Source organism: Tardiphaga sp. 866_E4_N1_4, from assembly GCF_052076075.1.
Lineage (GTDB): Bacteria > Pseudomonadota > Alphaproteobacteria > Rhizobiales > Xanthobacteraceae > Tardiphaga > Tardiphaga robiniae.
Genome location: NZ_CP197242.1, coordinates 1,067,495 through 1,124,435, shown reverse-complemented (window position 1 = coordinate 1,124,435; position 56,941 = coordinate 1,067,495). Strand labels below are relative to the sequence as shown.

Genomic DNA, 56,941 nt, shown 5'->3' with positions numbered 1-56,941 from the left:
ACCCCCCATATATCCAACGCAGAGGAACGATCCCATGACATCCATCACCACCAAGGACGGCGTACAGATTTTCTACAAGGACTGGGGCACGAAATCGGCCCAACCGATCGTCTTCCATCATGGTTGGCCGTTGAGCTCAGATGACTGGGATAACCAGATGCTGTACTTCGTCGGCAAAGGCTTCCGCGTCATCGCCCATGATCGACGCGGTCACGGTCGATCGAGCCAGGTAAGCGACGGCCACGATATGGATCACTACGCGGCCGATGTCGCTGCGTTGGTCGAACATCTCGATCTGCGCAATGCGATTCACATCGGACATTCAACCGGCGGCGGCGAAGCGACACGGTACGTCGCTCGTCACGGTAAGGGCCGCGTAGCCAAGCTCGTGATCATCGGCGCAGTGCCGCCGTTGATGCTGAAAACCGCTGCCAATCCCGGAGGCTTGCCCATCGAGGCGTTCGATAACCTGCGCAGCCAGCTTGCAGCCAACAGGTCGCAGTTCTACCTCGATTTCTCGGGCGGTCCGTTCTACGGATACAATCGTCCTGGAGCAGAACCGTCGCAGGCGATCATTCAAAACTGGTGGCGCCAAGGCATGATGGGCAGCGCAAAAGCGCACCACGACGGCATCAAGGCCTTCTCGGAGACGGATTTCAGCGAGGACCTGAAGAGCATCGCTGTGCCAACGCTCGTCCTGCACGGCGACGATGATCAGATCGTCCCTATCGCGGATTCCGCTCTTCTGTCCGCGAAACTTCTGAAAAACAGCACACTCAAAATCTACGAGAAGCTACCTCACGGTATGTGCACGACCCACGCCGACATCATCAATGCCGAGATTTTGTCCTTCATAATGGCGTAGATTTTTCGCTTCACGCGACCGCGTCACCGAAAGCTAAGCTCAGTCGCTCTCAAAGTGCGGCAACGGTGACGCGCGTCTGTTCCACCAAACGTTTCATTAAATGGGCCTGTTTGTCTGATACGGTACTGGGCAAATGGAGGAGCTTGACGATGAACAACGAGGACCGGGAAATGAAAGGCTCCGATCTGCTAGTGGCGGCCCTCGAAAACGAGGGCGTCGACCGCATCTTTGGCGTCCCCGGCGAGGAGAACCTCGACGTCGTCGAGAGCTTGCGCAAGTCTTCCATCGAACTGGTTGTCACGCGTCACGAGCAGCCCGCCGCCTTCATGGCAGCGACCCACGGGCGCCTCACAGGGAGGCCTGGTGTCGCCCTCAGCACTTTGGGGCCCGGAGCCCTGAATCTCTCGACAGGGGCTGCCTATGGGCTCCTGGGAGGTATGCCGATGGTCCTGATCACTGGCCAGAAGGCGATCCACGCCAGCCGGCAGGCGCACTTCCAGATCGTGGATGTCGTCGCGAGCATGAAGCCGCTCACGAAATTGTCGCAGCAGATCGTAAGTGCGTCTTCCATCGCAACCGTCGTCCGGAACGCTTTCCGGATTGCGATGGAGGAGCGTCCTGGACCCGTGCACCTGGAGCTTCCGGAAGATGTCGCGGCGGAGAAGGTGTCCGGCGTTTCGGTCGTTCCGGTCCACCCGACCGATCTCCCGGCGCCCTCGACGGACGCCGTCCGGAAGGCGGCCGAGCTCATCCTCTCGGCGAAATGCCCGTTGCTCATGTTCGGTGCCAGTGCCAGCAGGCCCAGGCTGGCGCCCGCGCTCTCTGAATTCGTCCGCCGCGTGAAGATCCCATTCTTCAACACGCAGATGGGGAAGGGGGCCGTCGGCGGGGCGTCCGACTACTATGTCGGCACGGCGGCGCTGAGTGAACGCGACTACGTCCATCGCGCGATCGACTGCGCCGACCTGATCATCACCATCGGCCACGACACCATCGAAAAGCCGCCATTCATCATGGGGCGTGGCCGCCATCAGGTGCTTCACATCGGCTTCACGCCAGCGACGGTCGAGGAGGTTTACTACCCGCAAGCTGAACTTATCGGCGACATTGCGAAAGGTCTCGACATGCTGGCGGCCGAGCTCGATGGGGAGCTCAAGCAGACCACGCGGTGGGATGGCGTGCGCGCGGACATCCTGCGCCACATCGGCGACCGTGCCAACGAAGACCGCTTTCCGCTGACCCCGCAGCGGATCGTCCACGACGTCCGCCAGGTCATGCCACCCGACGGCATCGTCGCGTTGGACAACGGGATGTACAAGATATGGTTCGCGCGTAACTACCGCACGGACGTCGCCAACACGCTGCTGCTCGACAATGCGCTTGCGACGATGGGAGCGGGGCTTCCGTCCGGCATGATGGCGGCGTTGCTGAATCCGAAGCGCCGTGTGCTCGTTGTCGCCGGCGACGGCGGTTTTATGATGAATTCGCAGGAACTGGAGACCGCGCAGCGTCTGAAGCTTGATCTCGTCGTGCTCGTCATCGAGGATCACGCCTACGGGATGATCAGGTGGAAGCAGGCCGTCGACGGTTTCGCCGATGCGGGGATGACGTTCGGCAATCCGGATTTCGTTGCCTACGCGCAGTCCTACGGTGCCCAGGGTCATCGCGTGACCGAGGCGGACGGTCTGGCGCCGACACTGGAGAAGGCCTTCGCGGCTGGTGGCCTCCACCTCGTGGTGGTGCCGGTGGACTACAGCGAGAATGTTCGCGTGCTCGTGGAGGAACTGGCCGATATGCAGCACTAGGGCGCTTTGCTCTTAACGCTGCTCTATTGCCGATGCCCCGTCGTAATCGACGGCCGTCTGCGCAGTGGCAGGTCAGGTTCTCGCGCATTATCGCGATCAGATGCCATGCCGAATTAGGTGAGCCCAAGGGGCATCCAAGTTGCCCATCTTCACGATGACGACCTCTAACTGCGAGCGCCTCCGCCAAACGCTTTTCGAATGAGGTCCTCCGCGCCATTATCGCGACCACGGCTAAACAGTCCCGCGAGGGAGAATCGATAACGAGCCCGCGTTCTTTGTCTAGCAACGCTAAGTCTCTCATCAGAGAACCGAAATTCCTCAATGATTTCGGACGGCTTTCCCACATAAGAAAACGCCAATTCCCCAATAAGACCGACCTGGCCACATAAATGGGCATGATTCGCCGGACGTGGCCGGACTCATTTCGCTCTGAGGTCCTAGATCGCGGAAGCATTTGTTTACCGCTCGATCATGAGTCCGAGGAACTTCCTTGAGCGGCCAGCTCGCAGACCTTACGCATACTCAGCAAACGGAGATGGACATGCGACTACATGTTGTTTCGCGCGCCGCGGGCGTGACCGCGGGTCTGGGCATTTCTCTACTCGGCGCGGGAACGGCGTTGTCTCAGCAGTCTCTCTTCGCGTCGATTGACAGGAAGACACTGCAGCAGACCCTCCTGCAGAACGTTCAATCGGGTTCTACCAAGCAGACGTACGACCAGGCAGTCCGAGCTTTCTTCGTAGCGACCGACGCCGATTCCGATGGTGAGATTACCCAACGTGACGTTCAACTTCACAAGGCCATGGAGGAAGGTCAGAGCAGGGCGCAGGCTGTCCAGCAGGCGATGCGATACGATATCGACGGTGACGGCTTCGTCACGGAGGTCGAAATCCAACGAGGCATATCCTACGAACTTCGCTCCCAGACGTCTCCGCTCGCCGGAGGGAATACGAGTCCATCGGTCCGCGATGCGATCGTCGGTCAGATCGCATCGCGGACTAGGGCCATCATGTCTCTCGACGCGGACAACGACGGCAAAGTCTCGTTGATTGAAGCCGCCAAGTCGATGAAGCCGAACCACAGCGGCGGTTTGTCCACGCGTGCGCAGCAGCTCCTCGAACTCGACGCGACCTCCTCAGGCGTCGTCACCTTTGCCGCCTACGAGGCGATGGGCGCGGAATTGTTCCAACAGATTGATGCCGACCGTGACGGCGTCGTTTCCCAACAAGAGATGAGCGACTACCGTACACGAGCCGAGCGAGCAGGCTGCGAGATGCCGAGGGCGTCAGAGAAAGCGCAGGTAGTCCTATTCGGTTCGTACGAGACCGAGACATTGTCAAATGTCACCTTGGGATCGCAGGACAATGTCGTCCATACTGGGCGCGTCAACATCGAAACCGGCGCGGATCCAGTATACGTCGTCTTGACGAGCTACGCTCCGACCATCTGGCAGGTCACCGGCGCGACCGAGCGCGTCGAGCGGGTCGTCGTGACCAGTCTGTTCACGGGGCCGAATAGAGGCGAACCCGGGCGGCGGCCTCTTGCTGGCGTGACCGGTCTCGGCAAGGAACGCGTAGTGTTCTTCAATCGGCCGAACTGTCTGCCATATTTCTACGAGGCACCATCCGCAGGATCTTTCCAGTCCGTCGGTACCGTGCGAACGGCGACCGGCAAGGCCCCCGAGGTGACGTCAGCCGCCTACGATGTCAGGTCGTTTGCCGCGCCCTCCGGCGCGATTGTCTCAGTGAAGAAGAACAAAAACGCCGAACCTGTTGGGCCCGCCAACGAGACCATCACGAACGCTCCGAACAGCGATGCAAAGAGCGACCTGTTCAGATACTCGCCCGGCGGCGTCGTGGATATCGACCCACAGGCCGTGGTCGGCAGTGTCCCGGCCCAGAAGTACGAGGTGATGCCGCAACAGGCCGGGCTGGTGCAATTGCTCGTGTCCGGTGCGTTGGTGCGTGCCAAGGGCGGTGAGTACATCGTCAAACAGAAGACCCGATTTCCGGCCGGCTTGGCCGGTGCTCATTCCGTCACGTTCCTGCTCCCGACCGGCGTCCCTTACCCGGAGGGCGATTCAGGACATTCATGTGTGGTGATTGAAGAAACCGGTCTTAAGAGGGGCGCTGGCTGCCGCTGATCCTTACCGCAAAGCACCGATCGTCGGGCACCTTGAGCTGCGTAACCGGTGTTCTGGTCCCACATTGCCCGCTGCCGCCTGATCTGTGAACGGCTTTCCATGGATGAAGAACGCGAGTTTCTCCGTGGAGAGTACATTGGAGTTTCTCACAACGAGGATAGACAATGACAATCCTCGCATACCTGGTCGCCATTGCTTCAGGAATGACTATGACGAGCGAAATTTCGGCCCCCGGACCGATCGGCGCATTGATGGGCACCATAACCCGCGCGTCCGACCGGACCGCACCTGTTGTGCTCATAATCCCAGGTTCTGGACCAACTGATCGTGACGGCAACAATCCACTTGGCGTGAAAGCCGCAACGTACCGGTTGCTGGCCGAAGAGCTGGCGACCAGAGGCGTGACAACCATCCGAACGGATAAGCGCGGTATGTTTGCCAGCACACACGCGACGCTCGACGCGAACTCAGTTACGATAGATGAATACGTAACCGACACCCGTTCGTGGATCGAAGCTGCCAAGAAGGAAACCGGGGCCAAGTGCATCTGGCTCCTTGGACACAGCGAGGGCGGGTTGATCGCACTTGCCGCAGCTCAACGCGAGACCGACATCTGCGGACTGGTGCTAGTTTCCGCCGTAGGTCGCCCCATGGGCGAGGTTCTCAAGGAACAATTAAGAGCAAATCCGGCAAATGTTCCTTTATTGCGCCAAGCCGACACGATCATTGACGCTTTAGCCGCGGGACGTCGTACGCGGAACGAGGAAATCCCTCCGCCGCTGGCAACGCTGTTTCCGGAGAACGTCCAAGGGTTCCTGATCAGCTCGTTGTCTCTCGACCCAAGTAAGCTGGCCAAGCAAACGAAGGTCCCGATGCTGATCGTACAGGGTCTACGAGATATTCAAGTCAGCATTGCTGATGCTCAAGCGCTTCATGCAGCCAATCCATCGTCCCAGCTGGCGCTCCTTGCGGATACCAACCACGTCCTTAAACAGGTTAACTCCAGTGATATGGGCGCGAACCTCGCAACCTACGGAGATTCAGAACGGCCTCTCGCGCCAGGGGTCGCCAACACAATTGCCGTTTTCGTTAAGCAGAATAGGCCGCAGCCACTCTAAAGCCGACGGACAGCCAAACACGTTTGCGCGCGGGTTTTGTGTCAGCGGCGAGGGGCGCGCGCGGCGGTAAGGTCATCAGTAAAGAAACAATATCGGCAGTGCCCCTACTCTCCTCGAGCCGGAGTGTCCGGTCAACGCGGCCGCCAAGGAACTGTGCGCTCGCGCGAAGAAAGAGCTTTTCGACCAAGACGCGTTGAAGCCTCTCACGCGCGCGGACGGCCTTGGGCTGCCGCAACCCCATAGGCCTCGATCAGATGCTTGTCAGTTCGCAGCTTGCCCCTTCTGGATCGTCCGCGAAGATAGCAATCGGCCGACTGGGTGGGACACGCCCGGCATCCGAGGGGCATCCCGATCCGTTATTGGCTGTGTCCGATCACTGTCCGTTGAAGGCATCTGTGCGGCTATAACGCCTACGCTTATTCGCAAGCTGATGCTCAAGCATGATGATGTCCCTGATGTGAGGAGTAGGGACAAGCATGAGTCAAGGCGTTGTATACCTCAAAGTATTTACGAGGATGGCATCTATTGCGATGCTCTATACGCGAGATGAATTTTAATTAGGCCGAAGAGGGAGACGAGCAAAAGGATTTCGCCGAAAGCGAAAATGCTATGGAAGAGTAGTGGATCTTCAGCCAGTGACACTTCGCGAGACAGTCCGATTGCATCCCATCCAACGGTCATCACACCCTTGCTGTAGTTGGCATATGGTAAAACAATGATGCCAAGGACGACACAAAATATGAGAAACGCGCGCTTCCAAATAGTCCAGGTCGCATAGTCAGCGACGATGGCCTCAAAGCGTTCCCGTCCTTTTGCGCGGTCGTAAACAATGAGCTGTTTCCACATAACCTGCCTTCCTCATCCCGAGCGCAGTGTATTCCATGCGCACCAGATCACCCTCCACAGTTCTTAATTGACGGTTAACCGTCGGCGGTTTCCGGCGCCGTGGTCGGGTGTCTAGCAGTGCTATGTGTGGCTTGTTCTCGCGCGGCAGTAAGCCCGGGATGGGCGCGCACCAATCGCGCACCTCGCTTAGTGATGAGTGACACTGTCTGGCTTTGTGGCCTTGGCGCGGGCCTCAGGATTCACGCAGTCCTCGGTAGTCACAAACTCGGTGGCAAGAGGGCTCTCAACCGTTGCATCGATCGGTGACGTAGTCTGGCGTGTCTTGGCGAGTTAGGCAGTGGCATCGTCGAATTTATGGATCCGGCTGCCCCTGAAGCCGAGCTGGTTTGTCATCGTCCGGAAGCAAGCGTAAAATTACGTCGTCCACAGATTCGGGGGAGACATGCCAATCACTAAGGTCCGCGTGACGACGCCTATGCCGGAAGGAAAGGCGCCGATGGTATGGCATTTGGAGCTAATGACGGCGAATCCGGCCGAAGCGATTCGATGGACGAAGGCCGCTCCGCAAGTATTGGCACACGCCACTGTGGAAGTTGTCGCTCAGGTTGCTACCTGAACCCGCCAAAAGATGGGGCGAGGCCGTTTGCGCGCCCCATGACGGATATTCTGCAATCGGCTTGATGAGGATTGGGTGGATGGCCGACTCGGTCGGGGAAGGCTCCGTCGTGGTTTCGCAGATTCGGCAGCATCTCGGGAGCTAAATTGACTCTAGGACGATTGGCCCTTGCATCGTCCGGAACGTGATCGAGTACCGCTTGTTCGGAACGGCTGAGATGCTGTGCTCCCATTCCGTGCGCGAGGACCCGGACATCATGTAAATTGAGCGGGCTTTGGCCTCCAACGTGAACCGCTCCCATTTGGTAGAGGCAGATCTCCGGAAGCGCAGCTTGCAGTTCGATCCCAGCGAAAGTCCAAAGATGCGATCGAAATGCGGTTTGTCGCGGTGCCAGCCGATACCGACTCCGACATCGTATTCGGTGCAGAGCACGTGCTGGATCCGCGTCGACGGACCGCCGAATGCTTCGACGTTCTGGATCACGTCGCTGAGCCATTCCGGAATGGGAGCGGCCGCGGTCAGGCGGCCGAGTGTGTAATCGTAGCTGAAGCCGAAGGAGGCGATCCGGCGCTTGCCCTCGTATTGGCCGAACTGGAACGGCGTCAGGGGCAGGGCGGCGATCTCGTGGATCAGCGTTTTTTCGATGTCGAGCGATATGAAGTTGTCAGCGTGGCGGAGTCCCGCGGGACGGTCAACTCTTTCATCTGCGAATAGGCTGAACTGCTCCGACACCACCGGCTCCTGATCCAATCGGCACCGCAATCAATATGGGGATGGGAAGGCCGAAATGAAGGCGTTGCGGTCTCTAGATCAGGTTGTCAGAACGTCCAGACGGTCCTTGTTGCGGGCGTTGTAGATCTGGATCTGAAGCCGAGGAAAGCGGGCTTTGAGCTCGCGGGCACCGCTCTTGGTGCCCTCGATGATCGCAAATGCGACTTGGTTCGGCCGCCGATCTCGATGCAAAAACTCTTGTTGGCGAGCCTCGCAGCATTAGCATACCGAGACCATGGCGCGTCAACCACGGGGAGTTAGTCCTTCTCTGCTGGCCTGTAATATGCCTGGCAAGGAGACAATCCCGTAGGCATTGCCAGCGAAAAACCATTCATTCTGCACCTACAATGGAGCAGATGGATAATTTCGTTCTTAGCTGCTGTTCCTATGGTCAGGCTGTCGACCCGGAACTGCAGCTCTGCCTCTACAGCGACTGCGTCAATGGCCATCAGCGAAGCAACCGGCGCTGGATCTCTGACGATGCAAGTGCTGGCTTCCAGTACGGACTTCAACTCCTCTTCGATGAAGCGTGGGGTTTTGTCTGTCGCTATGCGGACTTTCAGAGCGATGAGGTGCGTTTCGTCTGGACGGCTAAGGTTTGTAACGCCCTGGCGTGCTAGAATGCTATTCGGCAATACGACGATGTTGTTGGCGCCGGTGAGAAGATTGGTTGAACGCCAGTTGGTTTCGATGACGCGACCCTCGGTGCCGTCGCTCAATCGGATCCAGTCGCCGAGCATATAGGCTCTGCCAAGCGTTAGCGCGATGCCGGAGAAGACGTCTCCGAGCGTGTTCTGCAACGCGAGACCAAAGATGACGGCGACTACGCCAGAGGTCGTCACCAGGGTGCCGAGCGGCATTCCGAACACAAAGCGTATGATCGAGAGCACTGCGCCGAGATAGATCACGGCAACGGCCATATCCTGAATCAGATGGGCTTCGCGCGGTTTGTGGTTCAGCCTCACATAGATGTGGATGAAGCCGATTACTGTCCATGCGAGGTGGGTCCACCAAAGAACTCCAGCCATTTTTGCGAGCAGCACGGCAAAGTCCTGAGTGTGGATATCATCAGCCCTATTCGGAGGAATCCCTGCCATGAAGAGCACTAGGCTCATGCTGGCGAAGAACAGGATCTGTACGATCAGGCGGCTTGTTGGGCGGCCGCGCCCCTGCAGATGCCAGACGCAGATGCCGACAATGCCGAGGACGTTGAGCAGGATGAGCGGTAGTAGATGATCATCGCCAAACATGGCAGGAGCTAAGCCTCGTTCGGGCCGGCCATATTCAGGCCGGCCGCCGTCGTGCGGATGTCGGTTATCCAGCGGTCAGAAGTCCCAGTATACCGGCACCCACCGAAAGACATTCCCGTCGATCGCCACGCGTCCGACGGACGGAAATGGCATGTGCGTGGCTACCAGCAACTCCTCGGTGGCTGCGATCTCTTTTAACAAGCGCGTGCGAACGCGGGCTGCCTCTTCGGGATCGTGTTCGAAGCCATTGAACCAGTCGGGATGATCGAATCCCACCGTAAACACGGCGTCGCCGGCGAAGGTGAGAGCGTCTTTGCCTGAAGCCACGCGGACGATGCTGTGTCCGGGCGTATGGCCACCGGTGCGACGGACGATCACACCCGGGGCGACTTCGTATTCCTCGTCAAATTGCGTTAGCTGGTTGTGATACTCCTTGACGAACCGCTTGGCAGTTGCCCGCAGTGCATCCGGGAAGCCCGGTGGCATGGCCGTGTGGGAGAAATCCGGCGCGTCCCAAAAACTGACCTCGGCTGCGGCGACATGGATTTGTACTTCGGGGGGAAGCCGATCCTTGATACCGGGGACGAGCAGGCCGCCAATGTGATCCATGTGCATGTGCGTCAGCACAATGTCGGTGACCGACGCGAGATTGATGCCGGCGCTCTCCACTCGCTTGATCAACTGTCCGGCTCGCGGCAGGTTCAAATCGGGGTCCGATCCCAAGCCTGCGTCGATGAGGATGGTCTTGCCGCCGCTACGGACCACGACTGCATTGAGCGCCCAATCGAAAGCGTCCGGCGGCAGGAACATGTGGTGCATCCAGGCAGCACGGGCTTTCGGGTCGGCATTATGGCCCAACATGGTGGTTGGAAGCGGGAGTACTCCATCGCTGATCACCAGCACGTCAATCTCGCCGATCTTCACTGCGTAGCGCGACGGGACCAGCTCTTCTGGCTCCGTCCGAACCGGGCGCGAAGCAACATCTGGGCTCATGTTTATCTCCTGTTGATCGCCGCGCAGGTCGCGGCGCCGGTGACGCTATGCCGGGCGGTATCCATGATCGATTGGTCTGGCGAATAGGATCGGCAATACCTCGGAATAGGTTGCTCGCTCCAGATAGCGAGGGGTTTAGGGCGCGGCATGGCGCTGCCGAACCTATCCCGAAGAACAGGTCGAACTATTCGTAGCGCCAGCCGCGCTGATCCGCAGAACGATACCGCCGCGCTGCAGACCGCATCATGTTCGGGGCGTTCACGCACTGCGTGCGTCTGGTTTCTCTCACTCAAACGGAGACGAACGAATGACCTGGAAGAGCTCGATGAGCCGTCTTGCAAGATTGTCGCGGCGGAAGCTGCTCGCCACCACGCTGCTCTATGCGGCATCGATGACCGTCCGCTCCTCCGCGGCGGCAGGAAAGGAAACAGACATGCTTGCTCATACGAAAGACACGGCGGATCTGACGTCTTCGATCGCAACGAATGATGGCGCGCAGATCTTTTATCGAGACTGGGGCGCAAAATCCGCGCAGCCAATTGTGTTTCATCATGGCTGGCCGCTGTCGTCCGACGACTGGGAGAACCAGATGCTCTTTTTTCTGAGCAAAGGCTATCGTGTGATCGCCCACGATCGTCGCGGCCATGGCCGTTCCAGTCAGGCTATCGACGGTCAGGACATGGATCACTATGCGGCCGACGTCGCGGCGCTCGCCTCCCATCTCGATCTGCGCAATGCCATCCATATCGGCCATTCCACCGGTGGAGGTGAAGCGGCACGCTATGTCGCGCGGTTCGGCCACGGTCGTGTTGCCAGGCTGGTGCTGATCGGTGCGGTGCCGCCATTGATGGTGAAGACAAAAGCCAATCCGGGCGGTCTGCCGATCGAGGTGTTCGATGGCCTGCGGCAGCAGCTCGCAGCAAGCCGATCCCGGTTCTATCTGGAATTCGCGAGTGGCCCCTTCTATGGCTACAATCGGCCGGGCGCCAAACCGTCGCAGGCGGTGATCTGGAACTGGTGGCGGCAGGGCATGATGGGCAGCGCCAAGGCCCATTACGAGTGTATCAAGGCATTCTCCGAGACAGATTTCAGCGATGACCTGAAGACCATCACGGTCCCTACGCTAATTCTCCATGGCAGCGAGGATCAGATCGTACCTGTTGCGGATTCCGCGCCACTCTCGGCAAAACTCCTCAAGCACAGCGTTCTGAAAATCTATGACGGTCTGCCTCACGGGCTCTGCACGACGCATGCCGACATCGTCAATGCCGACATTCTGAAGTTCATCTCCGCCTAGTCGCGGCGCCTGTAGCACCAATCTCTGATCGATAAACGAAGAGAGGCTCCCGCTTCGGAAGCGCGGTCCTCGGACGACGAAGTCAAATCCAACGCCACATAGAGGCAGGAGATATCAAAGATGAAGCAGATGAATCACGCCCCCCTGCGGGAATCCAATAAGAACTCGAGCAACACCTCTCAACAGGGCCGAACAGTGCCCGACGACTTGGTGCCATCACGCTATGCGCTGCGAGTCGGCGAGATTGAAGTGCTGGTGATCAGCGATGGCGTGCTCACGCCGCCAGCCGAGTCAATGGCCACAAACGCTGACCCGGCAGCCCGGGCGGCCTGGCTGGACGACAGGTTCCTGTCGCGGGATGCGTTCGATTGGGCGCTGAACGAGGTCGTGGTGCGTAGCGGCGACCAAACCATCCTCATCGACAGCGGACTAGGAATGGAATACCCGGACTTTCCGCGGGCCGGGCAGTTGGGCCTGCGGCTGAAGAATGCCGGCATCGATCTTGGGTCGGTGACCGACGTTGTGCTAACCCACATGCACTTTGACCACGTTGGCGGACTGCTCGTCGACGGGGTGAAGGAGCAGCTGCGTCCGGACTTACGAATCCACGTGGCCGCCGCCGAGGTCAAGTTCTGGGCGGCGCCGGATTTCTCCCGCACCGGCATGCCGCCGGTGCTCGCCGACCTGGCCCGGAGTGCGGCCAAGCGGTTCCTGGGCGAATACCGCAACCAATTGCTGCCGTTCGAGGAAGACGGCGAGGTGGCGCCGGGCGTGGTGGTCACGCGCACGGGCGGTCACACCCCCGGGCACAGCGTGGTCCGCCTCGAGTCCAACGGCGATCGGCTGATGTTCGCCGGCGACGCGATATTCCCCGTCTCGTTCGATCACCCCGAATGGCACAACGGCTTCGAACACGATCCCGAGGAGGCGACTCGTGTCCGTCTCCGGCTCATGCGGGAGCTGTCGGAGACCGGCTCATGGCTGGTAGCCACCCACATGCCGTTCCCGTCGATCGGCCGGGTAGCGGTCGCCGACGACCTTTATCGTTGGGTCCCGACCTGGTGGGATTACTGACAGATGTCGAAGCAGGGCCACAGGCGTGGCCCTGCTCACATCAGAACCATAAGGAGCTACGTCGATGAAACGCCAAACCGTGCGCGAACCTCGACGACGTCGCGGCGTGGCTCGTCCGGCTCACCGGCGACCTTGTTGAATGGATGACCGGGTAGGTGACCGGTGTCGATGGTGGCCCGGGGCTGGCATAACCGCGATCGATCGGCGCATGGCATTTCCCTTCGACTTGATCGATCTCAACAGACGTAACGCCACATGACGAGCGGCCAATGTACGGGCAATGAATCGCGGTCATGCAGCTTCGACACGGCGCGTCTGCGGCTTGAGCTGGCGATGGCGCTCGAAAGGCAGGCTGCGACGTCCGAAATTCTCAATGTCATCGCCCGATCCACAACGGATGCGCAGCCGGTATTCGACGTCATCTCGGGAAGCGCACAACGGCTGCTCGGCGGTCAGTCGGCCCTCGTCACCCGTGTGATCGGCGATATGCTGCATTTGGCGGCATGCACAGCGGGGAGCCCCGACGGCGATGATGAGATTCGTGTGTCGTTTCCCGCAGCGCTGACAGCCAGCGGGATCCATAGTCGGGCCGCGGCCACGGCAACGATCGCGTTTCGCTTCGATGTCGAAACCGAAAACAGTGTTCCCAAGGCCGTTAAGGACATGGCTCGTGCGCGAGGTTATCGCAGCATTATCGTCGTGCCCATGCTGCGCGAAGGCACCGCGATAGGGACGATCGGTGTCTCGCGTGCCGAACCGGGCGCGTTCACTGAAAGCCAGATCGAACTCCTGAAGACCTTTGCTGATCAGGCCGTGATAGCCGTGGAGAATGTCCGGCTATTCAAGGAGCTTCAGGCGCGGACAACGCAGTTGTCGAAATCGCTCGACGATCTGCGCGCCGCGCAGGACCGCCTGGTGCAAACTGAAAAGCTGACCTCGCTTGGACAGCTCACCGCAGGCATCGCGCACGAAATCAAGAATCCCCTGAACTTCGTCAACAATTTCGCTTCGCTATCCGTCGAATTGACGGACGAGCTTGGCGACGTGCTGGCGGGCATTGACGTCCCCGATGGCGCTCGCCTGGATCTCGATGAACTGAGTGGCCTGCTCAAGGACAATCTGCAACGGATTGTGCAGCACGGAAGACGCGCCGATTCCATTGTCAAAAACATGCTGCTGCATTCACGAGGTGGCGGTGGCGAGCATCGCCTAACCGATCTCAACGCGCTGGTCGATGAAAGCCTCGCGCTGGCCTATCATGGAGCCCGCGCGGAGCGCCCGCAGCTCGCAGTCACCTTTGAGCGCGACTACGATCCTGCAGTCGGCTCAATCCATATTTTTCCGCAAGAGATCACCCGCGTGCTGCTGAACCTGATCTCGAACGGCTTTTACGCCGTGAGCGAGCGTCTTGCCGAACGCGGCCCCGGCTTCGAGCCAACCTTGAGCGCGCGGACGCGCAACCTTAGCGAATCCGTCGAAATTCGCATCCGCGACAATGGCATCGGTATGCCACCCGACATCAAGGAGAAGATATTCGATCCCTTCTTCACGACCAAGCCTCCGGGAGAGGGGACCGGGCTCGGGCTGTCAATGAGCTACGATACCGTGGTGAAGCAACACGGCGGCCGTATCGATGTTGATACAGAGCCAGGCGCATTCACGGAATTCATACTCACATTGCCGCGCGGTAGCGTGGCCCGGAGAGATAAATCGTGACGTTGACGACACCTGCGATAGAACTCGACTTGCCTGCGGGATCCGGAGTGGCCGCATGACCGCTACAGTGCTGATGGTTGATGATGAGCCCGATCTGGAAACGCTCGTCCTACGGAAGTTTCGCCGCCAACGGCGGGAAGGCCTGATCGACTTCCTGTTTGCCCGCGATGGCTTAGAGGCGCTCGATGCAATCGATCGCCATCCCCATGTCGATCTCGTCGTGCTCGACATCAACATGCCGCGCATGGACGGGCTGTCGCTGCTGGATACGCTGCAGCAACGGGATGATCGAAAATCGGCGATCATCGTTTCGGCCTATGGCGATATGACCAATATCCGTACCGCCATGAATCGCGGAGCGTTCGACTTCCTGACGAAGCCGATCGATTTTTCCGATCTGGAAGCTACGATCCTGAAGACACTTCGCCATGTGGAAGGTCAGCGCGAGGCGCACCGTCGGCAGACGGATGCGGAGCGCGCGCACGCCTCGCTCTCCCGCTACTTCTCTCCCGAACTCGCCAAGCGCCTCGTCGATGGAAGTGATGATGAAATGGCGGTTCACTGGCGCGAGGTCGGGGTCATCTTCACCGACATCACCGGCTTCACGTCACTCGTCGAAATGGTCGCACCGGAGCAACTGGCGAAGCTGCTCAATGAATATGTCGGCGGGGTGACCGATGTGGTCTTCGACCATCAGGGAACGGTGGCCAAGGTGATCGGCGACGCGATCCAGGTTCTTTTCAATGCGCCGGGAGACCAGCCGGACTACGCCTCACGTGCCATTGCCTGTGCCGGGACATTGGATGATTGGGCTGAGTCCTTTCGTGAGCGATGGAGGCGAAAAGGCGTGGATTTCGGTGCGACACGCATCGGCGTTCACGCCGGGGCAGCACTAGTCGGCAATTTCGGCGGCGACCGTTTCTTCGACTACACGGCTTATGGCGATACGATCAATACAGCCGCCAGACTCGAGGCTGCGAATAAGCCTCTAGGCACGCGGATCTGCGTAAGCGATGCTGCGGTGAAGGCCGCTGGCGTATTTCGGGGGCGGCCGATCGGCGATCTCGTTCTGCGCGGTCGGCGCGAGGCACTGCGGACGCATGAGCCGCTTTCACCTGGCCAGTTTGACGATCCGGCCACGGCGGAATATGCAACCGCGTTCCGCTTGCTTGAAGCGGGGAACGCCGCGTCACTGCCAGCATTTGCGGCACTCGTCGGCGCCCATCACGACGATCCCCTAGCGAATTTTCATCTACGAAGACTGCTCAACGGTGCGAGCGGTGCGACGATCAGATTGGAGTGACCGCCCTCCGGGATCTCGCGCTTTGCGCGACGCTTGATCGTGCATCCGGGCGGCCCGGTCCGACCGCCAATCCAGAGATGCCTATCGATTGCCTTGGCAATACATGGATTTCTATGGGGTGCGGCGACGCGGTGGCGGGGCTAGACTTGCCTCGGAGAGTGCCATGGGCCCCCTTTTTAGGAGACCGCCAGCCAATGCACCGCTAAAGGTCAAGCGTTCTAGGGGGTAGGAGCATCCAGGCATGACAGCAGAGCGTTCTCGACAATATTGGTTGCCCGCGATTGTGGGAACAGCCATCGGCGCTCTGCTATTTGGTCTCATGGATCGGCCGTTCGGCCTGCTGGCTCCCGTTGCGGCGATGTATCTGTACGCCTCTGGGAAAGCCGTCTGGCTGCTGCGCGCGGTTTGGACGGTCGCGCTGCTCGGATCGGCGGTCGCGGCCGCGTTACTTGCCGCTGACATGCGTGAGCATCTGCTGTCGTGGACCGCGTTTTTCGCAACTGCTTTATGCATCGGGGAATTCGTCGAAGCGAAGGCATCGACCTTGTTTGGTGCGGACATGGTGGAGGCGCTGCAGATCGTGAAGAGCATGCCGGTCTTCACGTGGTCTGCGAGCCCGGATGGGCATGTCACTCATGTCAGTGCGGGGACTTTCGCATTCGCCGGGATGGAGCAGACTACGCAGGGCCTTTTTCATCAGTTCGACAATTCGGCCTGGCGCCGGATGATCCATCCCGAGGACTACGACGATCTGATGAGCATCCGGCGGAGTTCGCTGATCACAGGCTTCGCCTTCGATGCGGAGGCACGTATTCGTCGCCATGACGGCGTATATCGATGGTTCAGGCTGTACGGGTCCCTGTCATGTGACCACAAGGGTAAGCCGGCCGGCTGGTATGGCACGATGATCGATATCGAGGAGAGGAAGGTCGCGGAGGAAACCCTTCTCCGCAGCGAGCGACAATTGCAGCAACTCATCGATGCCGTACCGGCGGCGATTTGGAGTACGACGTCGGATGGGAAACCGACGTACGTCAATAAGCGCTTTACCCAGATGACCGGGCTGACGATCGAAGACGTCACCGCAGGCGACGGATTCTTGTCCTTGAAGCTTGTCCTTCACCCGGATGACTGCGATGACGCGATGGCGACCTTCCGGCGCTCTCGCGAAGCCGGGGAACCTTATTTCAAGCGCTACCGCCAGATTCGCTCCAACGGCACATACCGATGGACCGAGACTCGCGCCGAGCCTTTGCGTGACCACGCCGGTGCGATCATCAATTGGTATGGTCAAAGCATCGATATCCATGACGCGGTCATCGCCCGGCAAGCGCTAGAGCAGAGCGAACGGCAGCTACAACTTTTGGTCGATGCCGTTCCAGCCATGATCTGGAGCACCACTCCCGAGGGGCATCCGGTCTTCGTTAACAAACGCTTCATGGACGTAACTGGAACGACGCTGGAAGACGCAACGGGCCCCGACGGCATGCCGACGCTGTGCACCATCCACCCGGAGTACCGGGATAACGCGCGGTCAACGCTGATGGATGCTTTTGCAACGGGCGCACCTTGCATGATGCGCTATCCTCAACTGCGAAGCGATGGCTCTCATCGTTGGAGCGAAGTGCGTGTAGAGCCGTCGCGTGACAAGAATGGCGAGGTGCTGCAATGGTACGCTGTATGTGTTGATATCGATGACCAGGTTCAGGCGCACGAAGCGTTGCTGCAGAGCGAACGCTCATTGCGTCAACTGGTCGAGACGCTGCCCGCAATGATCGATTGCGCGACCCCCGACGGCGAGCCAATCTATCGCAGCAAGCAGTTGCGCGAATTTCTCGGATATAATCTTGAGGATCTCGACGGAAAGCCCTCCCGGCTCGATTCCACGCTGGACGCCGGTGTCCACCCCAGCGACCTTCAGGGCGTGAAGGAACGTTACGCGCATTCGCTCGCAACCGGCGAACCCTATGCGCGACGGCACAGGCTGCGCCGATTCGACGGCGAGTATCGTTGGGTCGAGACCCGTGCAGGGCCGATGCGCGACGCGGCCGGAACGATTGTGCAGTGGAACGTCATCTGTCTCGATATCGACGGCGAGATGCGAGTGCAGGAGGAGCTACGGCAAGCTCAGGAAAAAATTGCGCGCGCGAGCCAAGCGGCGAGCCTGGCCGAACTCTCGGCTTCGATTGCTCACGAAGTGAACCAGCCACTCGCGGCCATTGTCGCCAATTCGCACGCCTGCCAGCGCTGGCTCACGGCAACGCCGCCAAATATCGAGCGGGCCAGCCGCACTGTCGAGCGGGTCATCCGCGACGCCAATGGTGCAGCGGATGTCGTCAGTCGAATTCGAGCCCTGTTCAAGCAGTCGGGCGACAAGCGGAATGTGTCCACATTGAAAAGCGTGATTGCTGAAGTCTGCGATCTGATCATCGAAGAAGCAAATCGTCGCGAGACGCGGATCGTAATCGATGTTGAACCGAATCTCCCACTGGTCGCCATCGACCGAGTTCAGATCCAGCAAGTTCTCAGCAATCTCATCCGGAATGCCATCGATGCAATGGATGGTGTCGTCGGGGACAAAGTCATTCGGGTCCGAGTCAGCTGCCGTAGCGACGATATGGTCCAGATCGCTGTGAGCGACATGGGCCCCGGGGTGGCGTTTCCGGACAGGGTATTCCAGCCTTTCTTCTCCACAAAGGAGCAGGGGATGGGGATGGGCCTCTCCATCTGTCGATCGATCGTGGAGGCGCATGGTGGAAATCTATGGGTGGACGTCAACTCATCGCAAGGAGCAACATTTGTATTCTCGTTGCCGATTAATCCGGGGTCGATTGTGTGATGCCTGACGACTTTGTTGTCTTCATTGTGGATGACGATGCGCGAATGCGCGAAGCACTCGTGGAGCTTCTCGCGTCTTACGATATAGCCGCCATGGCATTCGAAACGGCTGGTGACTATATCGGGGCTGATAAACCCGATATTCCCGCATGCCTCGTGCTCGATGTCGAGCTTCCGGACATCAATGGTCTCGATCTGCAGGGGCGCATCGTGGAGGGCGGTGAGCATCCGCCAATCGTCTTCATCACAGGCCATGGAGACATCCCATCGTCGGTGCGGGCCATGAAGAACGGTGCCATGGACTTTCTGACAAAGCCGTTCAGTGACGCCGATGTCATGGGCGCTATCCGATCGGCGATATCGCGTGACCGCACCGATCGTGCGGCGCGGGCCGAAATGTCGCTTCTCAAGCAATGCTATCTCGGTCTGACGCCGCGCGAGCGGGACGTCTTGCCGCTGGTCGTGAGCGGCCTGCTCAACAAGCAGGCCGCCGCCGAGTTAGGGATCAGCGAAGTCACGCTGCAGGTCCATCGAAGGAACGTCATGCAGAAGATGGGGGCGACTTCGCTTGCCGATCTCGTGCGCATCGCTCAGCGAATTGGGATACCGCTCTCCGATCGGAGGCGAGCGGAGGGAAAAAGTCGTGCCCAAACGTAAACCTGTGATTGCCGTAATCGATGACGATCCGCGCGTGATCGAGTCGCTTGAAGACCTGCTGGAGTCCGCGGGATATGCGGTGCGTTGCTTCTCGTCGGCCGAGTCGTTTCTGGCCAGCGATCTGCTCGAACTGGATCTCCTGATCACAGATGTCGGTTTGCCGAATGTCGATGGCCTGCAATTGCGCAGCGTCGTGATGCAGCGACATCCGCGTCTTCCCGTCTTTCTCATCACGGGCCGTCACGAAATCGCCGATCAGGCGCGCGCGAAGAACATCAGCGGTCTCTTTCGCAAGCCGTTCGATGGCGCGGAATTACTTTCAGCCGTCGGTGACGCGGTTGTCATACAGAAAGCAGAGGGTAGGGATGACGATTGATCGATCGCTTTCGCAACCGGTCTCGCGTGAGGCGTATTGCTCCGACGAACCGATCGTGATCATCGTCGACGACGATGCGTCCATTCGGGAAGCCCTGACGGAACTCGTCGTCTCGGCCGGCCTCGAGGCACTTTGTTATGCATCGACACGGGCGTTTCTTGAGGAGGGCGCCCCTGACAGGCCGTGCTGCCTGATCGTCGATGTGCGGATGCCCGGTGCGAGCGGGCTTGAGCTCCAGGAGCAGTTGGCGCGCAGCGGTGATCCGAGACCCATCGTGTTTCTGACCGGTTACGGCGACATTCCGATGACGGTGCAGGCAATGAAGGCCGGCGCCGTCGACTTCTTGACGAAGCCGGTGCGCGATCAAACCCTTCTCGATGCTGTGCATATGGCGATTGCAAAGGCTCGGGTTCAGCGCGAGCGAGCCGCAGAAGTCAAACACAGTATCAGCCGTTATGCGACGCTGACGCCTCGCGAACGTGAAGTGCTTCAGCAAGTGATGAGCGGCCGTCTGAATAAGCAGATCGCATTCGCGCTGGGTATCAGCGAAGTGACCGTAAAACTGCATCGCAGTAATGCCATGCGCAAGATGGCGACGACGTCGATGGGGCAGATGATACGGATTTGGGAGGCTCTGCCGATCGAGGTTCGTGCTTAGTCGCTGTTGCTAAACGGTGCACTCTACCTTCGCAACGCCTTGACCTAATCCACTTGGTCATCGATCGCTGGACGAAATTCCAAGCAAACTTCAGTCGAACCTCAAGGTGGCCGCAAGGCAAAGGATGTGCGCATCGTGCATCTTCGCCGGTGCCGGACCGCAATACGCGACTGCTGGGGCCTACAGCCAAGGCAGCCGGGATGGTCTGATTGTGAATGGAGACTAGACGATGATTACCAAACTGATTCTGGGAAGTGCAGCACTTCTGAGCGGTTTGATGGCCGCGAACGGCATTTTCATGCTCGTTGCACCGCTGGATTGGTACATGGCCATACCTGGCGTCACTACGACAGGCCCCTTCAACCAACACTTTCTCCGCGACATCGGATTGATCTTTCTATTCAATTCCTTCGCGTTCGCCGTTGGGGCCGCGAAGCCTGAGTATCGTCGCGCATTGTGGTGTTCTGCGACGTTGTGGCTTTCGGCGCACGCACTCTTTCATGTTTGGGAGGTTGCAGTCGGAATTTGTGAACCCTCGGCGCTCATTCGCGATTTCGCTGCCGTCTCGTCACCGGCCCTTGTGGGCGTGTTGCTGACCCTCTGGGCTTTCGGACGCCCCGGGCTGGCGACGAAAGTGTCGCAGGGCCGCTTCCGACGAGCAACTTAGGCGCGCCTTGGATGCCACCTGTCATAAGATTCCACCAAAGTTTCGATCGTCCCGGTCCACCCCGACCGATCCCCCGGCGCCCTCGATGAACGCCGTCCGGATGGCCGCCAAGCTCATCCTCTCGGCGAAATGCCCGTTGCTCATGTTCAGTGCCGGTGCCAGCAGGCTCAGGCTCGGGCCCGCGCTCTCCGAATTCGTCCGCCGCGTGAAGATCCCATTCTTCAACACGCAAATGGGGAAAATGCTTCGACGTTCTGGATCACGTCGCCATTCCGGAATGGGAGCGGCCTCGGTCAGGCGGCGGAGTGTGTAATCGTAGCTGAAGCCGGCCATCTATCCTTATAGTTGAGTAGTCTGCTAGACGTTCTGAATGTCGATCCACCCGCACCCAACAGCAGCACTAGCGCGATTAGCGCCCGAAACCCCGCCCAAGATCAATCCGCGCCTAAAAGCAGCGCCGAAGATCAGGCAACTGTATTGGTGCGATTTCCCGACCGACGCGCACCTTCCTGAATTTTGGAAGCGAAGGCCGGTTGTGATCGTCTCATTCAAGAATACATTGCACAGTGCGGTGACTGCCATACCGCGCGAAACCCACAGATCGCGCTATGGAATTTGAACAAACTCGAGCTCAAATCGACCACATGCGGCGTCAAATCCTGCGCAAGCAAGGCAGCAGGACACCGAGGATTTTCAGCGTCGTCAGCAGCCAGTAAAACGGCACGATCCTGATCATGCGATGCCAGAGAAACACCCGCCACGCGCCGGGGTTGTCGATGAGACGGCGCGAGGAAATCACCATCACGAACCCGCTGATGGCAAAAAAGATATCGACCCCCGCAGCGCCGTTGGTCCATTTCACTCCGGGAGCCGCGGGATCGACCCGCAGACCCCACAGTTCGAACGCGTGATAGAGCACGACGAGCAGGGCTCCGACGGCGCGCGGCGCTGAACCGAGAGGAAGTTGGGGGCCGATCTTTCGGGTGCGGCGGGCAAGCTGCTTGAGGGCTGGCTTTCCGGAGCATTCAAGCTGAAGCGTTAGCAGAGTCCGTAAGGCGAGGCGGGTAGTATTGATGGAACTGCTCGTGGTCCTCCAATGCGTCAGGACGATATGGTCCAACCTTCGCGCATTGGACGACAAGCGGAAAATCGAAGCGTTGCTGGACCGTCGGGTGCACTTTGGCTTCGGGGTCTATGGTTCTAATTTTCGTTTCCCAGTTCTGACGAGCGAGGACTTTTTGAAGCCATCGCCACTTGGGGAGCTTGGAAGCGTAGCCGTCTAACACGTCCCGCATTCCTGCGACCTCGCAATGCTGCGGACCGTTGGCTGCGGGGAAAACATGCAGGGCTGGGCCGACGTCGCCGGAGCTCGGCATCTTTTCACCGTTCACAAAAATCGGTCCAGTAAGTAGTCCGTCAGGAACTGAGGTGGCTTCGCGACACATCCAGTCGAGTGCGGTGTCGGAGAGACGGGACTCCGGCTCCGGATAAGATCCGCCGATGTCCGAGTGGTTGCCGGCGAACCACCATTGCCGGAGGCGTGCGTGACCTTCGAAATGCGGAGCGTCCTTGTCACCGCCGCCCCAGCCGACGCGATCGAAATCCTTTCTGGTCTCGTCTATCGCATTCGCGGACCGTCCGAACGCGACGTGTCGGCTGAGCAGCCGGTCGAAATTGGTGCCCTTCCAGACGGCCTTGTGCGATCGGGACTGCCCTGGATTGGGGTAATCCTTGATCGTTTTGACGTCGGCCTTGTTCTGCCAAGACCAGAAGGACGCCAGGGCACCGGCGACGACAACGACCTGGGCCACGAAGCCCGCCAGCATGAAGCTCGCGCCGAATGACCATGCGCAGACAGCGGCAACGACCAGCGAGGGAACGAACCCGACCGCGAATGCTACAAGTCCAACGCCAGCGGCTAGACCCGCTTGAATGATGAAATAGCGTGCGCCGCTGGCGCCGAGCGCAGCGACGGTGTCGAACACACCGATGAAGTAGGGGGCGACGTTCGAATCCGATCCGTTCCCAGACCCGTAGGCAAACTGGAAGCGTCGCGCCAGTTCGAGGCGCTCGTCCTCGAAATCGGCTCTGGGATGGCCTGCTCCATGCTCAAGAACCACATCAACAGCCTCCCAGGCGATGTCCTTCACCGCCTTGCGATACCGCATGAGCGGACCGGCAGGGGTCTTCGTAGGGACGCCGCAGAGCATCAACAGATTGGCTAGGCTGCGGACGGTGTAGGCGCCGCGACTGAAGCCAAAAAGATAAATCCTATCGCCGTTTTCGTAGTGATTGATGATGAATTCGTAACAGTCGGCGATGTTGCGCTTGATGCCAGCGCCCGTCACCGAGCCGAGCAATTTTTGTACGAAGCGGACCGGAGCGGTGAGGGCGGTGGTGCCGACATCGGTGCCTAGTCCGGCATCGTAGAAGACCACCTGTTTCGACGGGTCTATCCCTGTGTCGGCATGATCGCGCGAGATCCGGTACATCTTGTAGATGTTGCTGATCCGCTGTTCCGGTCGGGCACCACCGTCCTGACCTGTGCCATCGGAGAAGACGACGATATTCTTGGACATGACGGCCTCCTGTCACTCGACGTAGGGTTCGAGAACCGGCGTGGCGAGGATCATCGCCGCCTGTTTTCGGCGCTTCAGCGCGATGGCCGCGTCACGTACCTTCGCGAGCTTGTTGCTGTCGCCCCCGAGGCAATCAAGAAGAATTGCGTTCGAGGCCGCTTCGATGGTCTCGGCATCGCACACGTTCGCATTCACAAGCGCACAGTATTCCCCACGAAGAAGTTCGGATCCGCACTCTCGCGCGAGATCAGTCGCTGCGCCCGGAATGCCGTGCGTCAGGCGCAGCACCAGCTTTCCCACCCGATCCCCCAGGACGAGGTCCGGATGAAGGATCTCCGCCACCTTGGCAGTCGTAGTCACCAAGTCCGACGTGCGGCTCGCTACGCTCCTAATCGGTCCAGATGCGCCGCCGAATGCGCCACCGAACTGCCCGATGATCTTTTCGATCTCAGACATGGCGCGGCCGGACACGAACATTAGGCAGGAAACGGATTTCTTCGCGCGGATCGTCGCGGTGTGATTGTCGATGAGTTCCCTATGGAAAGCGTTGAGCACCGCGCCGGACACTTGGGGCCGAAGTTCGCCAACCCAGGCCTGAGGTTCTTTCTGAGTGGACTTCTTGTTGATCGGAAAGCTCAGGTCGTCCAGTTCGGAGGTGATCTGGGTTGCCGCGATCAAGTTTGGATCGGTCAATTGGCTTGCCGGAATCTGCCGCAGGCATTCGACCAGACGGACGATCGATGTAACTTCGGTGGCGCTTTCACCGGCCAAGCGACCGAGGTCCGTGAGGGTATAAAGACCATCCGCCTGTAAGAGCAGCCCGTTGCGCTCAAGATCCTGAAGTGCCCCAAGGAGATCGTTTCTGTCCCAATTCCAGCCGACCCGCGTCCTTGCGGCCTGGAATGCTCCGAAGCTGGCCTCCAGAAACTCGACGATGGCTTCGCTACCGACCCCTTTCGGATTCAGTCTGCTCAAGGAGGTCACGACCCGAACGATGAGAGACCTCGCATCCGTGGTGTCGTCCAGAAATCTGGAGGCGAGGTCTTCCGGACTTCCGGTGACGTAGTTGCTCCAATAGCCGTATTCGGCATGACCATCCGTGGCCAAAAGGTAGGACGATCCCTTCTCCGAAAATCCCAGCCGACCGGCACGTCCGACGAGGTTCTTGTATTCGGCAACCGAATACGGCTGGTCGACCGGATGCATCAGGCCGACGATCACGACGGATGAGGCTGGCGTGTTCACGCCCATCGCGAGCGTCGTCGTCGCCGCGATCACACGGAGGCCCGACGCGGGACGGCGAAACTCCTCCTCGACGACCCGGCGCTCCTCCGGCGTGAGATCGGCGTGGTGAAAAGCCACGCCTCCCGTCATGGCCTTTCGGAGATCCTGATTAGCCAAAGATGCGTCGGCGGTCGGCAGACGATCTAACGCTGTGCGGGCAGGAGGAAGCCCTACGGACTCAGCAAGATATCCAGCCGTGCCCCGCGCTTCTCCCTTCGTTTCCCTGAAAACGATGACCTGCTGACCTTGGCCGACCAGATGTCGAACCAACGGCACGACCCAATCCTGGCTCGATCCCTTACGGTATTCCTGACGAATGATCGGGCCTTCGATCTTCTCGTTGCCGGTAGCGGAATCGATGAAACGGAACGTGCCGTCTCCGCGCAGGCCGCCCTCATCCAGGGGAACTGGTCGTTGGGTCTGCCGAAGCAGCCGCCCGCCCAGCCAACTCTCGAGGCCATTCGTGTCGCCGATGACGGCGGACAACGCGATCGTCTGCGGCTCGATTCCTTCGCGACGGCGCATCCGGATCAGCGTCAGCAGGAATTCGAGGTTGGCGCCTCGTCCCTTGTCCGCGATCATCTGGGCCTCGTCGACGACGACCACGCCGGCGCCGGCGAGGACGTGCGGGAAGGTGAGGGCGATCGCCGCGAATTTTTCGTAGGTCAGAAGCGCAATATCGTATTTGCCGCGCAGGATAGGCGAGATGTCGTCCGTTTCTCCGGTCGCCTCGATGGTCCGTATCCCGAATGGGCCATAGACGGCGTTGAAATGCCTGCGCTTGTCCGCAACGAGGGCTTTGAGAGGCAACAGGAAGATCGCTCGCCGGCGATCGAGCACGGCACGAAGCGCCGCAAGTTCGCCGACCATGGTCTTTCCGCTCGATGTCGGGGCGGACACGACTAGATGATTGCCTTTCAGGATGCCGTATTCGTTGATTGCCGTGACCTGCAGGGAATTAAGCGACGGAATGGCGGTCGCCCAGGAAGCGATCAATTGTTCGGGAAATCCTGCGTCCCCAAGACTTTTCAGTTCGCTCGTCACCGTCACATCGCTGCGATCCGGAAAGGCGGCGGCGAAGCGGGCGCCCTCAATGAAGATCGGCCAGTGCAGATCGCCGTCGATGTTGCCTTTCATGGTCGGGTGCTGCTGGAGTCCGAATTGCGCGGCAGCCGAAGCCACTCGTGCAGAGACATGCTCGAGCAACCGGTAGATCGGGATGCGGGCGGCTTGGACGACTTCCTCGGCGCCCCTCAGCGCCTCGATCAGATAGAGGGTCAGAAAGCCGTGTCCATGCTTGGTGTTCTCGAATGCAGGCTGATCAGCGCGCGATGCCGTGAAGATCAGTCGGCCGTTACCAGCTATGGTATCGAGTTTCGCCTCGACCGATCTCAGGTCGCGCGGTTTGATATCTGTCTTCAGCACCTTCGAGCCCAATCCGCCCGAGAAACAGCAGTCGAGGAAGAAGATCAGCCGCTTCGCCGGAATCCGCGTGAACCAGGCCTGCAGCAGATCGAGTGGGATCGCCGTCGAGCCGAGGTCCGTGGGGTCGGCGTCGAACGGAATGAGTTCGTGGGTTTCGGATCCGTGTCCGGAAAAGCCGATCACGACCGTATCCTCAGGATCGCAATCGGCCAAAGCGGCGAACTCGGCTTCGATGTTCGCGCGCGTGGCCTGGCCTTCCGTCAGCAGTCGGGACTCGCCGCCCAGTGTGTCGGCGAAGAGCGCGTCCAAGGCCGTGGCGTCGCGCCGCGCGCAACTCAGATCGCTAATCGCTGGCGAATTGTAGCGATCGATGCCAACGAACAGTCCTCGAAAAGGCATTTCACATCCTTGATGTTCGAACGCGCAGACCTTCTTCGAGGCCTCGGAAAGGTGCCCGCTGCGCGTTCAGTCGTTCGCAGCGGGATCTCTTGGATCGGTCACGGTTTCGAAGGCGGCGGCTTCACGCCGCTTCCAGTCGTCGGCACCTTGGGGCTCGAGCCGCCGGTCGGCTGGTGCCCGCCTTGCGGCTTCAGCGGCTGATGGATCGACGAGGGCTGGTAACCTTTGTTGCTGATGTTGGGAGGAGTAGGAGGCTTGTATCCATCGTTGCTTCGGGTCATGTCGGACTCCTGTCTATGTCCAGATCTGGACGTGCTTAATCTCTTTCGCGGGAATGAGGATGGCGGTTTGTTCGGTACGCTTTGTCCAGGAACCGCCTTCCTCGTCATAGAGCTCCTGGATCAGCAGATCGCGTTCAGCCGGGTCCGAAGATGCAAACGAGTGCCTGCCGAAGATGCCGGAGACGGTCGCGCCGTCGGAGAGAGTGACCATGATGAATTGGTCGCCTCGGATCTTGGCGAACGTGTAATCCCAGGCGGACGGAGTCGCGTGAATGGGATTGATCCTGCAGAATTGCAGGCACCTCCGGAAGAACTCGTTCTGTCCGAGAATTCCAAGAAGCAGGCCAACGAACGCCGGCGCGATAATAATCAACCCGAGCCATGCAAAAATCTTAGGTCGGCCGGGCTCGCGGAATGTGAGGACGTACTCTACGAATGGAGCGGCGATCCCATAATAGAGGACTGTCAGCACGATGTAGGCGAGGACGTTCTCGCTCATTGTCCGGATACGGCCGGTCAAGAATTGAGCGCGGACATACGTGATGATCATGCCCGGCACGACGAAGCCGAGAGCCAGATAGATCGACTCGATGTTCTTCAGGTCCGGCATTTCTCACCATCGCTGCTTTTGGTTCGTTGCCCAAATGACACGCGAACCGGACGAACTTCTTTGTCTTGACGCTTGACCGTGATTGATTCAGACGTTCGTTTTGCCTTCTCACTCGCTCCACATGACGACCTGTCCCCGACGGGAAGCCGCGCGGGACGATTCCGTAGGTGTCGGACGAAATAGGGAGATCACACCGCGAATATCGAGCGGCGCGCTTTTGACCTGGAATCTAAGAATCAGTCTGAGGTTTCAAAATACCAAAGCGCGATGTGAAACAAATAGAGAACAAAAGTCCAGCCGGTATCGGCGTCTTGCACCGGTTTTTTCGCCTTCGGTGATCAGAAGGACGCCTAGCATCACGGCCGCCTTCGAACATAAAATTGAGGAATGGCGCCCAACGACGTCGCCTAACGCGATCTTGCTCGCGTCAAATTGGCTGGCGACCTCGAGCCGCAGCAACACAAGGCGACATGGAAGTTCAGATAGAAAACAAGCCGTTTCCGACGGGGGGGAATTCCTAGGTGCGAGCGTTTTGACCAGCAGCCGAGGCATTACAAGTTTTTCCTGCTGTGCCGTTACACGTGCATTGTGCTGCAGCAAAGAATTAACATGAACATCAGTCGCTTGGCTGTTGATCGCCGTAGGAATTTTCAAAATTAAGAACCCGCCGTTTCCGGCGGGTTCTTATCAGCCGCATTGGGTGCGGCTACACTTTGGGGGGATTTGCGGCCCACTTTGGCCGAATCTGGCCATCCTATGCGAACGTTTTCATCAGGCGACACTTTGGGGTGATTTGCGGCGCACTTCACCCGCAGGTAGCGCACTTTAGACAGGTCCCGTTTCGACTCAGCTCTTTCACATTACAGCCGCGCACATATCCCGTCGATGGTGACGATCGCCGCTGGTCGGTCACCCGGTGCGCGCTATGTCCCGCCAGATCGCGCGGCCACTCAACGCGTGAAGAACCTGATGAAATTGTCTCACGCTTTGATTCAAATGCCCTTCAAAGTAGGAGCGGATCTGACACCGTGCTTTTGTATGCAGATTGGCCCACGCATCAGTTTTCGTGACTTGCACCGCTCGCCAACATCCTGATCTCAGCAATGGGAGAAAGACATGAGCTACGAAGACATCAGGATCGCCGGAGATCTCACCGAAGCATTGGAAGCCTGGCTCGTGAAGAGGTACGGCAAGGTAATCGATATCGAGGTGAGAGGCGTCAACGAGGGCGAATATGCCGCCGTCGCGTATGCCGCCGTTGAAGGTGCTCACGCCGGAGAAGGAGTAGTTGAAGGCGTCGTTCTCTTGCTGAAGCACGATCCGAAAGGCGGGGCGGACCGCTACCTCATCAATGACATGGGAGAGAACGAGGGTCCGGTTGTCGACTATTGTCCCGACAGAATTCTGGACCAGCTCTCGCCCACCGAGGATCACCTCGCCACGCATTGGCGTGAGCGTTGCCGGGAGCAGGCGACCCAAAACAGCAATCCGGCCCCACTTCACTAAACCAAGCCTTAAATGAAAAGCCCGCTGTTTCAGCGGGCTTTTTCAGGTCTCAAACGCAATGGTCATCGGAGACGTTCCAACACGGTCAAAAAGTCCTCGAAAATGGACGATCTTCCCGTTCGTCACATGAGCCTGATCGGCGCTCTTTCGTGTTACCGTCCGGCTGTCTATATTTCTAAGCGGGCCTAAACAAAGCTCGTATTGGCCGACAGTGAGGCGCCCCGCCATGCGCGACGGACTGAACGAGGGCGTAGTAGGCGACACCGCGAAGCTGATGATGCATCGGCTGATCGTGCGGATGCTCCGTCGCGACCCGTCATTGGTGGAGAAGGCCAAGGTGGCGCATGAGCGCCAGGCGAGTCATTTCGCCGACTGGCCCTTCGTACGCGAATGGCAGGAGCTGCTTGCGCTGCCGCCGAAGGAGCTGGCTTCGAAGCTCATCAGTCGAGATCGCGAGATGGTTCGGCTGCGCAACACCTCGCCGTTTTATCTCGCCGAGGGCGTCGACTTTGGCGATTACCCTGCCCGCGTCCGGCTGAGAAAGGCCGCGAGGAGGGTGGTCAAGCGAGGTTTGGATGCGCAACCCGAATTTTCCGTTCCTAGACGCCCCTGATGGCTGAGGACCGCCGGCTGCGCACGCTGGAAGACCTACTCAGGGTCGTCCGGACCTTGGCCTACGAATTCAGCGGAGCAGGGCCTGGGCAAGCTGCTCAACTGCGGCCCGTCGAGGAGGACCAACCGCCTGCCGAACTATTGGGCCAGGACGTTGCTGATCGGCATGCTGCGCCGGAGGCGGCGCTGGCCGGCATCAAGGTGGTCGAGGCCTGGGGTGGATAAGGTCGGACATTCAGCCGCCGCTGTTCGGAAGCAGCTTGCAGCGTGAAGCTCCTCAGTCTGCCCTGGGGCGAGGCGGAAATCGCCCGGCTGCGGGAGCTTGTTCAAAAAGGTAGCAACGGTTCTGCGCTGCTCGGCTGCTATGGCTAGACCCGCGCCATCAATCCGCAAAAAGGCGCGGCGGCTGGGTCTTCCGATGGTGGGTAACCGAACGCGTTGCTGGAATGTTACATCGATGCATTCGGCGAGTACCCACCGTGTGTCTCCTCCGCTGTTGCTTGTACGTCGTCAGTGGAGGCGTTGTGCTTCCATCGACGCCTAGCAAGTAACGCTCGGGCGCAAGATCGTATTGGACAGGGGCGAACAATTTTGACCGGCGATGGTATAAGGAGAAATATGCGACGGCGGCTCCTGGCGCAAAGGCGACAATCGAGCCGTCGAACGCTTGCCCGAAACCTGACAGGCAGTGCGAACTGAGAACGCGGCGATAAAATCTCCGATCATCATCGATCTGCGCATCGAACAATCAGGAAACTCCGGCGCTTGATGCCGTTTCTCCGAGAAGCCAATCCGCCTGAAGCTGCGCCATATCGGCCCGCAGACGCGGCACGGCCCAGTCCAGGAAACATCGGACCTTCAACGGCTGCAGTCCGGCATCCGGATAGACAAGGCTGACCGGCAGTGGCTCCGGCGCGAAATCCGGTAACAGAATTTGCAGCCGGCCGGATTTCAACTCATCCGCCACCTGATAGCAGAGCACCCGGATGATCCCGATGCCAGCAAGCGCGGCCTGTATTGCCGCGTCCGTCGTATTCACGGCCAGCTTCGAGCGCGGCTCCACGACGAAGGCAGCGGTGTCTCGCCGATAGCGCCATTCGGGCGATGTCGCGAAGCCATTGAACGCAATTCCGTCATGCTGTGCCAGATCTTCCGGCACGCGCGGGATGCCATTCCGAGCCAGATAAGCGGGGCTGGCACAGATGACACGGTGAACGACGCCGACGCGCGTCGCGATCAGTGCATTGTCCTCCAGATGCCCGATGCGCAAGGCTAGATCGACATGCTCACTCGCGAGATCGATCTGCTTGTCGGCAAGCATGAGCCGCAACGAGATATCGGGCTGCTCCGCCAGGAAGGCCAGTGCGATGGGCAAAAGGTGACGCTGCCCGAATGCGATAGGGGCCGTGACATGGAGTACCCCACGCGGTGCATTGTATTCTCCAGCTGCCTCTCGCTCAGCCTCTTCCAACTGTCCGAGGATCCGTCGAGAGGCTGCGACATAGGCGCGGCCAGCATCGGTGAGCGTTAGCCTACGGCTGGTGCGTATGACCAACCGGGTGCCGAGATGCTGCTCAAGTTCGGCCACCTTGCGGCTGACCGTGGCGAGTGGTGCGCGCAGGTGCCGCGCACCGGCGGACAGGCTGCCAGCCTCGACAACAGCCAGCAGCACCGACATAGCCTCAAACCGGTCCATCATACCTTCCGAAGTTTGAGAGGATACCTCTTGCAGTCTTAGGATACCGCTTTTCGGATGGCGACTCTAGTTTCCGCGGAATCGGGGGCGTTGCCAAACGCGTGCCCTCAGGCACATGACGCGTGCGCCAAGGCTTGCGTCAACGATCAGGAAGGGCCAGCCATGACCAATCTCTCTCGTCGCGCGCTGATAGGCGGACTGGGTGTCGGAATAGTTGGTGGCGGCCTTCTTCCCGAGGTTGCCTCGGCCAAGAGTACAGCGGCGCCCGCAAAGGGTGCAGTGACGCCTTTGGCGCAGATCCAGATCGGCCGCTTCACCGTGACCGCGCTGACCGACGGCTATGCGGACATGCCTTACACCTATTTCCCCGGTCGCACGGCCGAACAGGTGGAACAGGCTGCAAAGGCCCAGTTCACGGCGCGGCCGAGCGGTGTCCGTTTCGTGTTCAATCAGTATCTGATCGAGGACGGCCAGCGCCGGATTCTGATCGATACCGGGCCGGCGGGCTCCATCGGCCAGACAGGTGCACTCCCGAAGGCCCTTGCCGCATTCGGCATCAGTCGCGATCAAATCGATTCAGTGATCGTGACGCATATGCATCAGGACCACATGGGAGGCCTGATCGTTGGCGGGAAGAAGAATTTTCCCAAGGCCGAGCTCTATGTCGACCGTCGCGACGTCGTGCATTGGACCGATCCGGCAAAGCAAGCCGGTGCGCCCGACTATCTGCAGCCCAGCTTCAAAATGGCGAACGAAGTCGTGCGTCTATATCCCAAGCTCCAGAAGATCGATGGCGAGCGCGAGATCGTGCGTGGCATTTCGATTGTGGATCTGACCGGTCATACGCCGGGCCATGTCGGCGTGCGGATCGCCGATGCCGGTCAGAGCCTCGTCATGGTATCAGACATGGTCTTCCCCGTGATCCATCCGAGCGCGACCGATGTGGGCTTCCTGTTTGAACAGGATCGACCGGCGGCGCAGGTAATGCGCGACAAGTTCTTTGCGCAGGCTGCTGCTGAAGGGGCGCTGATCGCGGCGACCCATATGCCCTTTCCGGGTCTCGGTCGCATCGTTTCGGATCGCGGGCAACTGCGCTGGCAGGTGGCGGACTGGGCCTTGCAGACTTGAACGCTTGTCTGAGCGCGAGCGAAACGCACCGGCACGCTACGACGGCTTTACAGGATTATCCGCATGGCATCGTCGCCCGCCAAATCAAGCGTCCTTGCAACGGGTGGGGGCGCAGCGCTAGATCTCACATTGAAAGCGCGACGAGGTATCTTAAAGGCTGAAAGTCCGTTCCATAGTAATTTGCGACTGCACTAGGATATGGTGGTGGATGTAAAAGCTAAATGAGTTTTGGGAAAAGATTTGCAACTCAAGCATCTTCAATACCTGGTTACTTTGGCCAAACAGCGCCATTTCGGCCGTGCGGCGAATGCTCTGCAGATCAGCCAATCCGCGCTCTCACAGGCCATTCAGCATCTGGAGAAGCATTTTAGCACGCCTATCGTCCTGCGGGACCAAAGTGGATTTCAGGGGTTCACGCGAGAAGGCGAGGCGATTCTCAGTTGGGCGCGCCAATCGCTTGCGGATCACGACAGGCTGTTGAATGCGAGGCACGAAAACGAAGTCGATCTAAAGGGCAGCTTGCGTCTCGCATTGTCGCCGGTGGCGATGACAATCACCTCGCTTCTGACTGCGCCTTTCGCGGAGCGCCATCCGGGCATCACGATTTCTGTTCAGTGCAAGACGATGCCGGAGATCGAGCGCGGTATTAAGGAGTTCGAATACGATGTCGGTGTCACCTATCTCGATGGTCTGACGCTCGGCGGGCTCCGGCCCTATACGCTCTACGACGAGGCCTATTATCTCTTGGTCCCGAAGGACCACTTCCTGAGCGACAGGGAAACGATCGACTGGCTCGAGGTCGGCGGATTGCCGCTGTGCCTGCTTAGCCCGAACCTCCATAACAGGGTGATCATCGACCGGATATTCGCCAGCGTGGGCGCTACGCCGAAAGCGGTGATCGAGACCAATTGCAGCCTCGGGCTCTTCGCCCATATGCGGACCGGAAACTGGCTGACCATCGTCCCGCATTCTTATTTCTATCTTTTGGGCGACTGGCTCTTCATCAGGTCGATTCCGATCGTCAATCCGTCGACGACGGCGACGATAGGTCTCGTGATTCATGAGCGGGACCCGATTTCGCCCAATGTCAGGGCATTCGTCGAGGTGGCGCAACAGGCGGCGATCGGCAAGCAGCTCGACCGATATCGGACTTGACGCTCATTCTGTCGCAGAAACGGCGCGACAAAGCGCCGTCCGATCCGCTGTTGCTTGGCAGCCAGCCGCGTTGGCGAGCCGGGACGTTGCAGCGTGATTAGTAAAAGTGAGAACGTTATTAGCCGTCTCTGCTCAACAATACCGCCTCCGAAGGAAACTATTTGGACTTGAGATCAAGCCGTCTTTGGCCGGATACATTCGCATCATCGCAACAAGAAAGTGCGGAAATGCGGACCTATCCCAAGTTCAAAGTCGCAGCTATGCATGCGAGCCCCGTTTTCCTCGATACCGCGAAGACCGTCGAAAAAGCATGTGCGCTGATCGAGGAAGCGGTCGACAACGGCGCCAACATGGTCGTGTTTCCGGAAGCGTTCATTCCATGTTTCCCGATCTGGCACTCACTCAGGGCACCCGGCCTGAACCATGACTATTTCCGCCGGCTGGCGGCCGCAGCCGTGCACGTTCCCGGCCCGGAAATCCGACGCTTGGCAGAGCTTGCCAAGCGCCGCGACGTGGTGATTTCGATGGGCATCAACGAGGGGACGACGGCAAGCATTGGCTGCCTGTGGAATACCAACATCCTGATCGGCAATGATGGGCGGCTCTTGAACCATCACCGCAAGATCGTCCCGACCTACATGGAAAAGCTGACATGGGCGAACGGTGACGGTGCAGGTCTGCGCGTCGTCGAAACCTCGCTGGGGCGGATCGGTGCTTTGATCTGTGCGGAAAACTGCAACCCGCTCGCGCGCCATGCTCTGATCGCGCAAGGCGAGCAGGTTCATATCGCCACCTATCCATCGAGCTGGATGAGCGGCGGCGGCATGAGCCTTGCGGAGGGCGTGCGGATTCGCACCGAGGCGCACTGCACCGAAGCCAAGGTCTTCACCATCGCCGCGTCGATGTACCTCACGGACAAGGCAAAGGACATTCTAGCGGAGGGCGACATGCAGCTTCGCGAGAAGCTCGAAGCCAGCGAGCGAAACCCGACAATGATCATGGGCCCCAGCGCCAAGCTGAAGGCGTCGGTCCTGAGAGATGAAGAAGGCATTCTCTACGCCGATATCGACGTCAACGATTGCATCTTGCAAAAGCAGTTCCACGACCTTTCCGGCTACATGAATCGCTTCGACATTTTCAATCTCACTGTCGATCGTTCGACAAACGATCCGGTGACCTTTGCGCCCGTGCGCGGGCGGCGCGAACATGTCGATCTCGATCTTACGGAAGATGCGCCAAATACGTGGTCACGCTCGCCTCAGGCTGCGGAGTAGCGCCGACAGATCGACGCCGAGATCTTTTTCTGCTCCCGATGTCGATGCCATCGACACACCAATAACGGATCAGCCTGTGACGACCGCCCGCATACAAGGAATCTTCACCGGTCGCGCGGCCCAGTTGGGCTCGGGCGGCGTGCTGAGCGCATTTGTGAAGAAGAGGGCAGGCGGTCCGGTGGAGGCAGGTATCGCGGGGTTCAGCGGCGACGAGCAAGCGGACTTGCGCGTGCACGGCGGCCCCGACATGGCGATCTATGCGTATAACCGCTCGCACTACGTCGCCTGGATGTCGGAGTTTCCGGAACATGCAGGGCTCTGGGGTGAAGGGGCCCTGGGCGAAAACCTGTCGATGGACGGTTGGGACGAGACCAATGTCTGCGCTGGCGATGTCGTGCATCTTGGCAGCGCGCTCCTCCAGGTTACGCGACCAAGGAAGCCCTGTTTCAAGCTCGCATTGCGCTTCAATGATCTGCGGCTGCCGCGGCGGCTGGTGGAGACCGGACGATGCGGATGGTACTACCGCGTACTCAGGAGCGGCGCGATCTCCGAGGGCGATGAAGCCGTTCTGGTAAGCCGCTTACATCCGGAATGGAGTATCCGGCGTATCAATGACCTCAGTATTCAGGTCGATGCGGATCCCGTCGAGCTGCGCGAACTCGCCGAGCTGCCCGAACTTGCGGGCAACTGGCGGGCGCAGGTGCAAGCAGTGGCTCTGGCCAGCGAGGCGGGGGCTCGAAAAAGTGCGTTCCGGACATTCAACGTCATCAGGGTGCTCGACGAAAGCGTCTCGATCCGCTCGTTCGAGCTTGCACCGGCCGACGGGGAGGGAATTGCGACAGCGGTGCCCGGCCAGCATCTCGTTGTCCGGGGCGACGTAGGTGGGCTCAAGACGTCGCGTCCCTACTCGATATCAGCGGTCGCCAACACGCATCTGCAGATCAGCGTCAAGCGTGAGATCGGCGGCTTTTCGGAATGGCTGCACAAGTCCATCACGGCAGGTGATCGGCTCGATGTTCTGGGGCCCCGCGGTTCGTTCAAGCTGGACATGGCGAGCGACTTGCCGCTGGTGCTGATTTCGGGCGGCGTCGGGATCACGCCGATGATGGCTATGTTGCAGGCGGCCACAACGAACAACGGAGCCAGAATCGTCCCTGCCAGTGTCGCGTTCATTCACTGCACGCGTGACTCCAGTCAGCAGGCATTCAAGGCACAGTTGTCGGACATTGCCGCGAGACATCCGGCAGTTGCCTTTCACACGCGTTTCAGCCGGCCGCTTTCGGCAGACCGGATCGGAAAGACGCATGACAGCGTTGGCCGGATCGACCGGGATCTGGTTCAGCAGACCGTCGCGCCTCTGGGTGCATCTAACGTCTATGTCTGCGGGCCCGATGCCTTCATGGCCGATGTCAGAGGATGGATCGAAGAGCTTAAGTCGCCGGGTATCCGGGTGATGACCGAAGTCTTCGGCCCGTCAGGAGGCACGACGCCTGTTGCCGAGCGTAAGACGCGGCCGAGCCGCTCGCGCGTCAACTTCATGCGATCCGGCCGCGTGCTGAAGATGACAGACGTCGGCTCGCTGCTCGATCTCGCCGAAGCCGAAGGCGTGGCGGTGGAAAGCGATTGTCGCTCCGGCATCTGCGGTGCCTGTGTTGCGAAGGTGATCTCTGGACAGGTCGCTTACGACGCGGAGCCCATTGCCTCTGTCGCTGAGGGAGAAGTTCTTCTGTGCTGCGGATTTCCTCTCGCTGAAGAGCTCGTCTTGGATCTCTAGATCGCGCCGGTATCAAGGAGCGCGATGTGCATCTTTGGAAGAGGGCGCTCCGAGCTCATCGGATTTTGTTCGAACTGCTGAGGAAAGTCGAAATGGACATGAACATCACCAGACGTCATGCGACCGCACTATTGATGGCTGCCCTCGGAGGCGGTCTTCGCTCTGCTCACGCCGAGGATTTGGCGCCACTGCGTATCGCACATGATCTGCCGATCGCGTGGCTTCCGCTGTATGTCGCGTATGAACGCAAGCTCTGGCAGAGCGAAGGGATCGGTGCGACCACTATCCCGTCGCCGCATGGCACCGCAACGCTGATATCTGTCGCCGGTGGAGCCGCGGATATCGGCGTCTCCACGGATATGTCGGTCTGCGTCGGCGCCTTCAGCAAGACGGCCGTCAAGATCATCGCGTCCTTCAATCAGGTCGAGAATATGGAGCTTGCCTGCACCAGTGCAATCCAGAGTCCCGCGGATCTGAAGGGAAAGCGCATTGCCGTCGTGCAGGCAAACCCATCGCAATATTACTTCTCCCTGCTCCTGAAGAAATACAATCTCGCTCCCACCGATGTGTCCCTCGTGCGACTGGGGCCGGCTGAAATGCTCTCGGCCCTGAACGGCGGATCGATCGATGGCTTCGTCTGGCAAGAGCCGTTTCTCACGCAGGCGGCCAAGACCGAAGGCAAGAAGTTTCACCGCCTCAGGGAGCCCGGGCTGAACAAGATCTTCGCGTCGATCATCGTCAACGAGAAGACATTGCGTGAGCGGCGGCCTGTGCTCGTGAAAGCCCTGCGAGCGCTCGATCACGCTTGCACATTCACGCGATCCAATGCCGCGGAATCGGTCCGGATCGGCGCGCAGTTCTCTCAAATGGATCCGGCAGTGGCCGCGGATGCGATCAGCCGCATGGAGATAGGACTGTCGCTGGACGCACCCGTCATGAAGGCGAAGATGATCGACCAGGCGAATTGGGCGATTGCCGAAGGCATCGCGCGGCCGGGGTCCGTTGTCCCTGACTACATGGATTATCTCGATCCGACCGTTCTGGCCGATGCGAGGCGCTCATGAGCTTGCATGTCCAACCGCAAGCATTTGCCGAGATCCCGAACTTCATCCAGATCGATTCCGTGTCCTACAGGTTCGACCCCAGGCAGCTTGCGCTGGGTAACGTCAAGCTGACTGTTCCGCTGGGGCAATTCGTTTGTCTGCTCGGCCCGAGCGGATGCGGCAAGACCACGTTGCTCAATCTGATCGCCGGCTTTCTGGTGCCGACCGAGGGATATGTGTTCGTCAACGGAAAGGTCGTGGACAGCCCCGGCCCTGACCGCGGCATGGTGTTTCAGGACTATTCGCTGTTTCCATGGCTGACAGTCCTGAAGAATATCGAGTTCGGGCCGGGCATTGCCGGCATGAGCGCGTCGAAGCGCCGCGAGCGCGCCATGCACTATCTCGAACTGGTGAATCTCGGACATATCGCCGATCGCTATCCGACCCAGCTTTCGGGAGGCATGAAGCAGCGTGTTGCGATCGCCCGGGCGCTCGCTGCCGGCCCCAAGGTCCTCTTGATGGACGAACCTTTCGCGGCACTCGACGCGATGACCCGCAGCCGACTTCAGCTCGAGCTGATCCGGATCCACGAACTCGAACGTCCGACGATCCTGTTCGTGACCCACAATATCGACGAAGCGATCCGGCTCGCCGATCGAGTCCTTGTGATGTCGCCCAATCCGGGTCGCGTCGTGTCCGATGTTATGATTGAACTGGAGAAGCCCCGTGCTCGCACCTCCGTCGAATTTGCTCGCCTCTACGACCGCTTCGAAACCGAAATCGGCCTGGAAAGCTCCTAGCGTCGGGATGGATACGAGAAAGCTCAAAGGCGTTGCGATCAGCGCGCTCGGGATCGGCGGCCTTTTCCTGCTCTGGCATCTGATTGCCACCAGCGGCCTGGTCGACCGGGTGATGTTGCCGTCGCCGGGGGAAGTGTTCGGCTCGGCACTTGCGATCGCTAAGACCGGAGAATTGCAGGATCATGTTCGGGCGAGCGTCTTCCGAATGGCGCTGGGCTATGCCGCCGGATCGTGCCTGGGAATCCTCATGGGGGTCATTCTTGGGCGCAGCAGGTTCATGGAATCGCTGCTAGGCCCGATCCTGCAGATGGCACGCGCGATTCCTCCGCTGGCGCTGGTGCCGCTCATCATCTTCTGGTTCGGGATCAATGAAGGCGCGAAGATCTCCTTGATCGGATGGGCAACGTTCTTCCCGGTCTGGATCAACACCCTGCTCGGTGTGAAAGGTGTCAATCCGCTGTTCATCCGTGCAGGACAAAGTCTCGGTGCGCGTCGCGGAACGCTGTTGCTCAAGGTCGTCATCCCTGCGGCGCTCGCGCCCATCTTTTCGGGCATGCGGGTAGCGCTCTCGATCTCATTCACGGTGCTGGTCGCTGCGGAACTGGCAGGCGCGCTTGCGGGACTAGGCTATCTGATCCAGACGTCCGCATTGTCGTTCCGCGTCGACAACATCTTCGTCGGCATCTTGGTGCTCGCAATTCTCGGATTCATCGCAGACACGCTGTTCATGCTGGTGCTGTACCGGCTTTTTCCTTGGTATAGGAGCGAGCAGACAGGAAAGTAATTAAGCTTGCCGATCGGATGTTCGCTTCTGGCGCAGAGCTGACGTCGAGATGCAAATTAGACCTATTTGATCTGACCCGTACTTGACCTGGCGTCGCCATCATCGGGTCCAGCGACCTTCGTGGAAATCGCGGTTGTTATTGCTCGTATTCACTTGAGGACAGCAGCGCTTCGAGAGATGTTCTCTGCCAAGGTCTTAAGGCTGGGCAGGAAGGTTTTTAGCAACTCACGTCGATCGATTGCAGACATGAAATAAGTCATGCCAACGGTCGCAAGCACCTTGTCGCCACTCATGATTGGGACGGCGATCGTCCCGGATGAGCGAGGGTCGACGGCACGATCCCGCTCGGCATAGCCTTGCTTCCGGATTGATCTCAGCATCGACAATGTCTGTGCGCGATCCCCGATGAGTTGATCTTCATCATCCGTCGATCGCGAAAGGAGATCGAGCAACATCAGACGCTCCCCGATGGGGCAGAATGCCAGATAGGCGCGACCCAGTGCGCGGCGCAGCAGGCTGAGATGCATGTTGATCGTTCCGTGGAACGGCGACACTGGACTGTCCGCAATGGTGCTGAAGCGCACGACCACGGACGTGTGGTCGAGAACGCCGATCGCCAACGGCCACTGATGCTGTGACGTAAAGGACAGCGCCCAGGGTCGCGCGGCTTCGACCACCAGTGGGTCGCCGTGAAAGCCGTTGCTCAGGGATTTGACGCGCGACGCCACCGTGTAGCCGCCTTGCCTGCGGTCATTGGCGGCATAGCCCATGGCGCACAGCGATTTCATCAGCCGAACGATGGTCGACTTCGGCAGGCCCGTCGCGAGATGAAGGATCTGGATCGACGCGACGCGATGCCGGTTCAACTCCTCCAGCAGGATGAGCGTGCGGGCTGCCGCTTCGACCTTCGGTGAACGGGGGGCCATACCAAGATTCCACTCTGCGGAACGCTGGCGAATAGATATGGCAAATGGCCCGGCTGGTTGCAATATCGGCCCAACAGAATGCGCCGGTGTCCTTCAGGCCACCGAAGCGCAACCGTGTCGTGGGGGGAAGTGCCGTGTCTTGCGGAGAGGTCAGGGCGCCAATGGCGTCGTCGCGCCGCATCAGTATCGCGTGGCAATCAGTTCACCTGCCATGTCCGGAAAACGTCGGGCGCTATTGCGATCTGTCGCGTACGCGCCGACGCGGGAGGGCCGCGCGATGAGGCGTGGGCTACGGCCCCACCATTCATCGGCAGATTGCCATTTTCTCAGAACCAGCATCCACTGAAGGGCAGCCATCATGGCCGAGAATTCCGTTTCATATCCTGACACTGTCGCGCTCCCGCCGCTCTCGCGTCCGAAGGAGGTCGAGGAGCTGCTGGTCGATGCGATCGATCTGCATTGCCACAGCGGGCCTGCCGCGATGCCGCGGATACTTGATCACCATGAGGAGATGCTGGACGCTGCCGCGGCGGGTTTTCGCGCGGTGCTGTATAAGGATCACTTCTATCCCGGAATGGCGCATGCCATCATTCTGGAAAAGCTGTTTCCGCAGCTCGGCGTTCACTTGTATTCGGGCGTGGCGCTGAACAATGCATCCGGCGGCATCAATCCGCACGCGGTCGATCATGCGATCAAGCTCGGCGGCAAGATCGTCTGGATGCCGACGTTGTCAGCCGCAAACCATATCAATGTTCAGGCCAGCGGTCAGGCCAAGACATTCCCGAAGACATCCCAGAAGATGCTGGATCCGATCCCGCTCACGGCGCTGGACGCCAACGGCAAGCTCACGGATGACACGAAGAAGGTCATCGATCTGATCGCGGAGGCCAACATCATCCTGGCTGGCGGTCACCTCCACGTCTCGGAGCAGCACGTCCTCTTCGAGGAGGCCAAACGCCGCGGCGTCAAGAAGATGATGGTCAATCATCCGACTTACGTGGTCGGCTTTGCCGATAGCGATATTCGCCAGTTGGTCGCGCTCGGCGTGACGATGGAACATTCCATCTGCATGTTCATCGAAGGCAAGTCCAAGAAGTTCAGCGGGGACGATCTGGCCCACCTCATCGAGGTCGCCGGCGTGGATAGTACCATTCTGTCGTCCGATCTGGGCCTGCTCGGTTCGCAGCGTCCGGTGGATGGTTTCCGTCGCGTCACGCAGATGCTGCTCGATCTGCAGATGCCGCACGCCTCGATCAGGAAACTGATCAGCGAGAACGCGGCGGCATTTCTCGATCTGCCGGCGAAGCGCGCCGCTCAATAGAATCCTGACCGACAAGAACGACCGGGGAAGGTCGGCCAACAAGATCGACGAGGAAACCATGAACGTGGATCGCGAAAGCGAAGAAGCCCTGATGAATCGCGTCATGTGGCGGGTCATGCCGCTTGTGATGGCGATGATGATGCTGGCCGTGATCGACCGGTCGAATGTCGGCTACGCCAAACTGCAGATGGCCAGCAGCCTGGGCATGTCCGAGACCGTGTACGGACTGGCGTCCTCGCTGTTCTTTATCGGCTATTCGTTCTTTGAAATCCCGAGCGCGCTGGCCGCGCACAGGCTCGGTGCGCGGCTCTGGTTTGCGCGTATCCTGCTGACATGGGGCATGCTGACGGTGCTGCTGGGTTTCAGCATGACCGGCTCGATGTTTGCGGCGGTGCGCTTCCTGGTCGGCGTGGCCGAGGCGGGCGCGTATCCGGGCATCATCTTCTACCTCACGCTCTGGTTTCCCAAGCGCTACCGCGTGCAGGCCGTGGCGCTTCTCACCATCGGCAGTCCGCTCGGCAACATGTTCGGCTCGCTGTTCGGCGGCATCCTGCTGGATTTCGACGGCATGCTCGGTCTAGCCGGCTGGCAATGGGTCTTCATCGCCACCGGCGCGCCTGCGGCTATCCTGTTCGTTCTGGTGATGCGCTATCTTCCCGACAACCCGCAGACGGCCGGTTTCCTGTCGTTCGATGAGAAGGCGCGGCTGGCGGACGCGCTCAGTCGTGATGAAATCGCCACCACGATGCACACCAGTCCGCTCCGCGTCCTGATTGACGCAAGGGTGTGGTGGTTTTCGTTCGTCTACACGCTGATCACGCTGTCGCTCTACGGAATCATCTATTGGTTGCCAACGGTGGTCAAAGGGTTCGGCACGACCGGCACGCAGAACGGTGTGCTGAATGCACTGCCATGGGCGGTGGCTGCCGCGGTCCTTGTCTGGCTCCCGCGCCATCTGCGCGAGCACCGCACAGTCCTGATCGGCATGGCGGTGATCGCCCTGTGCGGAATGGGGGCGTTCTTCACCTCGACCCTGCTGACCGAGAACTGGATGCGTTATGTGGCGCTCGCGGTCGGCACCCCATGCGTCTCGCTGATGTTTCCGTGCTTCTGGTATCTGCCGTCGCAGATCTTCAAGGGAGCACATGCGGCGGCGGCGATTGCAGCCATCAGCACGATCGGCAGTCTCGGTGGCTTTGCTGCGCAGAATCTCATGCCGTGGGTCGCGAGCTTGTCGGGCAGTGCGCTGGCTGCGATGTCGGTACCCGCCCTCAGCCTGGGTCTGCTTGCCGTCAGCGCGTTCGCGATGTTGCTGACATGGCGCGTCCTGCCGAAGACCGACGGCGAGAGCGAGGTCACTGTTACGGCTGCTGCCGCTCGCCGGCAGACCGCGTCATGACGACTCTTCCGTCGGACATGCGGGCGGTCAGGATGGCCCGCTTTGGCGGTCCCGAGGTGTTGACGCTCGGTGAAGAGGCCTTGCCGACGCTGGCGCGCGGCGAAGTGCTGGTGCGTGTGGTGGCGGCCGGCGTGAACCGGCCAGACATCCAGCAGCGCCGCGGACTCTATCCGCCGCCGCCCGGCGCAACGGAAATTCCCGGCCTCGATATCGCGGGCATCGTGGTCGCGACGGCGCCTGACGTGAACTGGCCGCGGGTCGGCAGTGCGGTCTGCGCGCTGGTCACCGGCGGCGGCTATGCGGAGTATTGCAGCGTGCCTGCCGTGCAATGCATGTCGATCCCTCGGGGATACGACTTCGCGCAAGCGGCGGTACTTCCCGAGGTGCTGTTCACCTGCTGGAACAACGTCATTCTTCTCGGCAAGTTGGCGGAGGGTGAGAGCATCCTCGTACAGGGTGGCACCAGCGGTGTCGGCATGGCGACCATCCAGATCGCAAAGCTGCTGCGATCGGCGCGTGTCTTCGCCACGGCCGGGTCGGAAACCAAGCGTCAGATCTGTCGCGATCTCGGCGCGGAGATCGCGCTCGACTATCGCTGCGATTGGGTCAAGCCGCTGGTGGAAGCGACGCAGGGGCAGGGCATCAACGTCATCCTCGACTCGCAGGCTGGTCCTTACACCAATCTGGAGCTGGAACTGCTGGCCTTCGATGGTCGTCTTGTCCTGATCGCGAGCCACCTCGGTGAGCGCGCCGACATCAATGTCCGGCAGATCGTGCGCCGCCGGCTGACGCTGACGGGGTCGACGATACGGCCACGACCGCCGGAATACAAAGGCTGGATTGCCAAGGCCCTGATGCGCGAGGTCTGGCCATTGCTTGAGGATCGGCGGATGCGGCTCAGCATCTGCGCGGCATTTCCGCTGGAGGACATGGCCAAGGCGCATGCCCTGATGGATGCCAATGAACAGATCGGCAAGGTCGTGCTGATTGTCGATCCGGCCCTTGCCTATGTGGTGCCGGACGGTCGACAGAACTAGAGCACGAAAGACGACGTGATGAGTGATGTCCTGTCAACGCCGGTCGCGGCGGCCGAGAAGTTTCTCGCCGATCTGTTCGAGCGCGCCGGCCTTCCATTGCCGGCGTCCAGACAGATCGCATGTGCGCTGGTAGACGCCGATGTCGCAGGTCTCCCGTCGCACGGCCTGTCGCAGGCGGACATGTATATTCGCCGGCTTCGCCTCGGGAGCGTGTCGTCCGCCGTGAAGCCGATTGTGGTTGAGAGCCGCGCGGCAATGGCTGTGCTCGATGCGCAGGGCATGTTCGGCCATCTGGCGGGTGATGCGGCCATCCAGATAGCCATTGAGCGCAGTAAAGAGACGGGTGTCGGTGTCGTGGCCGTTCGCAACAGTTTTCACTTCGGTGCGGCGGCCCGGTATATCCGCCAGGCAAGTGCCCGTGATTGCATCGGCATCGCCATGTGCAACACCAAGCCGATGATGCCGGCTCCTGGCGGTCTGGAGAAACTGGTCGGTAACAATCCTCTCTCGATCGCTCTTCCGGTGTCCGACGGGCCCGAGTTTGTCCTGGACATGGCGCTGAGTGAGGCAGCGCTCGGCAAGATCCGCGTCTATGAGCGGGAAGGGAATCCGCTCCCGCCGACATGGGCTGTCGACCGCAACGGCGAGCCTACGACGGATGCCAAGGCCGCGATCGACGGCATGCTGTTGCCGTCGGGCGGCGCGAAGGGCTTCGGCCTGTCGCTGGCGATCAATCTGATGTGCAGCCTGCTGTCGCAGGGGCCCGGCGGCGATGAGGTTGCGCCGCTCTATGGCGACCTTTCGAAGCCGTTTCTGTGTTCGCTGCTGTTTCTGGCGATCGATATCGAACACTTCCGGTCGACTGAAGACTTCCGCAATGAAGCGTCCGCCGAGCTCGCGAAAATTCGCGCGTCGCGCGCGCAGGCGCCGCCACGTACGCCGGGTGAACGCAGTTGGACGAAGCGCCAGGGCGATGACGGGCGGATCGATATTCCACGCGCATTGTCCACGACGTTGAACGCGCTGGCAGAGGAAATCGGATCGCCGGAGCGTCTGCCGTCTTAACGGTACGCGCTGCCTAAAAGCATCACCGTAAGAATTAAAATGAGACCGGCCGTCATGTCGACGGCCGCAGAACGGACAGGAGCAGGGGCGATGCAGGCGCCGCGTCAAAAGGTTTTCATCACTTGCGCCGTCACCGGCAATCTGACCACCCCGGAGCAGACACCGCATCTGCCGATCACGCCGGCGGAAATCGCCGAGGCCTGTCTCGGGGCGGCCGAGGCCGGCGCCGCCATCGTGCATATCCATGTGAGGGAGCCTTCCACCGGGAAGCCTTCCATGGAGCTCGAATATTACCGGGACGTGGTTGACCGGATACGCGCGAAAAACACCCAGCTGATCCTCAACATCACCACGGGCCCCGGCGGCCGTTTCGTTCCATCCACGGACCAGCCACGCGTCGCAGCGGCGGGAACGACGCTGATTGCACCTGAAAAACGTGTCGAGCACATCGCCGCGCTTCGCCCGGATATCTGTACCCTCGATCTCAACACCATGAATTCGGGCAGGGAAGTCGTCATCAATACGCCCGGCAATGTCAGGCGGATGGCGAAGGTGATCCGTGAGGCCGGGGTAAAGCCGGAAATCGAGCTGTTCGATTCCGGCGATATCGCGCTGATGAATGATCTGCTGAAGGACAACACACTCGACGGGCCCGTACTCTGTTCCTTCGTCATGGGGGTTCGTTATGGCTTCCAGCCAAGTCCTGAGACGGTCATCTACGCCCGCAACATGCTGCCGCCGGATGCTCAGTTCACCGCAATCGGGATCGGCAAGACGTCATTCCACAATGTCGCGCAATCCTATCTGTGCGGCGGACACGTTCGCGTTGGTCTGGAAGACGCCGTCTATTTGTCGCGCGGACAACTCGCGCCATCGAATGCTGCCATGGTGGAGAAGGCCCGGCGCATCGTCGAGGAACTCGGCGGAGCGATCGCACCGCCACGCGAGGCGCGGGAGATCATCGGCCTTCCCACCCGCCTAGCGGCAAGCTGACGGAGGTCTGCTGGATGACGCGTCTCAACGTTACCGTCGGCCGAACGGCCCTCAAGAATCCGCTGATTGCCGGATCCGCGGAGCATCATATCGACCCCGAAGGCGTACGTCGTGCGCTGCGCGCCGGCGTTGGCGCGGTGGTGGTCAAGTCCATCAACGAATCCGAGCGCGGCCGTGACCAGCTGCAGCGCGCCGAATACATGCTGCTCGACAGCGAGTGGCGCGAAATGGCGTGGACGCCGAATGCGCCTGACACGGCATTCATCGCCTGTCGCTCTGGCCTGACGCCGCAGAGCTTCGATGCGTGGCTCGATCAGACGGTCCAGCTCGATCGCGAGGCCAGCCAGGTCGAATCCTATGCGGTCGCGAGCCTGATCGTTGCGGACCTCGCGCGAACGGTCGAGATGGCCAGACAGGTCGAGCAGGCGGGCCTGCGCGTCCTTGAGCTGAATATCGGCACGCCCTATGCCAGTCAGGCGAAAGGCGTGGTGTCCACCGAACTCGATCCCGAGCGGGTGTCCATGATCGTGTCTGCGGTACGGCAGGCGATCGGCATTCCGCTATGGGTCAAGATCACCGGACAGAGCGAGCGCGTGCCGGACCTGGCAGATGCAGCATTTCGCGCGGGCGGCGAAACCGTGGTGATGGCCGGGCGGCTGCTCGGCTTCGTGCCTGATGTCGAGACGCTGCAGCCGTTTCTGGGAACGACGCTGGGCGTCGGAGGATACTGGAATCTGCCGCTGACGTGTCACTGGCTGGCTGTGTCGCGGCAACAGCTTGGCGGCGACAAGCCGCTGATTGCGACCAATGGCGCACGCAGCGGTCTCGATGTCGCGCGCATGATGCTCGCCGGCGCCAGCGCGGTAGAGATGGCATCGGCGGTGATGCTGCGTGGCGCGGCCGTGCTGTCATCCGCGCTGGATGAACTCGACGCTTACCTGCGCGGCAAGCGAATGACCGCTGCCGAACTGGTTGGCAGGGCTGCAGACCAGCGCAAGACATTCGCTGACATGCCGCTGCGCATCGACAACTGGAGAAAATACATTGCCGATCAGCTTTAACGCGGGCGCGCCGTCCGCGCGCTGCGCTTGACGGGCGGTGGTTGATGAGCGCCGCGTCCGTGCCCGAGCTTGTGCGAGATCTGGCGTGCCGCCTCGATGAGCTGGGCGACGTCGGACGGCCGTGTCTTCTCCGGCAGGACCTGGATCGATGCCACGATGGCGACCGAGGCGATGCAGGCATCCTGCGCGTCGAAGATCGGCGCGGCCACCGCATTCATCCCGATCAAGCTCTGCTCGGGGGCCGTGGCAAAACCAAGACGCACGATCTCCAGATATTCCTGTTCGAGCTTGCGGACGGACACGATGGTCTTGTCGGTAAAACGCTGCAAGGGCTGCGCGAGGACGCGCGCCCTCATGGGGCTGGGGGCGAAAGCCAACAGGACCTTTCCCTGTGCCGACGCATGGAAGGTCAATTCGCTCCCCGGGCGAACGCCGAGTTCAATCGCCGCCGTGCCCGACAGCTTGTGCAGGATCAATGCGCCGCGCGGCGTCATCTCGGAAAGAACGACGAAATGGCCAAGGGCATCGCGCAACTGCCGCATCGGACCTTCCGCGAGCTGGATGAGATCCGCATCAGGCGCGTGCCGGGCGAGCAACCGGCCCTTCGGACCGATGCTGTAGCGCGAGGTGCTGGAGTTCTGCGTGAGATAGCCGCGGTCGACCAGCGTCTGCAGATGCCGATGCACCGATCCCTTCGTCATGCCCAGACGGTCGGCGATCTGCGTCACGCCCAGTTCATCGTCCGAGAATGCAACGGCTTCCAGTACGTCGATGGCCAGTTGCACGGAGTGGACGCCGGTTGATGCTGAATCGCTCATCGTTTCTCAACTTCGTGTTCGCCTGTGCTGAACAACGTAGCGAACTGGAATGCAAGTGCAATGTGATTGATGCGTGGAGCATCGCGGGGACAAGCCCCGAAACTATTGACACGACCGTGCGCTGACCACTATCCTTAAACGAAACGATGTTCCGCGCTCGCGAACATCGACGAAATCGACGGCCTTCAAGGTCGGCGGGATAAAATGCGGTGAGGGAATGACAGAGATAACTGACCCCAAGGTCGAGGCGCGCATCGACGCGTTGCTGAAAGGGGCGATTGATCCGCATGTGCATAGCGGGCCGTCCATCGCGCCGCGCGGCATCGACCACGTCACGTTGCTTCGGCAGGCCTCGCAGGCGGGTTTCGCCGCGGTCGTTACCAAGGATCACGACTACAGCGGTGTCATGACGGCCGAGCTGATCCGGCAGCACTTTCCCGAGCTGAAGACGAAGATCTATTCCAGCATCGTGCTCAATAATGTGGTGGGCGGTCTCAACCCCTACGCGGTTGAGCACACCGCTGCGCTGGGTGGCAGGATCGTCTGGCTTCCCACGCTGGCCGCCGCAAACCATCTGCGATGGCAGGCGTCTGCTCAATGGGTGCACCCGGCTTCCACCGAGCGGATGCGACCGGTTACCGCCATTCCCGTGCTGAACGACGACAAGTCGGTACGCGACGACATGAAGGAAATTCTCGATATCGTCGCGCGCAACGACATGGTGCTGGCCAGCGGTCACCTGCATGTCAGCGAGACCTGGCTGATCTTCGAAGAGGCGCAGCGCCGCGGTGTCAAGCGTCTGGTGTTCACTCATCCGGAGGACATCGTCGACGCGTCGTTGAACGACGTTAAAGGCATCGCGGCGATGGGGGCCTTCGTCGAGCACTCGCTCTGCATGTTCCTCGATGGCTGCAAGTTCAAGAGCCGTGAGGCCGAGGATCTGCGCGACCAGATCGAGGCCGCGGGCGTGGGGCAGACGATACTGTGCTCCGACCTTGGCCAGACCGGAACCTTCAGCCCGCTCGACGGATTCCGCCGCGGCATCAGGCTCTGCATGGATCTGGGCTACGACGACGATCAGATCCGCAAGATGGTCTCCAGCAACACCGCGCGCGCGCTTGGCATCGAAGCGGATGTAGCTGCGGCGCGGGCCAGTTAGCCTTCCGGACAAGATACAGACTCAGGCCGGCGCATCGTGAAAGGCCGGCTCCCAGAATTGACACCAAGGGAGATTCCACATGTACGACACCACCGATCCGAGGGCCAAGCTTGCGCCCGCAGCCGCAGGCGCCGCGCCGGCAGGTCCTTTCGGTCAGGCCGAATATCTCCGCTTCTACGACGAGCCGCCGCAGGAGGATGGGCCGTCAGGCAGGAGCTGGTATGGGCGCGGGCAGAACTTCCTAGTCGTGCATACGGAGGGAAAAGCCGGCGGTGTGCTGGCGCGTGAGGAGCAGCCGGACGAATACGCCGTGCTGTTGTCCGACCCCAAGGTGGTCGTGGAGATCACCACGGCGGAGGGCACGAAGCGCGTCAACGGCCGGTCGCTGGCCTTCGTGCCGCCAGGACAGTCAAGCATCAAGATCATTGAAGCCGGCAAGATCGTTCGCATCTTCACCACGCGGTCGGAGGATCTTGCGGCGAAATGCGCCAATGCAGCATCATATGCCACGGCCAAGCCCTACGTCGCACCGCTGGTGCCGTGGCCCGCGCCGAAAGATGGCTTTCGTCTGCGCGTCTACAGCCTCGACGTGCCGCCGGAGCCGGGCCGCTTCGGTCGCATCTGGCGCTGCACCACCATCATGGTGAACTATCTCGACGGCTATAACGGCCCCCGCGATCCCAGCAAACTGTCGCCGCACCATCACGACGATTTCGAGCAGTGCTCGCTCGCGGTTGAAGGGGAGTTCATTCACCATCTGCGCTGGCCCTGGACGATCAACAAGAAGAACTGGCGCAAGGACGATCACGAACTGTGCAAGACCCCGTCCATCGCAGTCATTCCGCCCCCCTCGATCCACACAACCGAGGCCTGTGGGAGTGACTTCAATCAGCTCGTCGACATCTTCTGTCCGCCGCGGCTCGACTTCTCGCAGAAGTCCGGCTGGATTCTGAACGCCGATGAATATCCGATGCCGTAACCGGCAGTCCACCCAGCAACGGCAACAGGATTATCAAAGATGACAACTGCTTCCACATTCCGGCAGCGCATGCTTGGCGGTCAGAAACTTGTCGGCACGTTTCTGAAGACACCGACCGGTCACGGCACCGAAATCCTCGGCGATATCGGCTATGATTTCGTCGTGATCGATCAGGAGCACGGTCCATTCGATCGCACCAGCAGCGACATCGCGCTGATGGCTGCGCGGGCAACCGACACGCCGGCGCTGGTTCGGGTGCCGGGACCGGAGGCCATTCTCTCGGTGCTGGATTGCGGCGCCACCGGCGTCCTGGTCCCCCATGTGAAGAGCGCGGCCTATGCGCGCGAGGTGGCGGGAATGTTGCGGTATCGTGGCGGCAGCCGCGGCTTTGCGACCAGCACGCGTGCGGGTCGCTACTCCGGCATACCGATGTGGCGGCACATTGCGGATTCGGATGCCCGGATGGTGTTCGTAGCCCAGATCGAGGATCCGGTGGCGCTGGACGAGATTGACGCCATCGCCGCCGTCGACGGCGTCGACTCGCTGTTTATTGGGCGGGGCGACCTGACCGCGGCCTTTGGCGATGAATCGAAAGATCCGCCCGATGTGTTGCGCGCAGTGGAACGCATCTCGGAGGCAGCACGCAAGGCCAACAAGCCGATCAGCGTCTATGTTGGCAGTGCGAGCGAGGCCGCCTGGTTGAATTCGCTCGGCGCCAACGTCTTCGTGCTCTCGTCGGACCAGGGCTTTCTGCGCCAGGCGGCGACTGCCGCCCTGCGCGATGTCCGGGACAAGGTTGGATGAGCACGCGTTAGATCGATCAATCTGCAATCAGCGCTCAAGCTGAAAAAACAGACAGGGGGACGGAGACATGAGACCACACAAGGCGTCAATCTGCGCCACGCTGTTCGCGCTCGCGCTGGCACTGCCGGCGTCAGCGCAGCAGACGATCAAGATCGGATCGTCACTGGGTTTGACGGGATACGGGTCGGCGACCGACGGTCACTGGCGTGACGGGATGCAGATCGCCATTGAGGCGGTCAATGCGCAAGGCGGCGTCCTGGGCAAGAAGCTCGAACTGGTGATCGAAGACAACAAGTCGACGCCGCAGCAGGCAGTGGTCGTCTATCGGAAAATGATGACAGACGACAAGGTCGCCGCCTTCGACAGCGGCTGCATCTCGGCCGGCAACTTTGCCGCCGCGAGCTTCGTCTCCAGAGCCAAGTTGCCGATGTTTCTCTGTTCCATTCTGCCGCGCCAGCCGGACGAGCAGAAGTGGGCCTTCCAGTTCCTGCCGCCACCCAAATTCGAGGTGGATGCGCGCTATCAGTATCTCAAGGACAAGACCGATATCCGTAAGGTCGGAATCCTCTCCGATCCGAGCCCGTACAGCCTGTTGATGCGCGGCCTAGCGGAAAAGGGCGCCGAAGAATTCGGACTGACCGTCGTGGCCAATGAGTCCTACCAGCAGGACGACGCCGACTTCAGCGTTCAGATCGGGCGCATCAATGCGGCTGGCGCCGGGGCGATCATCATGCTGGGGCAAGGCAATGCGGTGGTAACCGTCGTCAACAACATCCGCAGCCTCGGCCTGACCAAGATGCTGATGCTGGGCAGTATCAACGAGCTCGATATTCTGCTCTCGGCGGGCAAGGTGCTTGGCGACCAGTATCTGGTCCCGTCGCCACTTATTCAGGTGGCAGCCGACGACATCAAGGTCATCACGGATCCCGCCGCCCGCACGGCCGCGGAGCCGTTCGTCAATGCGATGAAGGCGAAGTTCGGCAAGTCCGACAACGCGCAGGCCTCGCGCGCCTGGGACTCGATCATGATGATGGCTGCCGCCATGAAGAAGGCGAATTCGACCGATGGGACGGCCGTACGCGATGCGTTCGAGAAACTCGGCCATTACGACGGTGCGGGCGCGTCCTACGACTTCAGCGCGGAGAACCATATCGGGATTATCAAGAATCCCTACGTGATCGCCTCCGTGAAGGACGGCGTTCTGGTTCTCAAGAAGTGACGGCGATGGCGGACATTGTCCCCCTGATCGCTGTCCGCGATCTGACGGCCCGCTACGGTCATATCGAAGCGCTGCGGTCGACCGCGCTCCATGTGGCGCCCGGTGAGTTCGTGACCATTCTGGGACCGAACGGAGCCGGCAAGACCACCTTGCTTCGCGCCATCACGCGGCTGATCGCCAGCACCGGGCAGATTGTTTTCAACGGCCGGGATGTCACTCATCTACGCACCCATGAGCTGGCCGGGCTCGGTATCATCATGGTGCAGGAAGGGCGGGGCCTGTTCGGTGACATGAGCGTGCGGGAGAATCTGCAACTCGGCGCCTACAAACTGTCCGGACCGCAGGCCCACAGCGAGCGGCAGCTAGAGAAGGTGTTCTCCCTGTTTCCACGGCTGCGCGAGCGTATCGACCAGACCGCATCGTCTATGTCGGGCGGCGAGCAGCAGATGCTGGCTGTCGGCCGGGCACTGATGGCCGATCCAAAACTGCTCATTCTCGACGAGCCGTCGCTCGGCCTTGCGCCGCGCGTCGCATCCGAAATCCTGTCGACGCTCGGCGCCCTCAACAAGGAGGGTCTGGGTATCTTGCTGGTCGAGCAGAAAGCGCCGCTGGCGCTCAAGCTCGCCCAGCGCGTTTACATTCTTGCCTCTGGAAGCGTTCGGGCCGAGTTGCCGACGCACGAGATTGAATCGCACCATGACCTTGCTCGCTATTACTTCACCTAAGCCGGTTGCGCGTCTCGACCGGTTCTCCATCGGCCTGCTTGGGGCGGGCGCGCTGCTGTTTGTCGCCGTGCTGATCTATGGCGGCTATCTGCTGACGGTGATGCAGCTCGCGATGATCTATGGCATCTTCTGCCTCGGATTGAATTTCTTCATGGGCTATACGGGGCAGGCCTCGTTCGGCCAGAACGCCTTCGCCTGCATCGGCGGCTATGGCAGCGCCATTCTCTGTGTGCAGTACAACTGGGAGCCTGCGCTTGCCCTGATCGCCTCGATGGGCGTGGCGGGAATAGCCGCGCTGGTGATTGGCTATCCGACGCTGCGTCTGCGTGGCCACTATCTCGCGATGGCGACCTTCGCGCTGGGCCTCATTACCTATGACATCTCGGTCCAGTGGACCAGCCTGACCCAGGGCTATATGGGCTATGCCGGCATTCCACCGCTCGGCATCGGCAGCCTGACCGTCGAGGACGAACGGCTGAAGCTGCTCTGCCTCGGAGGGCTGCTGCTGGTCGGTTTCTGGATCTCGCAGCGCCTGCGCGATTCCCGTTTTGGCCGCGGACTGCGCGCCATTTCCGGAAGCGAGAACGGCGCCGCTGCGCTCGGCATTCGGATTTCGCGCTTCAAGCTTATCGCCTTCGTCATCGCCGGATTGTATGCGTCGGCCGCCGGATCGCTGTTCGCGCATACGGTCGGCTTCATCAGTCCCGAAGTGTTCGGCCCGCAGATGGTCATCGTGACCTTCACGATGCTCTATGTCGGAGGCGTCGGTACGCTGATCGGTCCGGTGATCGGCGCAATCGTCGCATCGCTGTTGCCGGAAATCTTCCGTAGCACCGGCCGCTTCCAGGACATCGCCTATGCGCTGGTGCTGCTGCTGATGCTGATCTATGCGCCTAAGGGCCTCTCTGCACTTGGTGGACTGTTTCGGCCGCGCGAAGACAAAGGGGAGGCGTGACCATGGCGCTCCTCAAGGTCAAGGGTCTGACCAAGCGTTTCGGCGGGCTGCTCGCCAATAACGAGATCGATCTCGACGTGCCGCAAGGCAGCCTGTTCGCGGTCATCGGTCCGAATGGCGCGGGCAAGACGACATTCTTCAGCATGATCTCCGGCTTCCTCAATTCGACCTCGGGAAGCATCGCCTTCGACGGCAGCGACATCACGCGCATGCGCCAGGATCAGATCGCCGCCATGGGGCTGATCCGGACGTTTCAACTAGTGCAGCTGTTCAAGGGCATGTCCGTCGCCGAGAACGTCGAGGTCGGTTGCCACCTCGCGACCCGAGGGGGTGTCGCTGCGGCGCTGCTGCGGCCCTCCTGGTTTCGCCGGCAGGAAGCCGAGGTTCATGAACGGGCGCGCGAATTGCTCGATTTCGTCGGGCTCGGCGCGCAGGCCGATCTCGATGCCGAACTGCTGCCGTATGGTCAGCAACGGCTGCTCGAAGTCGCACGCGCACTCGCATCCAAGCCGCGGCTGCTGCTGCTCGACGAGCCCGCCGCCGGTCTCAATACGCAGGAGACCGACGCGCTCGCGCACATTATCCAGAAGATCAACCGCCAGGGCACCACGGTGCTGTTGATCGAACACGATGTCGGTCTGGTCACACGGATCGCGCACCGGATCGCGGTGCTCGATTTCGGACGAAAGATCGCCGAAGGCACTCCGGACGAAATCAAGGTCCATCCCGAAGTCATTGCCGCCTATCTCGGCATAGAGGAGGCAGCCAATGCCTAGCGCAGTCGAACTCGTTCAGAGTCTGGTCAACGGCGTCGGTATCGGACTGATCTACGGACTGGTCGCGATCGGATTTTGCGTCATCTACAATGCCAGCGGTATCGTTAATTTCGCGCAGGGCGTGTTCGTCATGCTCGGCGGCATGTTCGCGCATACGCTGCTGACCCAGTTCGGCCTGCCGATCTACGTCTCGGCAGTGCTGTCCACGATCCTGGTCGCGGGTGTCGGCGTGCTGGTCCAGATCGCCATCATCAATCCGATGTGGCGTCGCAAAGCGCCGTTGTTCGCGATCATCCTCGCGACTCTGGCGATCCAGCTTCTGATCGAACAGGTCGTCATTCTCACGCTGGGCGATCAGCCGCGGACCTACCCTGAATTCACATCCGGCGGGCCGTTGAAGATCGGGCCGATCGCGATCGGCTATCAGTTGTTCTGGGTGCTCGGATGCGGCGCCTTGATGGTGTTCGCACTGACGCAATTCTTCAACCGCACGCGGATGGGGCGGGCCTTGCGGGCCTGTTCGCAGAACCGCGAGGCCGCCGCATTGCTCGGCATTCCCGTCGAGCGCATGCTGATCGTGTCCTTCGCACTCAGTGCAGCGCTGGGCGCCGCCGCCGGCATTCTCATCACGCCAACGCAATATACGGCGTACAGCGTCGGAGGGCCGTTCGGCATCAACGGCTTCATCGCGGCGATCATCGGGGGCTTCGGCAGTGCGCCGGCGGCGCTGATCGGCGGCATCTTCCTTGGCGTCATCCAGTCCGGCGCCATCGTGTTCTTCGGCGCGGGCTTCAAGAACATCGTGGCGCTGACGGTGCTGCTCATCGTGCTGCTGTTTTTCCCCAGTGGGTTGTTCGCCGGCCGGGCCAAGAGCGCCTGATCCGATGATGTCGCTTGTGAGAGTATCGCGATGAACGTCCTGATGATCTATGCCCATCCCGAGCCGACCTCCTTCACGGGTGCCCTGAAGGATGCCGGTGTCGCGACATTGCGGCAGGCCTGCCACGCGGTGGTGGTGTCCGATCTGTATGCCGAACGGTTCGATCCGGTCGCCGGCCGACACGACTTCAATGCCGTGGCGGACGCCGAACGTTTTCACTATCAGACCGAACAGGCCCATGCGCACGGCACCGGCGGTTTCGCGGCCGACCTCGTGCGTGAGCAGCAGCGCCTTCGCGACGCCGATCTTGTCGTCTGGATCTACCCGATCTGGTGGGGCGGCATGCCGGCCATTCTGAAGGGCTGGTTCGACCGCGTCCTTGCCTTTGGCTTCGCCTATGCCGATGGCCGCCGCTTCGACAGCGGCTTCTTTCCCGACAAGCGCGGTCTGCTGTGCCTCAGCACCGGCGGCACCCGGCAACGGTTTTCGGCTGGCGACGCTTATGGCGATATCCAGACTGTGCTGTGGCCGGCACAGCGCCTGATGATCGAGTATCTTGGCATGACAGCCCTTGAACCGTTCGTCGCTTACGCAGCGCCGCGCGTGGATGCCGAAGGTCGCGAAGTGTATCTGAGGCAATGGAGCCTGCGATTGCAAAAGGCAGTCGAAGACATAGCGCCGCACGCCGGCATCGCAGCAGTCACTCCCACGGAAACAGGCAGGTCATGAGCACCAGCGATCAAGGGCGGCCCGACCGGGATTCGTTGAGCAACAAGGTCGTGCTGGTCACGGGCGGGTCGCGCGGGATGGGAGCTGCGATCGCACGGCGTTTTGCCGGCGCGGGCTGTCGTGTGGCGATCGGCTACCGCAATGAGTCCGCGGCGGCGCATGCGGTACTCGGTGATATCGCCGAGTTGGGGGCACAAGGCATCGGCGTTGCCGGTGACATTTCCAATCCCGACGATGCACGGGCGATGGTCGCACAGGTCATTGCGCGGTTCGGGCATCTCGACATTGTGGTGAACTGCGCCGGTATCGCGGAATATCGGCCGTTCGAGGCGGTCGACCCCGAGCTGTTCCGCGCCACCTTCGATACCAATGTCCTCGGCACGATCGCTGTTATTCAGGCGGCGCTCCCGCATCTGACCGCGCCGGGAGGACGGATCATCAATTTCTCCTCCGCACTCGCTACCCGGCCGATCCCGACCACCTCGATCTATGCGGCCTCCAAGGCGGCGGTTGCTGCTCTGTCGCATGCGCTCGCCAAGGAATTCGGCCCGCGCGGGATCACAGTCAACACGATTGCGCCCGGCGTGATCGAGACCGACATGACGACGCAGATCCTGGCCGAGCGCGGCGCAGGGATCGCGGCGATGACGCCGCTCGGTCGCATCGGGCAGACCGACGACATCGCCGGCGTTGCGCTATTCCTCGCGTCGCCGGAGGCGAAATGGCTCACCGGGCGGACGATCATCGCCGAT

The 56,941-nt window shown here is 60.4% G+C and carries 53 protein-coding genes and 2 pseudogenes (1 of these 55 only partly in view); 42 read left to right on the top strand and 13 right to left on the bottom strand.

Annotation, left to right across the window (positions count from 1 at the left end):
- The first annotated feature begins 34 nt into the window (after positions 1-34).
- From AB8B20_RS05620 to AB8B20_RS05605, 4 genes are all read left to right on the top strand, one after another.
- Complete coding sequence (locus AB8B20_RS05620) at positions 35-865, top strand: alpha/beta fold hydrolase (RefSeq protein WP_439071928.1); 831 nt, start codon at positions 35-37, stop codon at positions 863-865.
- Between the two features lie 149 nt (positions 866-1,014).
- On the top strand, positions 1,015-2,670 hold the full coding sequence (locus AB8B20_RS05615) for an acetolactate synthase large subunit (protein WP_439073034.1): 1,656 nt from the start codon (positions 1,015-1,017) through the stop codon (positions 2,668-2,670).
- A 490-nt stretch (positions 2,671-3,160) separates the two neighbouring features.
- Positions 3,161-4,813 carry a hypothetical protein gene (locus AB8B20_RS05610; protein WP_439071927.1) on the top strand — a complete coding sequence of 551 codons (1,653 nt, stop codon included), beginning with the start codon at positions 3,161-3,163 and terminating at the stop codon, positions 4,811-4,813.
- Between the two features lie 164 nt (positions 4,814-4,977).
- Positions 4,978-5,931, top strand: coding sequence for an alpha/beta hydrolase (locus AB8B20_RS05605; RefSeq protein ID WP_439071926.1), 954 nt, complete (start codon positions 4,978-4,980; stop codon positions 5,929-5,931).
- Positions 5,932-6,453: 522 nt separating this feature from the next.
- Here the strand turns inward: AB8B20_RS05605 and AB8B20_RS05600 are convergent.
- The 4 genes from AB8B20_RS05600 to AB8B20_RS05585 all read right to left on the bottom strand — a co-directional run bounded on the left by AB8B20_RS05600 (position 6,454) and on the right by AB8B20_RS05585 (position 10,407).
- Positions 6,454-6,777, bottom strand: a complete 324-nt coding sequence (locus tag AB8B20_RS05600) for a hypothetical protein (RefSeq protein WP_439071925.1) — start codon at positions 6,775-6,777, stop codon at positions 6,454-6,456.
- Positions 6,778-7,534: 757 nt separating this feature from the next.
- Complete coding sequence (locus AB8B20_RS05595) at positions 7,535-8,125, bottom strand: alpha-ketoglutarate-dependent dioxygenase AlkB (RefSeq protein ID WP_441253320.1); 591 nt, start codon at positions 8,123-8,125, stop codon at positions 7,535-7,537.
- Between the two features lie 296 nt (positions 8,126-8,421).
- Positions 8,422-9,414 (bottom strand): mechanosensitive ion channel family protein, encoded by a 993-nt coding sequence (locus AB8B20_RS05590; RefSeq protein ID WP_439071923.1) that lies wholly within the window; start codon positions 9,412-9,414, stop codon positions 8,422-8,424.
- Between the two features lie 75 nt (positions 9,415-9,489).
- Positions 9,490-10,407, bottom strand: coding sequence for an MBL fold metallo-hydrolase (locus AB8B20_RS05585; RefSeq protein ID WP_439071922.1), 918 nt, complete (start codon positions 10,405-10,407; stop codon positions 9,490-9,492).
- 433 nt (positions 10,408-10,840) lie between these two features.
- Here AB8B20_RS05585 and AB8B20_RS05580 point away from each other — a divergent pair, with 433 nt between their 5' ends.
- On the top strand, positions 10,841-11,704 hold the full coding sequence (locus AB8B20_RS05580; protein WP_439073033.1) for an alpha/beta fold hydrolase: 864 nt from the start codon (positions 10,841-10,843) through the stop codon (positions 11,702-11,704).
- A 120-nt stretch (positions 11,705-11,824) separates the two neighbouring features.
- Positions 11,825-12,778, top strand: a complete 954-nt coding sequence (locus AB8B20_RS05575; RefSeq protein WP_439071921.1) for an MBL fold metallo-hydrolase — start codon at positions 11,825-11,827, stop codon at positions 12,776-12,778.
- A gap of 291 nt (positions 12,779-13,069) precedes the next feature.
- On the opposite strand, the gene AB8B20_RS05570 is transcribed toward AB8B20_RS05575, so the two are convergent.
- A complete protein-coding gene (locus AB8B20_RS05570; protein WP_439073085.1) occupies positions 13,070-13,273 on the bottom strand; it encodes a hypothetical protein in 204 nt (67 codons plus the stop codon).
- Between AB8B20_RS05570 and AB8B20_RS05565 the strand changes: the two genes are divergently transcribed.
- From AB8B20_RS05565 to AB8B20_RS05525, 9 genes and pseudogenes are all read left to right on the top strand, one after another.
- Positions 13,199-14,494: a sensor histidine kinase gene (locus AB8B20_RS05565; protein WP_439073032.1), complete on the top strand. Its 1,296-nt coding sequence runs from the start codon at positions 13,199-13,201 to the stop codon at positions 14,492-14,494. The two genes, AB8B20_RS05570 and AB8B20_RS05565, sit on opposite strands and share 75 nt — an antisense overlap.
- Before the next feature lie 55 nt (positions 14,495-14,549).
- Positions 14,550-15,797, top strand: coding sequence for an adenylate/guanylate cyclase domain-containing protein (locus AB8B20_RS05560; protein WP_439071920.1), 1,248 nt, complete (start codon positions 14,550-14,552; stop codon positions 15,795-15,797).
- Positions 15,798-16,038: 241 nt separating this feature from the next.
- A pseudogene (locus AB8B20_RS05555) lies at positions 16,039-16,731 on the top strand (PAS domain-containing protein); the annotation flags it as partial.
- Positions 16,705-18,636: a PAS domain-containing sensor histidine kinase gene (locus tag AB8B20_RS05550; RefSeq protein WP_439073031.1), complete on the top strand. Its 1,932-nt coding sequence runs from the start codon at positions 16,705-16,707 to the stop codon at positions 18,634-18,636. The pseudogene AB8B20_RS05555 and the gene AB8B20_RS05550, both read left to right, overlap by 27 nt.
- Positions 18,633-19,292 (top strand): response regulator transcription factor, encoded by a 660-nt coding sequence (locus tag AB8B20_RS05545; protein WP_439071919.1) that lies wholly within the window; start codon positions 18,633-18,635, stop codon positions 19,290-19,292. Before AB8B20_RS05550 ends, AB8B20_RS05545 begins: the two co-directional genes overlap by 4 nt.
- Entirely contained in the window at positions 19,279-19,668 is a 390-nt protein-coding gene (locus AB8B20_RS05540) for a response regulator (protein ID WP_439071918.1), read from the top strand. Before AB8B20_RS05545 ends, AB8B20_RS05540 begins: the two co-directional genes overlap by 14 nt.
- On the top strand, positions 19,658-20,326 hold the full coding sequence (locus tag AB8B20_RS05535) for a response regulator transcription factor (protein WP_439071917.1): 669 nt from the start codon (positions 19,658-19,660) through the stop codon (positions 20,324-20,326). Before AB8B20_RS05540 ends, AB8B20_RS05535 begins: the two co-directional genes overlap by 11 nt.
- A 229-nt stretch (positions 20,327-20,555) precedes the next feature.
- The gene (locus tag AB8B20_RS05530) at positions 20,556-20,993 is read left to right on the top strand and encodes a hypothetical protein (protein ID WP_439071916.1); all 438 of its coding nucleotides are present in this window, start codon (positions 20,556-20,558) and stop codon (positions 20,991-20,993) included.
- An 85-nt stretch (positions 20,994-21,078) separates the two neighbouring features.
- A complete protein-coding gene (locus AB8B20_RS05525) occupies positions 21,079-21,306 on the top strand; it encodes a hypothetical protein (protein ID WP_439071915.1) in 228 nt (75 codons plus the stop codon).
- Positions 21,307-21,645: 339 nt separating this feature from the next.
- Here AB8B20_RS05525 and AB8B20_RS05520 read toward each other — a convergent pair whose 3' ends face one another.
- The 5 genes from AB8B20_RS05520 to AB8B20_RS05500 form a co-directional block, all read right to left on the bottom strand.
- Positions 21,646-22,113, bottom strand: coding sequence for an acyltransferase family protein (locus tag AB8B20_RS05520; protein WP_439071914.1), 468 nt, complete (start codon positions 22,111-22,113; stop codon positions 21,646-21,648).
- On the bottom strand, positions 22,019-23,572 hold the full coding sequence (locus AB8B20_RS05515; RefSeq protein ID WP_439071913.1) for a phospholipase effector Tle1 domain-containing protein: 1,554 nt from the start codon (positions 23,570-23,572) through the stop codon (positions 22,019-22,021). The genes AB8B20_RS05520 and AB8B20_RS05515 overlap by 95 nt, the downstream gene beginning before the upstream one ends.
- 12 nt (positions 23,573-23,584) lie before the next feature.
- Positions 23,585-26,680: a DEAD/DEAH box helicase gene (locus AB8B20_RS05510; protein ID WP_439071912.1), complete on the bottom strand. Its 3,096-nt coding sequence runs from the start codon at positions 26,678-26,680 to the stop codon at positions 23,585-23,587.
- 98 nt (positions 26,681-26,778) lie between these two features.
- The gene (locus AB8B20_RS05505; RefSeq protein WP_439071911.1) at positions 26,779-26,961 is read right to left on the bottom strand and encodes a hypothetical protein; all 183 of its coding nucleotides are present in this window, start codon (positions 26,959-26,961) and stop codon (positions 26,779-26,781) included.
- Positions 26,962-26,974: 13 nt separating this feature from the next.
- Complete coding sequence (locus AB8B20_RS05500) at positions 26,975-27,571, bottom strand: DUF6338 family protein (RefSeq protein WP_439071910.1); 597 nt, start codon at positions 27,569-27,571, stop codon at positions 26,975-26,977.
- A gap of 1,116 nt (positions 27,572-28,687) precedes the next feature.
- Between AB8B20_RS05500 and AB8B20_RS05495 the strand changes: the two genes are divergently transcribed.
- From AB8B20_RS05495 to AB8B20_RS05485, 3 genes are all read left to right on the top strand, one after another.
- Complete coding sequence (locus tag AB8B20_RS05495) at positions 28,688-29,077, top strand: hypothetical protein (protein ID WP_439071909.1); 390 nt, start codon at positions 28,688-28,690, stop codon at positions 29,075-29,077.
- Between the two features lie 226 nt (positions 29,078-29,303).
- Positions 29,304-29,690: a hypothetical protein gene (locus AB8B20_RS05490; protein ID WP_439071908.1), complete on the top strand. Its 387-nt coding sequence runs from the start codon at positions 29,304-29,306 to the stop codon at positions 29,688-29,690.
- Entirely contained in the window at positions 29,690-29,914 is a 225-nt protein-coding gene (locus AB8B20_RS05485; protein WP_439071907.1) for a hypothetical protein, read from the top strand. The genes AB8B20_RS05490 and AB8B20_RS05485 overlap by 1 nt, the downstream gene beginning before the upstream one ends.
- A gap of 523 nt (positions 29,915-30,437) precedes the next feature.
- On the opposite strand, the gene AB8B20_RS05480 is transcribed toward AB8B20_RS05485, so the two are convergent.
- A complete protein-coding gene (locus AB8B20_RS05480; RefSeq protein ID WP_439071906.1) occupies positions 30,438-31,385 on the bottom strand; it encodes a LysR family transcriptional regulator in 948 nt (315 codons plus the stop codon).
- Positions 31,386-31,547: 162 nt separating this feature from the next.
- Here AB8B20_RS05480 and AB8B20_RS05475 point away from each other — a divergent pair, with 162 nt between their 5' ends.
- From AB8B20_RS05475 to AB8B20_RS05440, 8 genes and pseudogenes are all read left to right on the top strand, one after another.
- Positions 31,548-32,513, top strand: coding sequence for an MBL fold metallo-hydrolase (locus tag AB8B20_RS05475; RefSeq protein WP_439071905.1), 966 nt, complete (start codon positions 31,548-31,550; stop codon positions 32,511-32,513).
- A 228-nt stretch (positions 32,514-32,741) separates the two neighbouring features.
- A pseudogene (locus AB8B20_RS05470) lies at positions 32,742-32,930 on the top strand (LysR family transcriptional regulator); the annotation flags it as partial.
- Positions 32,931-32,990: 60 nt separating this feature from the next.
- Positions 32,991-33,668 (top strand): LysR family transcriptional regulator substrate-binding protein, encoded by a 678-nt coding sequence (locus AB8B20_RS05465; protein ID WP_439073030.1) that lies wholly within the window; start codon positions 32,991-32,993, stop codon positions 33,666-33,668.
- Between the two features lie 227 nt (positions 33,669-33,895).
- Positions 33,896-34,942, top strand: a complete 1,047-nt coding sequence (locus AB8B20_RS05460) for a carbon-nitrogen hydrolase family protein (RefSeq protein ID WP_439071904.1) — start codon at positions 33,896-33,898, stop codon at positions 34,940-34,942.
- On the top strand, positions 34,875-36,716 hold the full coding sequence (locus AB8B20_RS05455; RefSeq protein ID WP_439090617.1) for an MOSC domain-containing protein: 1,842 nt from the start codon (positions 34,875-34,877) through the stop codon (positions 36,714-36,716). Before AB8B20_RS05460 ends, AB8B20_RS05455 begins: the two co-directional genes overlap by 68 nt.
- Positions 36,717-36,808: 92 nt before the next feature.
- The gene (locus AB8B20_RS05450) at positions 36,809-37,780 is read left to right on the top strand and encodes an ABC transporter substrate-binding protein (protein ID WP_439071902.1); all 972 of its coding nucleotides are present in this window, start codon (positions 36,809-36,811) and stop codon (positions 37,778-37,780) included.
- Entirely contained in the window at positions 37,777-38,559 is a 783-nt protein-coding gene (locus tag AB8B20_RS05445) for an ABC transporter ATP-binding protein (protein WP_439071901.1), read from the top strand. The genes AB8B20_RS05450 and AB8B20_RS05445 overlap by 4 nt, the downstream gene beginning before the upstream one ends.
- Positions 38,560-38,566: 7 nt before the next feature.
- On the top strand, positions 38,567-39,343 hold the full coding sequence (locus AB8B20_RS05440) for an ABC transporter permease (protein WP_439071900.1): 777 nt from the start codon (positions 38,567-38,569) through the stop codon (positions 39,341-39,343).
- Between the two features lie 149 nt (positions 39,344-39,492).
- Here the strand turns inward: AB8B20_RS05440 and AB8B20_RS05435 are convergent, their stop codons facing one another.
- The gene (locus AB8B20_RS05435) at positions 39,493-40,269 is read right to left on the bottom strand and encodes a DNA-binding transcriptional regulator (protein WP_439071899.1); all 777 of its coding nucleotides are present in this window, start codon (positions 40,267-40,269) and stop codon (positions 39,493-39,495) included.
- A 358-nt stretch (positions 40,270-40,627) separates the two neighbouring features.
- Here AB8B20_RS05435 and AB8B20_RS05430 point away from each other — a divergent pair, with 358 nt between their 5' ends.
- From AB8B20_RS05430 to AB8B20_RS05405, 6 genes are all read left to right on the top strand, one after another.
- Entirely contained in the window at positions 40,628-41,590 is a 963-nt protein-coding gene (locus AB8B20_RS05430; RefSeq protein WP_439071898.1) for a DUF6282 family protein, read from the top strand.
- A gap of 58 nt (positions 41,591-41,648) precedes the next feature.
- Entirely contained in the window at positions 41,649-42,989 is a 1,341-nt protein-coding gene (locus AB8B20_RS05425; RefSeq protein WP_439071897.1) for an MFS transporter, read from the top strand.
- Entirely contained in the window at positions 42,986-44,026 is a 1,041-nt protein-coding gene (locus tag AB8B20_RS05420; protein WP_439071896.1) for an NAD(P)H-quinone oxidoreductase, read from the top strand. The genes AB8B20_RS05425 and AB8B20_RS05420 overlap by 4 nt, the downstream gene beginning before the upstream one ends.
- A gap of 18 nt (positions 44,027-44,044) precedes the next feature.
- A complete protein-coding gene (locus tag AB8B20_RS05415; protein WP_439071895.1) occupies positions 44,045-45,091 on the top strand; it encodes an Ldh family oxidoreductase in 1,047 nt (348 codons plus the stop codon).
- A gap of 90 nt (positions 45,092-45,181) precedes the next feature.
- A complete protein-coding gene (locus AB8B20_RS05410) occupies positions 45,182-46,084 on the top strand; it encodes a 3-keto-5-aminohexanoate cleavage protein (RefSeq protein WP_439071894.1) in 903 nt (300 codons plus the stop codon).
- A gap of 14 nt (positions 46,085-46,098) precedes the next feature.
- Positions 46,099-47,145 (top strand): tRNA-dihydrouridine synthase, encoded by a 1,047-nt coding sequence (locus tag AB8B20_RS05405; RefSeq protein ID WP_439071893.1) that lies wholly within the window; start codon positions 46,099-46,101, stop codon positions 47,143-47,145.
- Here the strand turns inward: AB8B20_RS05405 and AB8B20_RS05400 are convergent.
- Positions 47,142-47,963, bottom strand: coding sequence for an IclR family transcriptional regulator (locus AB8B20_RS05400; RefSeq protein WP_089265626.1), 822 nt, complete (start codon positions 47,961-47,963; stop codon positions 47,142-47,144). The two genes, AB8B20_RS05405 and AB8B20_RS05400, sit on opposite strands and share 4 nt — an antisense overlap.
- Before the next feature lie 217 nt (positions 47,964-48,180).
- Here AB8B20_RS05400 and AB8B20_RS05395 point away from each other — a divergent pair, with 217 nt between their 5' ends.
- The 10 genes from AB8B20_RS05395 to AB8B20_RS05350 all read left to right on the top strand — a co-directional run.
- Positions 48,181-49,122, top strand: a complete 942-nt coding sequence (locus AB8B20_RS05395; protein WP_439071892.1) for a DUF6282 family protein — start codon at positions 48,181-48,183, stop codon at positions 49,120-49,122.
- Positions 49,123-49,201: 79 nt separating this feature from the next.
- A complete protein-coding gene (locus AB8B20_RS05390; RefSeq protein ID WP_439071891.1) occupies positions 49,202-50,101 on the top strand; it encodes a hypothetical protein in 900 nt (299 codons plus the stop codon).
- Between the two features lie 39 nt (positions 50,102-50,140).
- Positions 50,141-50,905 carry an HpcH/HpaI aldolase family protein gene (locus tag AB8B20_RS05385; protein WP_439071890.1) on the top strand — a complete coding sequence of 255 codons (765 nt, stop codon included), beginning with the start codon at positions 50,141-50,143 and terminating at the stop codon, positions 50,903-50,905.
- A 67-nt stretch (positions 50,906-50,972) separates the two neighbouring features.
- Positions 50,973-52,124 (top strand): ABC transporter substrate-binding protein, encoded by a 1,152-nt coding sequence (locus AB8B20_RS05380; protein ID WP_439071889.1) that lies wholly within the window; start codon positions 50,973-50,975, stop codon positions 52,122-52,124.
- 5 nt (positions 52,125-52,129) lie between these two features.
- On the top strand, positions 52,130-52,849 hold the full coding sequence (locus tag AB8B20_RS05375) for an ABC transporter ATP-binding protein (RefSeq protein ID WP_244558396.1): 720 nt from the start codon (positions 52,130-52,132) through the stop codon (positions 52,847-52,849).
- Positions 52,821-53,804 (top strand): branched-chain amino acid ABC transporter permease, encoded by a 984-nt coding sequence (locus tag AB8B20_RS05370; protein ID WP_439071888.1) that lies wholly within the window; start codon positions 52,821-52,823, stop codon positions 53,802-53,804. The genes AB8B20_RS05375 and AB8B20_RS05370 overlap by 29 nt, the downstream gene beginning before the upstream one ends.
- Positions 53,805-53,806: 2 nt before the next feature.
- On the top strand, positions 53,807-54,580 hold the full coding sequence (locus AB8B20_RS05365; RefSeq protein ID WP_439071887.1) for an ABC transporter ATP-binding protein: 774 nt from the start codon (positions 53,807-53,809) through the stop codon (positions 54,578-54,580).
- Complete coding sequence (locus tag AB8B20_RS05360; protein ID WP_439071886.1) at positions 54,573-55,460, top strand: branched-chain amino acid ABC transporter permease; 888 nt, start codon at positions 54,573-54,575, stop codon at positions 55,458-55,460. The genes AB8B20_RS05365 and AB8B20_RS05360 overlap by 8 nt, the downstream gene beginning before the upstream one ends.
- A 30-nt stretch (positions 55,461-55,490) precedes the next feature.
- A complete protein-coding gene (locus AB8B20_RS05355) occupies positions 55,491-56,189 on the top strand; it encodes an NAD(P)H-dependent oxidoreductase (protein WP_439071885.1) in 699 nt (232 codons plus the stop codon).
- Positions 56,186-56,941, top strand: partial view of an SDR family NAD(P)-dependent oxidoreductase gene (locus AB8B20_RS05350; protein WP_439071884.1) — the 5' portion only. It continues 15 nt past the right edge of the window; the window shows 756 of its 771 coding nt (coding positions 1-756); the start codon lies at positions 56,186-56,188; its stop codon lies off the right edge, out of view. The genes AB8B20_RS05355 and AB8B20_RS05350 overlap by 4 nt, the downstream gene beginning before the upstream one ends.

What these genes read in the sequence shown, in the direction of transcription:
- AB8B20_RS05600 (WP_439071925.1), bottom strand. Translation starts at nt 6,777, where the DNA reads ATGTGGAAACAGCTCATTGTTTACGACCGCGCAAAAGGACGGGAACGC.
- AB8B20_RS05485 (WP_439071907.1), top strand. Translation starts at nt 29,690, where the DNA reads ATGGCTGAGGACCGCCGGCTGCGCACGCTGGAAGACCTACTCAGGGTC.
- AB8B20_RS05445 (WP_439071901.1), top strand. Translation starts at nt 37,777, where the DNA reads ATGAGCTTGCATGTCCAACCGCAAGCATTTGCCGAGATCCCGAACTTC.
- AB8B20_RS05435 (WP_439071899.1), bottom strand. Translation starts at nt 40,269, where the DNA reads ATGGCCCCCCGTTCACCGAAGGTCGAAGCGGCAGCCCGCACGCTCATC.
- AB8B20_RS05375 (WP_244558396.1), top strand. Translation starts at nt 52,130, where the DNA reads ATGGCGGACATTGTCCCCCTGATCGCTGTCCGCGATCTGACGGCCCGC.
- AB8B20_RS05425 (WP_439071897.1), top strand. Translation starts at nt 41,649, where the DNA reads ATGAACGTGGATCGCGAAAGCGAAGAAGCCCTGATGAATCGCGTCATG.
- AB8B20_RS05525 (WP_439071915.1), top strand. Translation starts at nt 21,079, where the DNA reads ATGAACGCCGTCCGGATGGCCGCCAAGCTCATCCTCTCGGCGAAATGC.
- AB8B20_RS05510 (WP_439071912.1), bottom strand. Translation starts at nt 26,680, where the DNA reads ATGCCTTTTCGAGGACTGTTCGTTGGCATCGATCGCTACAATTCGCCA.
- AB8B20_RS05400 (WP_089265626.1), bottom strand. Translation starts at nt 47,963, where the DNA reads ATGAGCGATTCAGCATCAACCGGCGTCCACTCCGTGCAACTGGCCATC.
- AB8B20_RS05500 (WP_439071910.1), bottom strand. Translation starts at nt 27,571, where the DNA reads ATGCCGGACCTGAAGAACATCGAGTCGATCTATCTGGCTCTCGGCTTC.
- AB8B20_RS05395 (WP_439071892.1), top strand. Translation starts at nt 48,181, where the DNA reads ATGACAGAGATAACTGACCCCAAGGTCGAGGCGCGCATCGACGCGTTG.
- AB8B20_RS05380 (WP_439071889.1), top strand. Translation starts at nt 50,973, where the DNA reads ATGAGACCACACAAGGCGTCAATCTGCGCCACGCTGTTCGCGCTCGCG.
- AB8B20_RS05535 (WP_439071917.1), top strand. Translation starts at nt 19,658, where the DNA reads ATGACGATTGATCGATCGCTTTCGCAACCGGTCTCGCGTGAGGCGTAT.
- AB8B20_RS05560 (WP_439071920.1), top strand. Translation starts at nt 14,550, where the DNA reads ATGACCGCTACAGTGCTGATGGTTGATGATGAGCCCGATCTGGAAACG.
- AB8B20_RS05505 (WP_439071911.1), bottom strand. Translation starts at nt 26,961, where the DNA reads ATGACCCGAAGCAACGATGGATACAAGCCTCCTACTCCTCCCAACATC.
- AB8B20_RS05515 (WP_439071913.1), bottom strand. Translation starts at nt 23,572, where the DNA reads ATGTCCAAGAATATCGTCGTCTTCTCCGATGGCACAGGTCAGGACGGT.
- AB8B20_RS05430 (WP_439071898.1), top strand. Translation starts at nt 40,628, where the DNA reads ATGGCCGAGAATTCCGTTTCATATCCTGACACTGTCGCGCTCCCGCCG.
- AB8B20_RS05585 (WP_439071922.1), bottom strand. Translation starts at nt 10,407, where the DNA reads ATGAGCCCAGATGTTGCTTCGCGCCCGGTTCGGACGGAGCCAGAAGAG.
- AB8B20_RS05455 (WP_439090617.1), top strand. Translation starts at nt 34,875, where the DNA reads ATGTCGATCTCGATCTTACGGAAGATGCGCCAAATACGTGGTCACGCT.
- AB8B20_RS05590 (WP_439071923.1), bottom strand. Translation starts at nt 9,414, where the DNA reads ATGTTTGGCGATGATCATCTACTACCGCTCATCCTGCTCAACGTCCTC.
- AB8B20_RS05580 (WP_439073033.1), top strand. Translation starts at nt 10,841, where the DNA reads ATGCTTGCTCATACGAAAGACACGGCGGATCTGACGTCTTCGATCGCA.
- AB8B20_RS05420 (WP_439071896.1), top strand. Translation starts at nt 42,986, where the DNA reads ATGACGACTCTTCCGTCGGACATGCGGGCGGTCAGGATGGCCCGCTTT.
- AB8B20_RS05390 (WP_439071891.1), top strand. Translation starts at nt 49,202, where the DNA reads ATGTACGACACCACCGATCCGAGGGCCAAGCTTGCGCCCGCAGCCGCA.
- AB8B20_RS05415 (WP_439071895.1), top strand. Translation starts at nt 44,045, where the DNA reads ATGAGTGATGTCCTGTCAACGCCGGTCGCGGCGGCCGAGAAGTTTCTC.
- AB8B20_RS05605 (WP_439071926.1), top strand. Translation starts at nt 4,978, where the DNA reads ATGACAATCCTCGCATACCTGGTCGCCATTGCTTCAGGAATGACTATG.
- AB8B20_RS05405 (WP_439071893.1), top strand. Translation starts at nt 46,099, where the DNA reads ATGACGCGTCTCAACGTTACCGTCGGCCGAACGGCCCTCAAGAATCCG.
- AB8B20_RS05385 (WP_439071890.1), top strand. Translation starts at nt 50,141, where the DNA reads ATGACAACTGCTTCCACATTCCGGCAGCGCATGCTTGGCGGTCAGAAA.
- AB8B20_RS05615 (WP_439073034.1), top strand. Translation starts at nt 1,015, where the DNA reads ATGAACAACGAGGACCGGGAAATGAAAGGCTCCGATCTGCTAGTGGCG.
- AB8B20_RS05620 (WP_439071928.1), top strand. Translation starts at nt 35, where the DNA reads ATGACATCCATCACCACCAAGGACGGCGTACAGATTTTCTACAAGGAC.
- AB8B20_RS05490 (WP_439071908.1), top strand. Translation starts at nt 29,304, where the DNA reads ATGCGCGACGGACTGAACGAGGGCGTAGTAGGCGACACCGCGAAGCTG.
- AB8B20_RS05440 (WP_439071900.1), top strand. Translation starts at nt 38,567, where the DNA reads ATGGATACGAGAAAGCTCAAAGGCGTTGCGATCAGCGCGCTCGGGATC.
- AB8B20_RS05480 (WP_439071906.1), bottom strand. Translation starts at nt 31,385, where the DNA reads ATGGACCGGTTTGAGGCTATGTCGGTGCTGCTGGCTGTTGTCGAGGCT.
- AB8B20_RS05365 (WP_439071887.1), top strand. Translation starts at nt 53,807, where the DNA reads ATGGCGCTCCTCAAGGTCAAGGGTCTGACCAAGCGTTTCGGCGGGCTG.
- AB8B20_RS05450 (WP_439071902.1), top strand. Translation starts at nt 36,809, where the DNA reads ATGGACATGAACATCACCAGACGTCATGCGACCGCACTATTGATGGCT.
- AB8B20_RS05570 (WP_439073085.1), bottom strand. Translation starts at nt 13,273, where the DNA reads ATGCAGCATATCGCCGATCACACGGGTGACGAGGGCCGACTGACCGCC.
- AB8B20_RS05355 (WP_439071885.1), top strand. Translation starts at nt 55,491, where the DNA reads ATGAACGTCCTGATGATCTATGCCCATCCCGAGCCGACCTCCTTCACG.
- AB8B20_RS05475 (WP_439071905.1), top strand. Translation starts at nt 31,548, where the DNA reads ATGACCAATCTCTCTCGTCGCGCGCTGATAGGCGGACTGGGTGTCGGA.
- AB8B20_RS05575 (WP_439071921.1), top strand. Translation starts at nt 11,825, where the DNA reads ATGAAGCAGATGAATCACGCCCCCCTGCGGGAATCCAATAAGAACTCG.
- AB8B20_RS05460 (WP_439071904.1), top strand. Translation starts at nt 33,896, where the DNA reads ATGCGGACCTATCCCAAGTTCAAAGTCGCAGCTATGCATGCGAGCCCC.
- AB8B20_RS05495 (WP_439071909.1), top strand. Translation starts at nt 28,688, where the DNA reads ATGAGCTACGAAGACATCAGGATCGCCGGAGATCTCACCGAAGCATTG.
- AB8B20_RS05370 (WP_439071888.1), top strand. Translation starts at nt 52,821, where the DNA reads ATGACCTTGCTCGCTATTACTTCACCTAAGCCGGTTGCGCGTCTCGAC.
- AB8B20_RS05360 (WP_439071886.1), top strand. Translation starts at nt 54,573, where the DNA reads ATGCCTAGCGCAGTCGAACTCGTTCAGAGTCTGGTCAACGGCGTCGGT.
- AB8B20_RS05410 (WP_439071894.1), top strand. Translation starts at nt 45,182, where the DNA reads ATGCAGGCGCCGCGTCAAAAGGTTTTCATCACTTGCGCCGTCACCGGC.
- AB8B20_RS05530 (WP_439071916.1), top strand. Translation starts at nt 20,556, where the DNA reads ATGATTACCAAACTGATTCTGGGAAGTGCAGCACTTCTGAGCGGTTTG.